The 57,671-nt window shown below is 34.2% G+C and carries 50 protein-coding genes (2 of these 50 cut by a window edge); 29 read left to right on the top strand and 21 right to left on the bottom strand.

What is annotated here, in order from left to right; translation table 11 throughout:
• From PMI10_RS12970 to PMI10_RS12900, 15 genes are all read right to left on the bottom strand, one after another.
• Window positions 1-114, bottom strand: the 5' portion of a protein-coding gene (locus PMI10_RS12970; protein ID WP_007808593.1) for an OsmC family protein. Its footprint begins 357 nt before the window's first position; only the first 114 of its 471 coding nucleotides appear in the window; it begins with the start codon at window positions 112-114; its stop codon lies beyond the left edge, outside the window.
• A 120-nt stretch (window positions 115-234) separates the two neighbouring features.
• A complete protein-coding gene (locus PMI10_RS12965) occupies window positions 235-909 on the bottom strand; it encodes a hypothetical protein (protein ID WP_007808591.1) in 675 nt (224 codons plus the stop codon).
• Window positions 910-1,130: 221 nt separating this feature from the next.
• On the bottom strand, window positions 1,131-2,312 hold the full coding sequence (locus tag PMI10_RS12960) for an aldose epimerase family protein (RefSeq protein WP_007808588.1): 1,182 nt from the start codon (window positions 2,310-2,312) through the stop codon (window positions 1,131-1,133).
• A gap of 162 nt (window positions 2,313-2,474) precedes the next feature.
• A complete protein-coding gene (gene araA / locus PMI10_RS12955) occupies window positions 2,475-3,983 on the bottom strand; it encodes an L-arabinose isomerase (protein WP_007808586.1) in 1,509 nt (502 codons plus the stop codon).
• Window positions 3,984-4,143: 160 nt separating this feature from the next.
• Window positions 4,144-4,845 (bottom strand): L-ribulose-5-phosphate 4-epimerase, encoded by a 702-nt coding sequence (locus PMI10_RS12950; protein WP_007808585.1) that lies wholly within the window; start codon window positions 4,843-4,845, stop codon window positions 4,144-4,146.
• A complete protein-coding gene (locus PMI10_RS12945) occupies window positions 4,829-6,520 on the bottom strand; it encodes a ribulokinase (protein ID WP_007808582.1) in 1,692 nt (563 codons plus the stop codon). The genes PMI10_RS12950 and PMI10_RS12945 overlap by 17 nt, the downstream gene beginning before the upstream one ends.
• A 166-nt stretch (window positions 6,521-6,686) precedes the next feature.
• Window positions 6,687-8,672, bottom strand: coding sequence for an alpha-L-arabinofuranosidase C-terminal domain-containing protein (locus PMI10_RS12940; RefSeq protein ID WP_007808580.1), 1,986 nt, complete (start codon window positions 8,670-8,672; stop codon window positions 6,687-6,689).
• A 246-nt stretch (window positions 8,673-8,918) separates the two neighbouring features.
• Window positions 8,919-9,902, bottom strand: a complete 984-nt coding sequence (locus PMI10_RS12935) for an arabinan endo-1,5-alpha-L-arabinosidase (protein ID WP_007808578.1) — start codon at window positions 9,900-9,902, stop codon at window positions 8,919-8,921.
• Between the two features lie 9 nt (window positions 9,903-9,911).
• Window positions 9,912-12,206, bottom strand: coding sequence for a glycoside hydrolase family 127 protein (locus tag PMI10_RS12930; protein WP_369792093.1), 2,295 nt, complete (start codon window positions 12,204-12,206; stop codon window positions 9,912-9,914).
• A gap of 127 nt (window positions 12,207-12,333) precedes the next feature.
• The gene (locus tag PMI10_RS12925; RefSeq protein ID WP_007808573.1) at window positions 12,334-13,311 is read right to left on the bottom strand and encodes a glycoside hydrolase family 43 protein; all 978 of its coding nucleotides are present in this window, start codon (window positions 13,309-13,311) and stop codon (window positions 12,334-12,336) included.
• Window positions 13,312-13,406: 95 nt separating this feature from the next.
• On the bottom strand, window positions 13,407-15,023 hold the full coding sequence (locus PMI10_RS12920; RefSeq protein WP_007808572.1) for an arabinan endo-1,5-alpha-L-arabinosidase: 1,617 nt from the start codon (window positions 15,021-15,023) through the stop codon (window positions 13,407-13,409).
• A gap of 12 nt (window positions 15,024-15,035) precedes the next feature.
• Window positions 15,036-16,583: an alpha-N-arabinofuranosidase gene (locus PMI10_RS12915; RefSeq protein ID WP_007808571.1), complete on the bottom strand. Its 1,548-nt coding sequence runs from the start codon at window positions 16,581-16,583 to the stop codon at window positions 15,036-15,038.
• A gap of 57 nt (window positions 16,584-16,640) precedes the next feature.
• Window positions 16,641-17,642, bottom strand: coding sequence for an arabinan endo-1,5-alpha-L-arabinosidase (locus PMI10_RS12910; protein WP_007808570.1), 1,002 nt, complete (start codon window positions 17,640-17,642; stop codon window positions 16,641-16,643).
• A gap of 128 nt (window positions 17,643-17,770) precedes the next feature.
• Entirely contained in the window at window positions 17,771-19,333 is a 1,563-nt protein-coding gene (locus PMI10_RS12905; protein ID WP_007808569.1) for a RagB/SusD family nutrient uptake outer membrane protein, read from the bottom strand.
• 29 nt (window positions 19,334-19,362) lie between these two features.
• Complete coding sequence (locus PMI10_RS12900) at window positions 19,363-22,404, bottom strand: SusC/RagA family TonB-linked outer membrane protein (RefSeq protein ID WP_007808568.1); 3,042 nt, start codon at window positions 22,402-22,404, stop codon at window positions 19,363-19,365.
• Window positions 22,405-22,960: 556 nt separating this feature from the next.
• Between PMI10_RS12900 and PMI10_RS12895 the strand changes: the two genes are divergently transcribed.
• Window positions 22,961-23,650, top strand: coding sequence for an NUDIX hydrolase (locus PMI10_RS12895; protein ID WP_007808567.1), 690 nt, complete (start codon window positions 22,961-22,963; stop codon window positions 23,648-23,650).
• 169 nt (window positions 23,651-23,819) lie between these two features.
• On the opposite strand, the gene fsa is transcribed toward PMI10_RS12895, so the two are convergent.
• From fsa to PMI10_RS12880, 3 genes are all read right to left on the bottom strand, one after another.
• The gene (gene fsa, locus PMI10_RS12890; RefSeq protein ID WP_007808566.1) at window positions 23,820-24,476 is read right to left on the bottom strand and encodes a fructose-6-phosphate aldolase; all 657 of its coding nucleotides are present in this window, start codon (window positions 24,474-24,476) and stop codon (window positions 23,820-23,822) included.
• 23 nt (window positions 24,477-24,499) lie between these two features.
• On the bottom strand, window positions 24,500-26,542 hold the full coding sequence (locus PMI10_RS12885; protein WP_007808565.1) for a transketolase family protein: 2,043 nt from the start codon (window positions 26,540-26,542) through the stop codon (window positions 24,500-24,502).
• 263 nt (window positions 26,543-26,805) lie between these two features.
• Window positions 26,806-27,804: a GntR family transcriptional regulator gene (locus tag PMI10_RS12880; protein WP_007808564.1), complete on the bottom strand. Its 999-nt coding sequence runs from the start codon at window positions 27,802-27,804 to the stop codon at window positions 26,806-26,808.
• Between the two features lie 101 nt (window positions 27,805-27,905).
• Between PMI10_RS12880 and PMI10_RS12875 the strand changes: the two genes are divergently transcribed.
• From PMI10_RS12875 to PMI10_RS12855, 5 genes are all read left to right on the top strand, one after another.
• Window positions 27,906-28,955 (top strand): aldose epimerase family protein, encoded by a 1,050-nt coding sequence (locus PMI10_RS12875; protein ID WP_007808563.1) that lies wholly within the window; start codon window positions 27,906-27,908, stop codon window positions 28,953-28,955.
• Between the two features lie 262 nt (window positions 28,956-29,217).
• Window positions 29,218-30,390, top strand: coding sequence for a galactokinase (galK, locus tag PMI10_RS12870; RefSeq protein WP_007808561.1), 1,173 nt, complete (start codon window positions 29,218-29,220; stop codon window positions 30,388-30,390).
• On the top strand, window positions 30,390-31,439 hold the full coding sequence (locus PMI10_RS12865) for a UDP-glucose--hexose-1-phosphate uridylyltransferase (RefSeq protein WP_007808559.1): 1,050 nt from the start codon (window positions 30,390-30,392) through the stop codon (window positions 31,437-31,439). The genes galK and PMI10_RS12865 overlap by 1 nt, the downstream gene beginning before the upstream one ends.
• Window positions 31,440-31,443: 4 nt before the next feature.
• Window positions 31,444-32,457, top strand: a complete 1,014-nt coding sequence (galE, locus tag PMI10_RS12860; RefSeq protein WP_007808557.1) for a UDP-glucose 4-epimerase GalE — start codon at window positions 31,444-31,446, stop codon at window positions 32,455-32,457.
• A 254-nt stretch (window positions 32,458-32,711) separates the two neighbouring features.
• Window positions 32,712-34,397, top strand: coding sequence for a sodium/sugar symporter (locus PMI10_RS12855; protein WP_007808554.1), 1,686 nt, complete (start codon window positions 32,712-32,714; stop codon window positions 34,395-34,397).
• Between the two features lie 45 nt (window positions 34,398-34,442).
• Here PMI10_RS12855 and PMI10_RS12850 read toward each other — a convergent pair whose 3' ends face one another.
• Together PMI10_RS12850 and PMI10_RS12845 are read right to left on the bottom strand one after the other, a co-directional pair.
• Window positions 34,443-34,883: a LexA family protein gene (locus tag PMI10_RS12850; RefSeq protein ID WP_007808552.1), complete on the bottom strand. Its 441-nt coding sequence runs from the start codon at window positions 34,881-34,883 to the stop codon at window positions 34,443-34,445.
• Complete coding sequence (locus PMI10_RS12845) at window positions 34,874-36,148, bottom strand: Y-family DNA polymerase (protein ID WP_007808550.1); 1,275 nt, start codon at window positions 36,146-36,148, stop codon at window positions 34,874-34,876. The genes PMI10_RS12850 and PMI10_RS12845 overlap by 10 nt, the downstream gene beginning before the upstream one ends.
• A gap of 188 nt (window positions 36,149-36,336) precedes the next feature.
• Here PMI10_RS12845 and PMI10_RS12840 point away from each other — a divergent pair, with 188 nt between their 5' ends.
• Both PMI10_RS12840 and PMI10_RS12835 read left to right on the top strand, forming a co-directional pair.
• Complete coding sequence (locus PMI10_RS12840; RefSeq protein WP_007808548.1) at window positions 36,337-36,678, top strand: L-rhamnose mutarotase; 342 nt, start codon at window positions 36,337-36,339, stop codon at window positions 36,676-36,678.
• Window positions 36,679-36,795: 117 nt separating this feature from the next.
• A complete protein-coding gene (locus PMI10_RS12835; RefSeq protein ID WP_007808546.1) occupies window positions 36,796-37,401 on the top strand; it encodes a hypothetical protein in 606 nt (201 codons plus the stop codon).
• Between the two features lie 17 nt (window positions 37,402-37,418).
• On the opposite strand, the gene PMI10_RS12830 is transcribed toward PMI10_RS12835, so the two are convergent.
• The gene (locus PMI10_RS12830; protein WP_007808543.1) at window positions 37,419-38,681 is read right to left on the bottom strand and encodes an NAD(P)/FAD-dependent oxidoreductase; all 1,263 of its coding nucleotides are present in this window, start codon (window positions 38,679-38,681) and stop codon (window positions 37,419-37,421) included.
• Between the two features lie 101 nt (window positions 38,682-38,782).
• Between PMI10_RS12830 and hutH the strand changes: the two genes are divergently transcribed.
• From hutH to PMI10_RS12725, 21 genes are all read left to right on the top strand, one after another.
• Entirely contained in the window at window positions 38,783-40,303 is a 1,521-nt protein-coding gene (gene hutH / locus PMI10_RS12825) for an HAL/PAL/TAL family ammonia-lyase (protein WP_007808541.1), read from the top strand.
• Window positions 40,304-40,340: 37 nt separating this feature from the next.
• Window positions 40,341-41,537 (top strand): WG repeat-containing protein, encoded by a 1,197-nt coding sequence (locus PMI10_RS12820; protein ID WP_007808539.1) that lies wholly within the window; start codon window positions 40,341-40,343, stop codon window positions 41,535-41,537.
• Between the two features lie 36 nt (window positions 41,538-41,573).
• The gene (gene fabG / locus PMI10_RS12815) at window positions 41,574-42,305 is read left to right on the top strand and encodes a 3-oxoacyl-ACP reductase FabG (protein ID WP_007808537.1); all 732 of its coding nucleotides are present in this window, start codon (window positions 41,574-41,576) and stop codon (window positions 42,303-42,305) included.
• A gap of 185 nt (window positions 42,306-42,490) precedes the next feature.
• Window positions 42,491-43,714 carry a beta-ketoacyl-[acyl-carrier-protein] synthase family protein gene (locus tag PMI10_RS12810; RefSeq protein WP_007808535.1) on the top strand — a complete coding sequence of 408 codons (1,224 nt, stop codon included), beginning with the start codon at window positions 42,491-42,493 and terminating at the stop codon, window positions 43,712-43,714.
• Window positions 43,715-43,718: 4 nt separating this feature from the next.
• The gene (locus PMI10_RS12805; protein WP_007808532.1) at window positions 43,719-43,973 is read left to right on the top strand and encodes an acyl carrier protein; all 255 of its coding nucleotides are present in this window, start codon (window positions 43,719-43,721) and stop codon (window positions 43,971-43,973) included.
• Window positions 43,973-44,851 carry an LpxL/LpxP family acyltransferase gene (locus tag PMI10_RS12800; protein ID WP_007808529.1) on the top strand — a complete coding sequence of 293 codons (879 nt, stop codon included), beginning with the start codon at window positions 43,973-43,975 and terminating at the stop codon, window positions 44,849-44,851. The genes PMI10_RS12805 and PMI10_RS12800 overlap by 1 nt, the downstream gene beginning before the upstream one ends.
• Window positions 44,852-44,912: 61 nt before the next feature.
• Window positions 44,913-46,553, top strand: coding sequence for a phytoene desaturase family protein (locus tag PMI10_RS12795; protein ID WP_007808527.1), 1,641 nt, complete (start codon window positions 44,913-44,915; stop codon window positions 46,551-46,553).
• A gap of 42 nt (window positions 46,554-46,595) precedes the next feature.
• Entirely contained in the window at window positions 46,596-47,522 is a 927-nt protein-coding gene (locus tag PMI10_RS12790) for a hypothetical protein (RefSeq protein ID WP_007808525.1), read from the top strand.
• Window positions 47,515-48,651, top strand: coding sequence for a beta-ketoacyl-ACP synthase III (locus PMI10_RS12785; RefSeq protein WP_007808524.1), 1,137 nt, complete (start codon window positions 47,515-47,517; stop codon window positions 48,649-48,651). The genes PMI10_RS12790 and PMI10_RS12785 overlap by 8 nt, the downstream gene beginning before the upstream one ends.
• Window positions 48,651-49,082, top strand: coding sequence for a hypothetical protein (locus PMI10_RS12780; RefSeq protein ID WP_007808522.1), 432 nt, complete (start codon window positions 48,651-48,653; stop codon window positions 49,080-49,082). Before PMI10_RS12785 ends, PMI10_RS12780 begins: the two co-directional genes overlap by 1 nt.
• 7 nt (window positions 49,083-49,089) lie before the next feature.
• Window positions 49,090-49,554 carry a hypothetical protein gene (locus PMI10_RS12775; protein ID WP_007808520.1) on the top strand — a complete coding sequence of 155 codons (465 nt, stop codon included), beginning with the start codon at window positions 49,090-49,092 and terminating at the stop codon, window positions 49,552-49,554.
• A 23-nt stretch (window positions 49,555-49,577) separates the two neighbouring features.
• Window positions 49,578-49,982 carry a hypothetical protein gene (locus PMI10_RS12770; RefSeq protein WP_007808518.1) on the top strand — a complete coding sequence of 135 codons (405 nt, stop codon included), beginning with the start codon at window positions 49,578-49,580 and terminating at the stop codon, window positions 49,980-49,982.
• Window positions 49,982-50,980, top strand: coding sequence for a BtrH N-terminal domain-containing protein (locus PMI10_RS12765; protein WP_007808515.1), 999 nt, complete (start codon window positions 49,982-49,984; stop codon window positions 50,978-50,980). Before PMI10_RS12770 ends, PMI10_RS12765 begins: the two co-directional genes overlap by 1 nt.
• A gap of 59 nt (window positions 50,981-51,039) precedes the next feature.
• Window positions 51,040-51,738 (top strand): ABC transporter ATP-binding protein, encoded by a 699-nt coding sequence (locus PMI10_RS12760; protein WP_007808513.1) that lies wholly within the window; start codon window positions 51,040-51,042, stop codon window positions 51,736-51,738.
• Complete coding sequence (locus tag PMI10_RS12755) at window positions 51,728-53,011, top strand: ABC transporter permease (RefSeq protein WP_007808511.1); 1,284 nt, start codon at window positions 51,728-51,730, stop codon at window positions 53,009-53,011. The genes PMI10_RS12760 and PMI10_RS12755 overlap by 11 nt, the downstream gene beginning before the upstream one ends.
• Window positions 52,986-53,435, top strand: a complete 450-nt coding sequence (locus PMI10_RS12750; protein WP_007808508.1) for an acyl-CoA thioesterase — start codon at window positions 52,986-52,988, stop codon at window positions 53,433-53,435. Before PMI10_RS12755 ends, PMI10_RS12750 begins: the two co-directional genes overlap by 26 nt.
• Window positions 53,436-53,571: 136 nt before the next feature.
• Window positions 53,572-54,717 carry a beta-ketoacyl-[acyl-carrier-protein] synthase family protein gene (locus PMI10_RS12745; RefSeq protein WP_007808506.1) on the top strand — a complete coding sequence of 382 codons (1,146 nt, stop codon included), beginning with the start codon at window positions 53,572-53,574 and terminating at the stop codon, window positions 54,715-54,717.
• A 106-nt stretch (window positions 54,718-54,823) separates the two neighbouring features.
• Entirely contained in the window at window positions 54,824-55,441 is a 618-nt protein-coding gene (locus tag PMI10_RS12740; RefSeq protein WP_007808504.1) for a hypothetical protein, read from the top strand.
• Between the two features lie 2 nt (window positions 55,442-55,443).
• On the top strand, window positions 55,444-55,701 hold the full coding sequence (locus PMI10_RS12735; RefSeq protein ID WP_007808502.1) for a phosphopantetheine-binding protein: 258 nt from the start codon (window positions 55,444-55,446) through the stop codon (window positions 55,699-55,701).
• 123 nt (window positions 55,702-55,824) lie between these two features.
• A complete protein-coding gene (locus PMI10_RS12730; protein WP_007808500.1) occupies window positions 55,825-57,024 on the top strand; it encodes a beta-ketoacyl-[acyl-carrier-protein] synthase family protein in 1,200 nt (399 codons plus the stop codon).
• On the top strand, window positions 57,021-57,671 hold the 5' portion of the coding sequence (locus tag PMI10_RS12725; RefSeq protein WP_007808497.1) for a beta-ketoacyl synthase N-terminal-like domain-containing protein. 408 nt of this gene lie beyond the right edge of the window; only the first 651 of its 1,059 coding nucleotides appear in the window; the start codon lies at window positions 57,021-57,023; the stop codon falls past the right edge of the window. Before PMI10_RS12730 ends, PMI10_RS12725 begins: the two co-directional genes overlap by 4 nt.

Below are 57,671 nucleotides of genomic sequence, written 5' to 3'. Positions count from 1 at the left end.
TTTGCCTTCGATTAAAATTTTGTGACTTTTACTGTAGAATTTTCTTCCTGATTGTTCCTGATTTTGGTTAGAAGTCCAGTTTATTGCTGCTTTGAAGAGGTGTTTGGATGGCATTTTTTAAGGACGTTGCTAAGATTCTGGTTTATACTATATCAGGCTGATTTTTTCTCAATATTAGGAAATATCAAGTTATGTAAAACAATTGGCAATTTTGCTTACAAACTTTGTGTGTGTTTATTGCAGATTTTTTATTTTTTTCCAGTGAATATCAAATAAAACTCTTGCATCACTTATTATAGAACTTCTTAATTCTGCAAAATCATCATCATCAATCTTTCCATCACTTTCAATATGTTTATCAAAAAGATTTTCAATACTATCAATCAACTTTTTTTGTTCTATTTTTTCATAATTGAGCATTAATTGAATTTTTGATTTAGTAAATAAAATTTTATCAATGTGTTTTTCATAATCTTCATTCTTAGGCCCAATGCCTGTTACTCTCGTAGTTGAAGTTAAAAGCTCACTCAATTCGTGCCTTAATTCATTTATCCAATCTTGCCTATTCTTTGTTGCAATAGTTGCTTTAAATTGAGTTAATGTCATTTTTTGTGCACTTTCAACTTGTCTCTGTAGGTTTCTCTCATTTGATTGTCTTAAGCGATGTGAAATCCAAAAATTGACTCCTGCGGATAACACTCCTATCACTAATGCAATAATCCATGGCATTTTTTTGTCTAAATTATCTTCCTTAATTGCTGAAATGTTCTTTATCTGAACTTCCTTAGGAATTGAAATAGAAATTTCATTTTTTGTGTTTTTATCTTGCTCCTTTTTAAATGGCAATTGCCTCTGTCCAATAATTAAAATTGAGAAAAAGAAAGAGATTAATAGAAATATTCTTTTCATAAGATTTTTATTAATTACATTTATAACTTCATTATCACAAACAAAGTGTCTCAAACTAACAATAAGTAATATATAAACAAAACTTTATTTATGTAAGCTACCAAAGTAAAAAAGAATTACACAAACTAACCAAGTATAAATACCCAAAAACAAGACATAAAAAAACCTCGAAATCACAACTTTCGAGGTTTTTTGAATTAAACTAACAAAACTGATTTAACTTATTTTTTTACTGAAAATTTAAAAGTTGTTTTTGTCTTATAATTTTCTCCAGGATTTAAAACTGTCGTTGGAAAATTTTTCTGATTAGGAGAATCCGGATAATGTTCTGTTTCTAAACAAAAACCTGTTCTGTGTGCATAGGTTCCGCCATTGCGCATTGGTAAAGTCCCATCAAGGAAATTGCCTGAGTAAAACTGAATTCCAGGTTCGTCTGTCGTCATTTCCAAAACTCTTCCGCTTGCAGGATGGTATGCAGTTGCAATGATTGTTTTTCCTTTTTCAGGATTGTTCAGCACCCAACAGTGATCGTATCCTTTTCCTCTTTCTAACTGCTCATTTTTAACTTCGATATCTTTTCCGATTAATTTTGGTTTTCTGAAATCGAAAGGTGTATTGGCAACATCTTCTAATTCACCTGTCGGAATTAATGTGGCATCAATCGGAACTATTTTATCAGCATTCAACGTAAGTTCATGATCTAAAATCGTTTTAGAAAAATCACCTGATAAGTTAAAATACGTATGTTGTGTTAAATTCACAACTGTCTTTTTATCTGTTTTAGCTTCATAAAGAACTTCAAGTTCATTGTTTTTGGTTAAAGTATAGGTTACGAAAACCTGCAAATTACCAGGATAACCTTCCTCCATATCTTTGCTTAAATAAGATAATTTCAAAACAGCAGACTCTCCCGACTTTGCTTCTTCAGCTTTCCACACTGCTCTATAAAAACCTTCCGGTCCTCCGTGCAGGGCATTAGGTCCATTATTTGTAGCCAATTTATAATCTTTACCGTCTAATGAAAATTTACCTTTTGCGATTCTGTTTCCAAAACGCCCTATTAAAGCTCCGAAAAAAGGATTTGGCTTCATATATTGTTCCAGAGAATTAAATCCGGTAACAACATTTTCAGAAACGCCTTCTTTATTTGGCACTTTCAAGTCAGTGATAATTCCACCAAAAGTGATGATATCCACTTCCATCCCATTATGGTTTTTCAGCTTATAGCTTTCAATTTTTTCTCCTTTTGGAGTTGTTCCGTAAGCCGATTTTTCAATCGTTACAGAATCTTTTGCTTCTTGAGTTGAGGTAACATCCATTTTTTTATCACTTTTACATTGAACAGAAAGAGACGCCAAACTGATTATCGTAATTCCGAAAGCACAACGTTTTAATACATTCATAAATACTGGTTTTAAATTACATTATAAATCAAAAGTTAGAAAGTTAGAAAAAAACCTCGTAAGAATTAAAAAAAACACTAATTAGTGTAACCAAAATTTTTAGAAAAACGAGGTTTACTTTTCAAACTTTCAATATTTTAGAAATGACTCTTCTCTTATTCCTTACAATCCGTGTTGAAACATATGATAGTATGCTTCGTTGGCATTGATTTTATCTTTAAAATCCCTGATAGTTGTTTTTTCATCAATCACCAATAATTCTATTCCGGCGATATCAGCAAAATCTTCCATAAATTCAGTCGTTACAGACTGACTGTATACTGTATGATGCGCACCTCCTGCAAGAATCCATGCTGTTGCAGCAATATCCAAATTCGGTTTACAATCCCATAATACACGGGCTACAGGCAATTTTGGTAAATCTGCCATCGGTTTAATTGCTTCAACTTCGTTCACAATCAAACGGAAACGATTTCCCATATCAACCAGCGAAACATTGATTGCATCTCCTGCCGGTGAATTAAACACCAATCTTGCCGGATCTTCTTTTCCTCCAATTCCTAAAGGATGTACTTCGCAAGAAGGTTTTCCATCAGCAATTGACGGACAGATTTCTAACATGTGTGATCCTAAAACATATGATTTTTGAGGTGTAAAATGATACGTATAATCTTCCATGAAAGAAGTTCCTCCTTCAAGACCCACATTCATAACTTTTAAAGCTCTCACCATTGCAGCCGTTTTCCAGTCACCTTCTCCACCAAAACCATAACCGTCAGCCATTAATCTTTGTGTTGCAATTCCTGGTAATTGTTTCCAGGCACCCAGGTTTTCAAATGTATCTGTAAAAGCTCCAAAACCTCCTTCTTCAAGGAAAGCTCTTAAACCTAATTCAATTTTTGCCGCTTCTGCTAAAGAACTTCTTTGCGCTCCGCCTTCTTTTAAAGAATCAGTTAAATTATAAGAAGCTTCGTAAACCGCTAATAAATCATTTAATTCCTTATCGGTAACTTTTTCAATATGTTTGGTCACGTCAGAAGAATCAAAACCGTTAACTGACATACCGAAACGAATTTGAGCTTCAACTTTATCACCTTCAGTAACGGCAACTTCACGCATATTGTCACCAATACGGGCTACTTTCAGGTTTTGAAGTTCATCCCATCCTAAAGCAACTCTTGTCCAGATACCTAATTTTTTTTGTACTCTTTCGTCTTCCCAATGCCCAACAACAACTTTACGTTTTTTACGCATTCTTGACATGATAAAACCAAATTCACGATCTCCGTGAGCCGATTGATTTAAGTTCATAAAATCCATGTCGATAGATCCCCACGGAATTTCAGCATTGTATTGTGTATGCAAATGGCATAATGGTTTCTTTAAAATACTCAATCCGCCAATCCACATTTTTGCCGGAGAAAAAGTATGCATCCAAGCAATGATTCCGATACAGTTTTTAGTCGTGTTTGCTGCTAAACATACATCTAAGATTTGAGAAGGCGATTTTACAACATCTTTATAAACTACTTTTACCGGTATTTGAGATGATGCTCCTAATCCTTTTGCGATTATTTGCGAATGTTCCGCAACTTTTCTAAGTGTTTCTTCACCATATAATTCCTGGCTTCCTACTACGAACCAAACTTCTTTTTGAGATATATCTATCATTTTGTTTTTGTTATTTTTGTTTCAAGTTTCAGGTTTCAAGTTGTTGGAATCTGAAAATCGAATTGTTAATTTTTGTTTCAGGTTTTCTTTTGTTTCAAGTTTCAAGTTTCACCGTTCCAATAACCTGAAACTAAAAAACCTGAAACCTGAAACAAAATTTTTACTGTCCGTAATACGAATCTTTTCCGTGTTTACGGTTATAATGTTTCTTTATTAATGAATCTTTTAATCTTGGCGCATTTGGATTTATTTGTAAAGTCAGGTAAGCCATTTCGGCTACAACTTCTAAAACCTTGCTATTGTAAACTGCTTTTGCAGCATTTTTTCCCCAGGCAAACGGACCGTGATTTCCTATCAAAACCATTTCTACTTCTTCGTACGAAAGGTTTTTTTCTTTAAAACAATCCAAAATCTGAATTCCGGTATTGTGTTCGTAGTTTCCTTCAATAAGTGAATCTGCCATTGGCGGTGCACAAGGAATATCAGCAGTTAAATGATCTGCATGCGTGGTTCCAAAAATTGGAATATCTTGCTGTGATTGCGCCCAGGCCACTGAATAAGTTGCATGTGTATGTGCTACACCTCCAATGTTTGGCCAGTTTTTGTATAAATAAGCATGCGTTTTAGTGTCTGATGAAGGGCGCATCGTTCCTTCGATAATATTGTTATCAAAATCTACGATGACAATATCTTCAGGTTTTAAATCTTCGTAAGGAACACCACTTGGTTTAATGGCAAAAACACCATTTTTTCTGTCTACTGCACTTACATTTCCAAAAGTGTATACAACCAGATTCAACGCATTTAACTGCATATTGGCTTCGTAACATTCTTGTTTTAAATCTTTATAAAGAGAACTCATTTTCTGTAATTTTAATAGATGGATCTGCAAAAGCACTTAATTGATCGTAAGCAACCAGCAGTTTATTGTAAGCAGCAACTTTGTCAAGCTGTGGCATGTATTCACTTTCAAAAGGGCTTCCCATTTTTTGACTGGCTTCAATTACATTTGAATAAATTCCAGAGGCTACCGCTGCATAAATTGCCGCTCCCAAAGCCGGTGCCTGATCTGATGCTGCAACTTTAATTGGTTTGTTTAAAACATTGGCCAAAGTCTGCATGATGAAAGGAGATTTTCGGGCTACACCACCAATACCAATAACGCTGTCAATTTTTACACCTTCTTCTTCAAAACGATCCACGATTTTTTTAGATCCAAAGCAGATTGCGTTTACTAAAGCTTTAAAAATATGAGGCGCTTTTGATCCTAAAGATAAATTCGAAATAGCACTTTTTACTTCCTGATTAGCATCCGGAGTTCTGCGTCCATTGATCCAGTCTAAAGCGGTTGGCACACTTTCGGACAATGGAATCTTTTCAGCTTCTTTTGTTAATTCTACAATTAGTTTATCGCTAAATTCTTCTCTTAACTGTTCTTTTTGAGTGTCATTTAAAATAGATGAAGAACCTAATAATTGCTCTGTTGGCCACATCAATAATTCCTTGTACCAGGCTAATAAATCGCCAAAAGCAGATTGTCCCGCCTCTAAACCAATATAACCCGGAATTACTGAACCGTCAACCTGACCGCAGATTCCGCGAACGTTTTTTGTACCTACTTCATCATAAGAACCTACTAAAATATCACAAGTAGAAGTTCCCATTACACGAACTAAAGTATTCTCTTCGATTTTTGCTCCAACAGCTCCGGAGTGCGCATCGAAGGTCCCTACGGATACAACTGTATCTGTAGTAAGTCCTAAACGATCTGCCCATTCTTTGCTTAATTTTCCGGCAACTAAATCAGAAGTATATGTTTTATCATATAAATTACCTCTAAGCTGTGCTAAATAAGGATGTAATTTTTCTAAAAATTCTACCGGCGGCAAACCATTCCAGTCTTCATGCCACATGGCTTTATGACCTGCTGCGCAACGGCTTCTTTTAAATGATTTTAAGTCTTTGTCTTCAATTAACAAATATGTCATTAAATCACAGTGTTCCAACCAGGTGTGTGCTGCATTTCGAACGGCTTCATCTTCTCTTGCAATGTGCAGGATTTTTGCCCAAAACCATTCAGATGAATAAATTCCGCCTACATATTTAGTAACGTTTTCACCGCCCCAGCTTACTGCCAGTTCGTTGATTTCGTTTGCTTCATTTATTGAAGTATGATCTTTCCATAACACCATCATCGCATTTGGATTTTCCTCAAAACCTTTTGTCAAAGCCAATGGAATTCCTTCTTTTGTAACCGGAACAGGAGATGATCCCGTTGTATCAATACAGATTCCGCGTACTAACGAAGGATCAACTTTGCTCTCTTTTACAACTGTTTGAATCGTAATTTCCAGACCTTCAATATGATCCAAAGGATGCTGACGAAACTGATTGATGGATGCATTACAATATTGCTTGTTTTTCCATCTTTTATAATGAGAAACATTTGATGCTAACTCCTGCCCATTTTCAGTATCTATCAGCACCGCACGAACAGAATCTGTTCCGTAATCTAATCCTATAACGTAATTTTTCATTCGAACTTCATTTTAATAATGACAAATATAAAAATAATTAATTTATAAGTGTACAAAAAACACTTAATAAAAATAAGTTAACTGTTTTTTACAAATAATGCACCAAAACAGGAATTTAAGATCAAAACAGAAAATAAACGTTAGTTTTACATTTATTCTGTTGCGATTATTTCATCTTTATTTTCAAAACGGTAACTGAGTAAGCTGGAAAACTGTATTGAACCTGGCTCCCTTTTACCTTAAATTCGGTTTCTTTAGGGCTAATTTTAGTTGGTGCGTCAAAAGAATTCTCATCATTTAAACCGTCTCCTTTCAAAATTACAGCCGTTCCTTTAGCATCTAATTTTGCTCCTTTTAAATCAATTGAAACATTTTGAACTGTTCCTGCAGTATTTACAATTTTTAGAATTACTTCTTTTGAATTCATGTCTTTTACTGCCGATGCAAACAAATCATTTTGACCTGTTACTGCTTTTCCGTCCAACGTAATGTTAATTAAATCTGTTCCTTTATTGTTAGAAAATAACTTCTGAACATAATAATTTGGCGTTCCGTATGATTGCAAATTGTTAAACCAAATCATATCCGGTGTCCATTGCCAGCCTTCAACATGAGCTAATAATGGTGCGTAAGAAGTTAACTGAACTACCTCAGCATTACGCTCCATTCCTGTCATAAAAGCGGCTTCAGAAAAAGCACATTCCCAGTTATTTTTGTTATCCGGACTTGCAATCGCTACGCTTTGAGCTGCATATTCTCCGGCAAAAATCTTTGGTCCTTTACGATCGTAATTATCATAACGAGTAGCATTTTTTCTGAACCAGGCCGGGTCTTTGTAATAATGCTCATCAACGATTTCCGCGTTTAATTTTTTAAGTTCAGTCATACCGTAATCATAAAAATCCCCGTCAGGAAAAGGTCCTGTTCCGGAAACAATTGTGATGTTTGGATATTTTGATTTAATTGCTTTTTGAAACACTTTAAAACGCTCAATATAATCCGGTCCCCATTGCTCATTTCCAACTCCGATGAATTTTAAATTGAATGGTTTTGGATGTCCCATATCTGCTCTTACTTTCCCCCAGGCTGTATCTGCTCCGCCATTTGCAAATTCAATTAAATCTAAAGCATCCTGTACATAAGGATCTAATTGATCCATAGGAACTAATTGACCTGTATTAAACTGACAAGCCATTCCACAGCTTAAAATTGGTAATGGAGAAGCCCCAATATCTTCGGAAAGCTGAAAATATTCAAAGAATCCTAAACCAAAACTTTGGAAATAATCCGGAGCCGGTCTGTGTGCAAATTCCATGTTCCAACGATTTACGGCAGTCTCTCTGTCATCAACATTTCCAACTGATTTTTTCCATTGGTAACGTTCCGCCAAAGTTCTTCCTTCTACAATACAACCTCCTGGGAAACGTAAAAACCCCGGTTTTAAATCGTATAATAATTGTACTAAATCTTTACGCAATCCATTTTTTCTGCCGTTCCAGGTATCTTCCGGAAACAACGAAATATTATCTAAATCAATCACTCCGTTTCCTTCAAAAGTGATTTTTAATTTTGCTTTTGCTTCTGTTGCAGATGACGTTAATTGCGCCGTGTAATTTGACCAGTCATTAGATGTCGGTACAATTGAAGTTTCCCCTAAAACCTTACTGTCTTTATCGATGAATTGAACTTTGATTTTGGAAATATTTCCTGATATTTTTGATGCTTTTAAAGACAAGTTATATTTCAGGTCTTTTTTAATTCCCATTCCTCTGAAACCTTCATTAATCAACTCATAACCAGAAGCATCATTAATGGTTACTCTGCAGTAATTATGATTTGTTCCTTTTTGGGAATATTGAATCACATTTGCAATTCCGGATTGTGTATTTAATTTATGACGGTCGCTGTTTGGTTCGTTCCATCCCATCATTGGAAACAGAAATTCGAATGATCTGTTTTTGATCATCTCAGCATACAAACCTCCATCGGCAGCAAAATTGATGTCTTCAAAAAACACTCCATACATGGTAGGCTGAATTTTGGTAACTGTTTTTGCAACATCAACCTGAAGATTATTTTTTTGCGCCGATGCCAGAATGCTGCTAAATAATAGTCCGCAGATTGTAGCTTTTGTGATTAATTTAGAGTTCATTTTAATTGTGTTTTGTTTTATATTTTGTGGTCTTTTGAGCCACGGGTTTAACGACGTATTCAACTGATTTTTGCAGTTTTTTCTACTGCAAGGTTTTAAAACCTTGCAGGTATATTTTTTTTCTCACGCAGATTATGCAAATTGAAGCAGTTTTAATCCTTTAATCTTTGGCTTTATTTTTTTAACACATAGAATCATAGTTTTCTTTGTTAAAAAGGCATAATTTCTTAATTATAATTGATTATTTTATTTTAAAAGAGGCCATAAATCGGCATCCCATTGTATTTCTTTTATTACTAATCTTGGTGTTCCGTTGGTTTTCTTTTCGTAAGCATGGTAAATAATATAATCTTTACCATCAAAAGTATAGGCACTGTTGTGACCCACTCCAAAATAATTTTCATCTCCCTGAACTACTATGCTTCCGCCTCCTTCTGCCAACGATTTTCCTTCTTTATCTACATAAGGCCCGGTTATGTTTTTAGATCTTCCTATCACCACTTTGTAGGTGCTTTTTTCTCCGCGACAGCATAAATCCCAGGAAAGAAATTGGTAATAATAACCATTCTTTTTAAAAATAAAGGGAGCTTCAAGTGCACCGTCTCCCGGATCAGAATCTGCCAGTTCAAAACTTCTCTTGCGTTTGGCTATGGTATGCCATTCCTGAGGCTGGGCAATCGATTTTAAATCCGGATTTAATTTTACCAGTTTCAATCCTTCCCAAAAAGAACCAAAAGCCAGCCAGGGTGTATTGTTTTCGTCAAAAGTTAAATTCGGGTCAATGGCATTCCACATATCACGATTTGGCTGTGACTGAATTACAATTCCCTGATCGACCCATTTGTAATTTTTATCAGATGGATCCAGGGTCGTATTGGTTGCAACGCCAATCGCCGAAGTATTTTTGGCGAAAGCCGAAACCGAATAATACAGGTAATACATATTGTTATGAAACGAAATATCCGGTGCCCAAATATGATTTTTAAAATCGACTGCAACACCGTCTGCCCAAACTGGTTTTTCTTTGAAAACCTGAGGCTGTTTATCCCATTTTTTTAAATCTTTTGAACTAAAAACACTGATTCCGTTTCCCGTACAATATAAATAATAAGTGCCTTTTTGTTTGATTACAACCGGATCATGAACCACAATGTCTTGTGCTATTACTGCGGATCCCGTTAGAATAAATAGGATCGTGAATACTGATTTTATTTTGGTGTACAATTGCATGATTATTTTTTATTTTACAATTCTTATTTGATAAATTTTAGACGTTTTTTTGTCGTCTTTAGACTTAATTTTTAAATTAATAATTTGAGTATTGTCTAATTTGAATTGAATTATTTTGTCTTTTTTTGCGATAATCTCCGCAGCTTTTTCATTAATAAAAACATCCAGGTTGTCGGTTTTAAAGTCTCCTAAAAAACTTATCTCAATAAATTTGCCCTCTAGATTTTTATTTACCATTTGATAGGAAATATACGAACTGGTATTTCTCCAAAAACCATCTTCCTCATAGCCAGAGTCACTTTTTTCTCCTTTGTAATGATGGTCTACCTCAGGCTGTTGTTCTCCACAATTTATTTTATCGACAGTGTTCGCTTCAATAGCCATAGCCTCGATTTCCTGTTGCTTTAACAATGCTTGTTTTTCTTTGTAATCTTCTTGTTTATAGGTTTGAAAATACATCTGATAACGGGCATCGTGTATTTCAAAGAATGGTTGTAATTCTAATGAATCTAACTTAAAGCGCATATTACCTAAGTCTTTAAGCTTTGAAACATAACTTCCCTCTTCTCCTACTAGTGCATAAGCTTTGTCTAACGAAACGTATTTTCCTTGAGCAACATGTCCCATTCGGCTATCATCAGCGAACAAACCATCTAAATTTTCAGTAGAGGTTTTAGCAGCTAATACAATAGGACCATTTACAAATGCTGCCCAATTGGAGCCATCTGGCAATTTTTCTAAATGTGTTGAAGTCTTAAATGCAATGGTTATTTTATCTCCTGATTTCCATTTTCTTGCCATACTAACATAATTAGTTGGTTTGGCTTCTGCTTTTTGCAATTTTCCGTTGACTAAAATTTCGAAATTCGTTGCCCATTTTGGATAACGAATATTCAAAACAAAAGATTTAGGATTTTTAAGTTTTAAAACAATCTCAGTGTTATTTTCATAAGGAAATTTTGTGGTTTGCTCTAATTCTATTCCTTTTTCCTTCCAGTTTAAAGTGGATGGAATAAAAAGATTTACAAAAATATCACGCTCTGAATGGCTATAAATTAATTCTCCATATTTAGAATGATTTTCAAGTCCTGTCCCAACACAACACCACATGCTCGTTTCTGGCTGCGAGTATACGCGATAATGATTTGGTCGAATTGGAGTAAAGTACACAAAACCACCTCTGTTAGGCTCCTGGCTAGAAAGAATGTGATTGTAAAGTGTACGCTCATAAAAATCAAGGTAACTCACATTGTTTTTGTCTAAAAATAACGCTTTACTTAAACGTTCCATATTATAGGAATTACAAGTTTCCGGGCCTTGATTTGATTTTAACATTCCGCTAAAATCATTTATAGGATTGAAATGTTCAGCAACACTATTTCCTCCAAAAGCGACAGTTCTTTTTTCGGTGACATTCATCCAAAAAAATTGTGCGGCATCGGACCATTGTTTATTATCCGATAGCTTTCCAATTTTCTCAAAACCAATAACCTTCGGTATTTGTGTATTAGCATGCAAACCCGTTAGTTTGTCTTCCTTTTTAATTAATGGATCCAGAATGGCTTTTTGCGAAAGCTTTTCAGCTGTTTCAAGGTATTTTTTGTTTTTTGTGATGCTATATAAATCCGCAAAAGATTCATTTATACCACCATGTTCTGTTTTTAAAATTTTTTGAATTTGTTCATCAGAAAGAGGTCTGATTAATTCGATAAACCAATCTCCTAATTTTATTACAATTTCTTTTGCCTTTTCATTACCAGTATAATTGTAGGCGTCAATTAAACCTGCAAAAAGTTTATGAATATTATAGATCGGAACCCAGGTATTATTTAAACCAAAACCACTACCGTCTATATCTCCTTTATGAATTCTATCCCAAAAAACTTTTCCTTCCGGAATACCTCCAACATAACCAGTTCCATCCTTTTCCTGACAAAGTGCTAATTCAGAAATCATATAATCCAAACGGCTTTTAATCTCCTTATTTCCCGTAGAAGCATACATCATTGATAATGCAGCTAAATAATGACCTCCTATATGTCCATCAAGGCCTATGTTTTCCCAGTTGCCATATCTATCTGCTTTTGTAGGTATGCCGGCAGATATTAAATAAGGTGCTAATAGTCGGTCTGGATTTAGATCTAATAAATATTTAAGATCAACGTTTTGAGCATTTTTGAAAGGACCACTAGTTAATTTTATCTCTTGCAATTTAAATTCCTGCATCTGTGCAATTGAGGAGAAAGTAATTAAGAGAGTTGCGACTAAATAAAATGATTTAGTCGTTATTTTTTTCAAACTCACTTTAATATTGGAGAAAACCATGTGTTAAAATATAATTGTTAAAAAATGTATTTAAAAAGGGATGCATATATAATGAGTAAAAATAGATGGCAAAAAATGTTTTTGTTTTTTTTCAAAATTTTCCTGATTATTCTGTAATTCCTTCAGAAGTCATCACAACTCGTTTCATCGTTCCGTCTTTATTGTAATATAATTTATCTACACAGACAGATCTTCTGAAACTTCCTCCATGAGGTTGTATCGCTCCATTGTGATAAATAAAATAGGACTGTCCTTTAAAATCTATTATCGATTGATGGTTTGTATTGCTATTCCCAGCCAGTTCATTCAAAATTCCTTTATATTCCCAAGGTCCCGTAATTGATTTGCTCATCGCATAGGCAATTTTTTCAGGAAACTGATATGCATACGATAAATAATACCAGTCTTCATGTTTGTGAATCCATGGCGCTTCCGTATAATTTGGTAAATCTATATGCTGAATCGGTCCGTCTAATTCAATCATGTTGTCTTTTAATTTGGCATAATGACAAGCTGTATTTCCCCAAAACAAATAAGCTTGTCCATCATTATCGATATAAACCGTCGGATCAATATCATCCCAGCTTATATCGGTAAATTTTGTCATGTCATTTGTAATTAAAGCTTTTCCCAAGGCATCTTTAAAAGGACCAGTCGGGCTGTCTGAAACCGCAATACCAATTGCCTTTCCGGGAACTGTTCCGTGAGAAACTGTTACATACCAATAAAACTTTCCGTTTCTTTCTATTACCTGCGAAGCCCAGGCATCATTAGAAGCCCATTTAAAATCAGTTACTTTAAGCGGTACCGGATGCGGTTCCCAATTTTTCATGTCTGAAGAAGAATAGACCACCCATTCATTCATCTTATAAAAATTAAAATCATTTGGCGCTTCGTCGTGACCGGCATATAAATACACTTTATCCTTGTAAACCAATGCTGCCGGATCGCCTGTATATTGATCGGTGATAATTGGGTTGTTTAATTTTACTGCTTCTGTTTTACCCACAGTCGATTTTACCTCAGCTGTTTTACAAGAGGTAATCAAAACTAAAAGTGACAGGATTATAATTATATTTTTCATTATGATTTGTTTGACTTTCATTTTAAATAATGAAATGAAATCAGAGCTTTATTTTTAGAAAAAGCCCTCTCTGAAATGAAAGGGCCGTTTATTTTTTAATTTATTTTTTTACCCCAAACTGGCACACCAGCTGCAGTAAGTCCAGAATAGCTTATAGTTACTTTTCTGGTAGCTGATTCCCAATCCCAGGCATCACTTACTTTGCATTTTACACCATTTACGGTTAATGTTTTAGCAGTACTGTCATACGACCAGGTACCAGAAGCACCTCCACTCACTTTTTTGTCAGCCGTTAAGTAAATAGTAACTGATTTTTGAATGACTGCATATTGGTAATTCATTGTAATTTGTTCCCAGGTCCCAATAAAAGAAGATTCTGTAATAGTCGTTTCCGGTACAGCTGCATATCTTTCAGCATCAACTACAGGCCAGCCGTCTTCTGTCCATTTTATGGCACGAACGTGTCCCATCATAAGAGCATTTGACGCATTGATCCCGGGTACATCCTTAGGCAAACGAGCCTGTGATGCATAATACCATTGTTTGGTATCCGGGTTTTGAAAAACAGAACAATGAGAAAATCCAACCCATCCGGTATGATTATTGAATCCATAAGGATGCGTAAGCATTGGCCAACAATCAGCTCCGTTAGTTACATTGGCTCCGTTGATTCCTAAGAAAGGACCTGTAATGCTTTTGGAACGGCAAACTCTGGTGTTGTAAGGAACATCCAAACCATCATATGCCAGGAAAAGATAATAATATTGATTATCCGGATTGTATATAATTTCCGGTCCTTCGGAAGCCTGCCAACGACTTGTAGCGTTTCGGGATGCTATACGGGTTCCATAATCACTCAAGGTTTTCAATTGATCCGGTTTTCCTGTGGCTGGATTCAATTTTAGTAATGCAATGCCCGAATGCCAGGAACCATAAATTAGGTATTGATCTCCCTCAGGAGTTTCTGTAAAAGTTGGATCGATAGCATTAAATTTGAAATAAGCATTTTCCCAATTTCTGGTTCCTGTAAAAGAATATGGCTTTACTCCATCAGGTTCAGAACATACTACCATTCCTTTGTCCACCCATACATTTGTTGCTAAATCGTCAGATTCCGCCAATCCGATAAAAGCTCTTTCTGACCATGAAGTTTCAAAACTGGTTCCAACAATTGGCTCGTCTACTACAATGCTGTAATACATTCGGTATTTACTGCCAACTTTCTTGATGTAGGGTGCCCAATAACCATATCTGGGATTTTCAATTGCAGGTAAAGCAGGAGACATTCTTGCTCTTTTATTATTCAGGGAATCTTTTACCCAGGCAGGGGCTGTGACCATAGCCGATCCCATATATTCCCAGGTAACAAGGTCTTTAGAACGTCTGTAAGGGTAATGCCCGTGACCATCATGTGCATTCCCATAGGAGGCATCTGTTTGATACATATAGTAATACTCACCACATTTTTCTACAGATGGATCGTGTACATTGGCTAAATTCCATTGTGCCCTGCTGTTCCAGGAAGAAATAGAAATATAATTATCCGCATATGTTGGTCCTGGAAAACCAGGCTGCAACACAGGCGGCTCCACTACCGGAGGATCTGTATTTTCAGTTGCAGGGTCATCACTTGAACAACTTACTGCAGCAAAAAGAAATAAAAAAAGCCCAAAACAGGAAGCGATTTTTAAAATGGAATTTGATTTTTTCATTTTTTTATTTTTTTATTTTCCTTCTAAAACAACTACTGAGAAAGGAGGAATCGTGATTTCTAGTTTTCCTTTTTTATTCTCGAAGCCTTTGAAAACAGTTGGTACTATTTTGTTTGGAGTTTCGAATGAATTATAATCCTGCAATTTTGCTGATGTGATAATTTTTCCTGTAAAGTTTTTAACTCCAAGGTCTTTCACATCAATCTCTACTTTATTATTATTTTTTGCATCTACATTTACCAGTGAAATATGAACTGATCCACTTTTATCTTTTGAAGCCGATACTGATATTGCAGGAAGTGTTTCTCCGTTAAAAGTATACGTTGGCGAATTAAAACTTATTGGTAATAATTTTGCATCCTGATGTACACTATATAACTGCATCACATGATAAGTAGGCGTTAAGATCATTTTTGCTTTATCAGTAAGGATAACTGCCTGCAATACATTCACACATTGAGCCAGATTCGCCATACGAACCCTGTCAGCATGGTTATTGAAAATATTAAGCGTTGATCCGGCTAAAACTGCATCTCTCATCGTGTTTTGCTGATATAAAAATCCAGGATTTGATCCTTTTTCAACTTCATACCAGGCGCCCCATTCATCTACAATCATTGCTACCTTTTTATCAACATCATACTTATCCATAATAGCTGAATGTTTGGTAACCAATTCTTCCATTTTTAAGGCAGATTTCATAGTTTGAAAATACTGATCTTCCGTAAAATCAACTCCATCTCCTTTTTTATCCCAATTGATTACAGCATAATGGTGAACACCAACTCCTCCTAACATATTTAGAGGAATATTTTTCATTAAAACTTCAGTCCAATGATAATCTGCACTATTTGATCCGGAAGCAATACGGGTAATTCCTCCTGTGTTTTCCCAATCTGACATAAATGTGGCAAATTTTCTATATTCATCAGCATAATATTCTGCAGTCATATTTCCGCCACATCCCCAGGCTTCATTACCGATTCCCCAGAATTTAACTTTCCAAGGTTCAGTTCTTCCATTTTTTTTACGCAAATCGCTCATAGGGCTTTTACCGCTAAAATTCGCATATTGCACCCAATCAGATAATTCCTGAACGGTTCCGCTGCCTACATTTCCAGATAAGTAAGGTTCTGCTCCAAGTAATTCACACATATTTAAGAAATCATGTGTCCCAAAACTGTTGTCTTCTGTTACACCACCCCACCATTTATTTACGATAGTTGGTCTTTGTTCTTTCGGACCAATACCATCTTTCCAATGATAGGTGTCTGCAAAACATCCGCCCGGCCATCTTAAATTTGGAATTTTTAATTCTTTTAAAGCTTTAACAATATCATTTCTAACTCCGTTTGTATTTGGAATTTTTGATGTGTCTCCAACAAAAAAACCTCCGTAAATAGAACGACCCAAATGCTCAGCAAAATGACCATAGATATTTTTATTAATAATTGGAGCCTTGTCATCATTTTTTAATGTAACAATAGTGGTCTCTTTTTGAGCGAAAGTAATTTGATTACAAAATGTAAAAACAAATAAAATTAAAAACGTTTTTTTCATGTTATAGATAAAGTTATAAAGAGGAAAGTTAATAAAACTTTCCTCTGAATATTAATTTTAATAAGAAAGGGTTGGCCATCCTGATGACCATGTAAAATAAACAATTTCCAGTTTAGGGTTACCGCTATCAGCACCGTCATAATAATGGACAGCTCCTTTTTGGGTTCCGACAATTCTGGACAAATGACCTGGTCCGATATAATTTCCTTGTGTGGCCAAAACTGTTGTTCCGCCGCCACTTGTTAAAGACACTCCATTTTTGTCAACAAAAGGTCCAAACGGACTTGTTGAGCGGCCTACTACAATATAATAAGTACTATTCACTCCCTGACAACAATTACCTCTGTTAACAAACATATAATAATAACTGCCTTCTTTAATCAGACAAGGAGCTTCCCATGAAGCACTATTTCCTCCGGCAACAATAGTTCTTGTTCCTGTTGGTTTACCTGTAGAAGCGTTAATCTGAACCACGCCTATACCAGCATGCCAGGAACCATAAGCCATATATACATTTGAACCATCTACTAAAATCGAAGGGTCAATTGCATTTACATCTGAAGAAGAACTTGATGATACTACTACTCCTCTGTCTGTCCAGGTTGTTCCTGCACTTTGAGAAATAGCGGGTGTAGTTACTAAACCAATTGCAGAAGTAGCCGAACCAAATGTAGAACAAGAGTAATACATGTTCCAACGATTATTAAACCAGGCTACATCGGGTGCCCAAAATGTTTTGGTAAAACCCGGAACATATCCAGTAATCCAACTTGGGGTTGAAGTAAATACTGATGTGCCCCAGGCCCAGTTTGTTAAATTCGTTGAATATGTCATCGGGATATTATCTCCTGTAGTAAAAACATAATAATTAACCCCGCTTTTTACAATGGTACTGGGATCGTGTGAAGGTACATTTCCGGCAACTGTTTTTGCCGTTATATTTGTAATCTGAGAATCTTTAGTGACTGCATTTGTTTCCTGATCTGAAGAAATAACATCTTCATTTTGACAACTTCCTAATAATATTGCTAATAAAACCAAACTTGTTATTGTTTTCATTGTGATATAATTTTTTAGTTACTGCTTAAATTCACTTCTCTGTATTTCAATTCTTTTAAAAAACATAATATCACATAGCAATTTTAAGCCGCCACATGATATTATGCATTCTACTAACTCAAAAAATATTAATAACTGTCATTCTGTATTGTTCCAGGATTATTATCCTTTTCTGTTTGCGGTATTGGGAAAAATTCTCTTCCTGGCAAATATGAATTAAATTCAGCATCTCTTGATTTTAACCAGGCTAATTTAGTAGCATCCTGTAGCCATCCCCAACGACGAATATCATCAAAACGGTGACCTTCAAGAGGGAATTCAAGAAATCTTTCATGACCAATTTGTTCTCTCATTTGTTCTTTAGTCAACCCAGGTTTAGCAGTAGCTAAATTTGGCAAACCAACTCTGTCTCTCACTTTCTGAATATAAGTATAAGCTCCCGGAGTATCACCTGTTTCATTTAAACATTCAGCATACATTAGAAGAATATCAGCATATCTAAGCAAACGCTCGTTGATACCAGAACGCCAATCAAATTCATCACCATAATTTCCATCAGAATTTTGATATTTTCTACAGAATAAGTCATTTAAGTCTCCTGGGTTTGCAGCATAGAAAGTAGCAAAATCTTTACCGTATAATTGCATCCCTCCAGGTTTGTTATAAAAAACTGTAGCATCTAAACGAGGGTCTACCTGATTCGAAACTGTTTTTTCTTCCTGATATTCATTAAACAAAGCCCATGTTGGCTGTACGTCTGTCCATCCAAAACCTCTTGGCGCGTAAGTAATCGCTCTTGCTGAAGTTTTTCCCCATCCTGTCGCTGGGGCTCCACCCCAACCTAAATCAACTCCTCCAGCATCTCTGCTAAACTGTACTTCGAATAAAGACTCTGAGTTATTCTCGTTCGTATCTGTAAAGTTATCTCGATAGTTTGAAACCAAAGAGTAAACTCCTAAATCGATTACTTCTTTGAAAGTTGTTTTAGCGTTATCAAAATCTTTAGTAAACAAATATGCTTTTCCTAAATATCCTAGTGCAGCCCCTTTTGTAGCACGCCCTTTTTCTCCTGCATCTACTCCTGTAACATTATCATAAGAAGGTGGTAATAATTCTGCTGCTGCTTTAAAATCGGCGATTACTTGTGTCCAGCCTTCAGCTTGAGTTTTTTGAGGGTAAAAAGTTGCTAACGTTGTAGGCAACGGTACATTTTTGAACATATTTACGGCATGAAACAAATATAATCCTCTTAAAAAATAGGCCTGCCCTAAAATTCTGTTTTTTAGTCCTGCATCTGTCATTGCTATACCTGGTACATTTGTCAAAACCTGATTGGCGCGATAAATTCCCTGATAGTATGTTTCAAATGCCCATCCATAAATAGCGGCATCTGTAACATTTGAATTAAAACGTCCTACATTAGCCATCGAACCCCATGGACTATTACTACGGGTATCATCCCCTTTTAAGTCTAATAAAAGTGGTGTACTTCTCATATAAGTACCGTCTGTCAGTAAACTTCCATAAGCAGCATTTACTCCTCGTAAAGCATCATCATCTGTTTTCCAATATGACGCCGCAGTTTCAACATTTGGATCTGCCTGTACTAAATCTTCATCATTCACACAGCTTGTCATTACGACAGAAAGTGAAAAGAAAATTGTGATATAATTATATATTTTATATTTCATTTTGATTCTTTTTAATTGTTTTGTCTTTTTTAAAACTGTACTTCAACTCCTAAAGAAATAGTTCTTGGATTTGGGAAAGATCCCGCATCATATCCTCTTGAAAATAATCCGTCATTACTGTTAAAATCCGGATCATAGCCTTTGTATTTACTAATAATTAACAGGTTTTGTCCGTTAACATAAATATTTGCGTTTTTAATAAATTTATCTTTTAACGGAATTGTATATCCGATTTGCATAGTTTGCAATTTCACATAATTTCCGCTTTCAATAAATCTATTTGAATCTCTTGCATTTCCATTTGGATCTCCTATAATTGGACGAGGAACATTCGTATTAGTATTGGTTGGTGTCCAATAATTCAACTCATCTGTATGATGATTTCCATAATCTCCAATCATTAAATTACGATACATTGCATTGAATACTTTATTTCCTCCTGCTCCTTGCCAAAACATTGAAAAATCAAAGTTTTTATATTCTGCACTGAAGTTGAAACCATAACTGTATTTTGGAATTGTAACTCCTTGGTATGTTCTATCTGCATCAGTAATAGCACCATCGCCGTTTACATCTTTAAATTTCTGATCACCAATTCCTGCATTACTTTGTGTTGGAGAAGATGCTAAATCAGCTGCATCCTGAAAAATACCATTTGTTTCCCAAGCAAAAATTTCACCAATTGATCTGCCTACTTCTGTTTTTGCAGCTGCTCCATATATAGGATTTCCATTAATTCCAATTTGAGTTACTTTATTTTTTAAAGTCCCTAAATTTGCAGAGATGTTGTATTTAAATTTATTATGACGGTTATTATAAGTAGCTGTAAACTCTAAACCTGTATTTTTTACTGCTCCTGCATTTGTTACAACACTTGCCGGAAATGCTCCTGTTGAAAAAGGTAATGGTACACCAATTAATAAATCCGTTGATTTTTTTTGATAATATTCTCCAGTAAATTGAAGATCATTATTAAAAAACCCTAACTCAAGAGCTACATTCGCTGTACTTGTATTTTCCCAGTGTACATTTGGATCAACTGCACTAACCACCGTTGTTCCCGGAGCAAGCTCATTATTAAAATCGTAACCTGCAAATTTGTTTATTGTAGTAGTATATGCGTATGGCCCTATTGTATTATTTCCTAGTTCACCATAACCACCTCTTACTTTAATCGTATTAAACCATTTTGGTAAGTGTAAGAACTTTTCATTGCTAATTTTCCAGGCTCCTGAAAAAGAGTAGAAATTACCTGTATTATTCTCCGGAGCAAAAAGCGATGTTTTATCTTGTCTGAAGTTTCCGGTAACAAAATAACGGTCATCATAAGAATAATTCAATCTGCTTAAATAAGAAATACCTGTAATGGTTCTGTTATATTCACCTGCACTAATGTCTACAGTAGCATATTCAATCTGACTGATACTGCCATATTTATATCCTGTTCCTTTTGACCAGTGATTATAATTATCTGTTCTCTCTTGAATCCAACCTGCCAAAGCATCAATTTTATGCTTCCCTAATGAAACTTCATAGGTTAATAAATTATTCAAAAATGTTCTTGATTCATGACCTGTAGAAACATCTAATGTAGCTTCATCTGCTTTAGTGATATAATACCATCCTAAATCACTCTCCGGAATGTATCTTCTGTTTTGCCAATCTACACGGTCAAAACTAGCGTCTAATTTATATTTTAACCCTTTTATAATTTCTACTTCTGCCCAAAGATCCCCTATAAAACGATTTCTTTTCCCATTATTGGTTATTAAATTATTAAAACCTATAACATTCATCGAAATTGCTTTTTGAGTTAAGACGTCCGTACCTCCATAACCTCCAAGTCTGTTAGCATCATAAACCGGCATCGTTGGAATAGCACCTAATAAATCTGCAATAGCTGAAGCACCTGAGTAACTATTAAAATTTTCTTTGTCAGACTGTGTATATCCTAATTTTGCACCATACTTAAATTTACCTTTTTTACCGTATAAATTCAAATTAGTAGATAATCTTTCATATTCCTGCGGCGATTTTAAATAACTGTCGTTCTTAAAATAATCAACATTCAAATTGTAACCTAAACTTTCAGCTCCACCATTGAATGTTAAGGAATGATTTTGAACAATCCCTGTTTGAAAAGCTTCCTTTTGCCAATCTGTATTTACATTATTAATATAATATGGACTTGTAGGATCATTTCCCGGAGCAATAGTAAGACCTTTATTTATCTCAGCCGCAGTAGTAATTTTTTGGTAACCTGCTCTGTCTGTCAAAGACCATTCTTTTGCAACATTTTGAAACCCTACAATTGATTTGTATTTAATATCTAACTTTCCTGCTTTTCCTTTTTTAGTAGTTATAATAATAACTCCATTGGCACCGCGAACACCATAAATCGCAGCTGAAGATGCATCTTTTAAAACCTGCATAGATTCTATATCTCCCGGGGCAAAATCGTAAGGAGAATCAACTATCATTCCGTCAATAACAAAAAGCGGATTATTATTAGCAAATGAATTAACACCTCTAATTTTAATATTTACAAAACCTCCCGGTTCTCCAGAAGATTGAACGGTAACACCTGCTACTTGACCCTGAAGCATTTTTGCAGGATCATAAGTAACTGTCTTTTTAGCATCTGCCATGTTTACGACACTAATAGAACCCGTAAGATCTCCTTTCTTTTGTGTTCCGTATCCTACAACTACTACTTCATTCAATTTATTAGTATCTTCACCTAAAGCTATATTTACTGTTGATTGTGTTCCTACAGTAACTTCTTGTTTTTGATACCCTAAAAATGAAAAAACTAATACATTGTTTGGTGATGCTTTAATAGAATATTCACCATCAAATCCTGTTGTAACAGCAGTTTTAGTCCCTTTTATCATAATATTTACTCCCGGCAAAGGTAATTTGTCCTGTGCCGAAGTAATAACTCCCTTAATCTCTTTGTCTTGAGCTGACATTTGATTAACAGATAGTAATAGCATTACTAATGCTATGAGCCATTCTTTTTTTGGTAATAAAAAATTCCAATAAAGAAATAATTGTGGTTTTGTTATCATACTAGGTTTTTTAAGTTGGTTAGTGTATAATTATAAGTGTTAATTTTACATTTGTAAATTTAAATAAAAAAAAAGCGCAAAAACAAATTAATATCGTAAAAAAAATCAATGAAAAAAACGCATCTCGTAATTTAAGTGTTAAATCTACATTTAAAACCTGACATTATTTTCAAAAAAATAGCGTTTTGGCCAAATTATTTGTGTAAAATTTACACTTTTAATGAAAAAGCAGATTTTTAAGCAAAAAAAGGATAATTAAAAAAATTATTAAGAAAGACTGATTTTGATTCATTTTTAGATAAAAAGAATTATTTTTTGTACTCAAAATCCTATTTAAAAAAGTTAATTTTTGATTAAAATTCATTTTATATATAAATGAACAAAGCAATTTACGTCAGAGAAGCAATTTATTAGCTAAATAAGATGCCTTGAGTTTGTGAAAAATGCACTTATTTAAGGGTATGTTATGATAAAATTCAGTTAAGTGTTAAAAACACATTAATAAAATTATGAAAGCTATTAGGAAGTTTATATATTTACCGATAAAAAATTGATTATGCTAAACAGTTATAGCTCTGCCGATAAGGTTTTATTAGCGGTAGATTGTATCATTTTTGGGTTTGACCATCAGGGATTAAAGATACTTTTAATCAAAAGGGACTTTGAACCCGAAAAGGGAAAATGGTCTCTGATCGGCGGGTTTTTGAAACGCGATGAGATATTAGACAATGCTGCTATCAGGATTTTGAATACTTATACCGGGTTACACGACATATATATGGAGCAGTTACATTCTTACAGCGAAATTGATCGTGATCCCGTAGACCGAACTATTTCTGTTTCCTATTATGCATTAATTAATATTGAAAACCATAATGCTGAATTAATTAAAAATTATCATGCACAATGGTTTAGTGTTGTCGATGCTCCAAATCTTATTTTTGACCATAACGAAATGGTACAACACGCCATTAGAAGATTGCGTTACAGAACTTCAATAAAACCAATTGGATTTGAATTATTACCTGAAAAATTCACCATGCGACAGTTGCTGGAATTATATGAAGCAATTTTAAGTAAAGAATTAGACAAACGAAACTTTATCAGTAAGATTAACTCCTTGGAAATTTTAAATAAACTGGACGAAAAAGACATGCAATCTTCCAGAAAAGGATCGTATCTGTATACTTTCAACAAAGAAAAATATGAAGAAAAATTACTAAACGATTTTGTACTTAATTTATAGAAAAAGGTTTAGAGCCACAGATTAAAAGGATTATAATGAATTTGCAAAAATCTGCGTACAAACCACATTCAAACTAATAAAAAAACAAAACCCTGAAAGCCTCAAACTTTCAGGGTTTTTACTTCAATAAAAACTACTTATTAAAAAACTAAACTAATTATTCTTATTTTTAGCTATTCCCTTTTTGATAATCGGCTAAAAAAGTAGCCAAACCAATATCTGTTAAAGGGTGTTTTAGTAAACCTTCAATTGCACTCAAAGGCCCTGTAATAACATCAGATCCTGTTTTTGCACAATTAATAATGTGCATTACATTTCTAACAGAAGCCGCCAATATCTGAGTTTCGAAACCATAATTATCATAAATCAATCTGATTTCTTCAATCAAATTCATTCCATCTGTCGAAATATCATCTAAGCGACCGATAAATGGAGATACATAAGTTGCACCTGCTTTTGCAGCCAGCAATGCTTGACCTGATGAGAACACCAATGTACAATTTGTCTTAATTCCTTTATTCGAAAAATATTTAATGGCTTTTACTCCGTCCTTTATCATCGGAATCTTAACCACAATTTGCGGATGCAAAGCTGCTAATTTTTCACCTTCGGCAATCATTCCATCAAAATCTGTTGAAATAACTTCGGCACTTACGTCACCTTCAACCAATTCGCAGATTTTTATATAATGATCCAAAATATTTTGTGCTCCGGTAATTCCTTCCTTTGCCATTAATGACGGGTTTGTTGTAACACCATCTAATACTCCCAAATCATTGGCTTCTTTAATATCTTTTAAGTTTGCTGTGTCTATAAAAAATTTCATGTTTTTTCTTTTATTTTGATGAATTAAAAATTGTTTTCTTTTAAATATTTGATGATTTCTTCAGCAGCATTTTTACTGGTAAAACCGAATTTCTGATCCAAAACAGAAGCCGGAGCAGAATATCCGAAGTGATCCAGTCCAAATACTTTTCCGTTACTTCCAACCAAACTTTCCAGATTAACAGGAAGTCCCGCAGTAAGTCCAAAGACCAATGCTCCTTTTGGAATTACACTTTCCTGATAGGATGCAGATTGTGATCTGAACAATCCTTCGGAAATTATGGAAGCAACATTTATTTTAATCTTGATTGTTTTTTCAATTTCAGCAGCAGCTTCAATAAGAGTTGCTACTTCTGAACCATTTGCAATTAAAGTAATATCAGAATTTGGAGTAGATTTTACCAGATAACCGCCTTTTTTTGCCTGTGAAGCATCATCAAATCTTGAGCTTCCAACTGTTGGAATATCTTTTATATCTTGTCTTGAAAGAATTAAACCTGTTGGTGTTTTCTTATTTTCAAGTGCCATTTGCCAGGCTACAGAAGTTTCAACAGCATCTGCAGGACGCAAAGCCAATAAACTTTGGTCTCCGGAATGATTTTTAATTTTTTCCAATAATCGAATTTGTGCTTCCTGCTCAATTGGCTGATGCGTAGGTCCGTCTTCCCCTACACGGAAAGAGTCATGTGTCCAGACATATTTTACCGGTAATTCCTGAATTGCAGCCAAACGAATTGCCGGTTTCATATAATCAGAAAAAACGAAAAATGTTGCCACTACTGGAATTACTCCACCATGAAGTGCAATTCCGTTAGCAATTGCAGCCATCGTCAATTCAGCAACTCCAGCTTGTAAAAACCCTCCGTTGAAATTATTTTTTTGTAAAACTGATGATTTTTTTAAGAAACCATCTGTTTTATCACTATTTGATAAATCTGCAGAAGATACGATCATATTTTCTACATTTTCAGCCAAATATCCTAAAACTGCAGCAGAAGCATCACGGGTTGCAGCATTTGGTTTTTGAGTTATACTGCTAAAATCTAAAGCTGGTAAATCTCCTGAGAAAAACTGTTTCATTTTTTGTGCTAATGCAGAATTTTTACTTTCCCACACTGCAATTTGCGATTTTCTATCAGCCGCTTCTTTTGTTTTTTGTGCTAAAATAGTTTCATAATAAGTCGCAACTTCTTCATAAACAGCAAATGAATCTTCAATTTTTGCACCTAAATTTAATAGTGTTTTATCAAAATCAGCTTTTGTGGCACCAATTGGTTTTCCGTGTAATTCGCACTGTCCTTCATACATTGTTCCATCAGCAGTAACACAACCTTTGCCCATTATCGTTCTTCCAATAATCAAGGTTGGTTTTTCCGATTCGTTATGCGCATCCGTTAAGGCGCTACGGATTTGAGTATGGTCATGACCATCAATTGTGATAACATTCCATCCCCATGATTTATATTTCATTGCTGTGTTTTCAGTCGTAACCTCATCTGTCATTGAGGACAATTGCACATCATTTGAATCGTAAAACATAATAAAATTATTCAATCCCAAATGTCCCGCTATACGTCCTGCACCTTGCGAAATTTCTTCCTGAACACCACCGTCTGTTATAAAACCATAAATTTTATGATCAAATAAATTCTCAAATCTTGCCGATAAAAATTTGGCTGCAATTGCAGCTCCAACACCCATTGCATGTCCTTGTCCTAATGGTCCGGAAGTATTTTCAACACCACGTTTTACATCAATTTCAGGATGCCCCGGTGTAACAGAACCCCATTGTCTGAAATTTTGAAGATCTGATTTTTCATAATTCCCCAACAAATGATATTGTGCATACATTAAAGCTGAAAGATGACCCGCATCCATAAAAAAGCGGTCTCTAAAAATCCAATGCATATCAGTTGGATCATATTTTAAATATTCGGAATATAAAATGTGCATAAAATCAGCTCCTCCCATTGATCCTCCCGGATGTCCTGAATTTGCCTTTTCTACCATCGAAATGGCTAGAGCCCTTATATTATCTGCGGCTAATTGGTCTATTTTGTTGTTCATTTCTAAGTTATAATTTAAAAACTAATTGGTTTTGTTTATAGTGGTTTAATGATTTGTTTCAACTGAATCTTAAATAGAAATCATTTTCTATTCTGAAGTAAAATCAAATTAAATAATAAGTGTAAAATTTACATTTACAAATGTATGTAAAATAATTTCACAAAAACAAAAAATTATTTCCTTATTTTTTTTATTAATTTTTTGATGATTTAATAAGCAGAAATAAAATTAAGTACCATATAACCAATTAACCGGGAAATAACTTAGAGCGAGTTACGCATAATCAAAGAGGATTTATTTTCGATTTGTTCATTTTTACTTTTAAGAACCATTTCGGCTAAAATTTTCCCCATGGCTTCAAAATGTGTTGATATTGTTGTAATTCCCTGCGCTACAACTTTTTTTAGCGGTGTTTCATTATAGGAAATAATTCCAAAATCCAAGCCCAGTTTTAAATTATGGTTTCTGGCATTTTCGATTACCATAACGAGATCTCTATCATTAGGAATAACATATAAATCTCCGGTTGAAATCTCCCTGTCTTTAAATTCAGTTATAATTTCATATTCAAAATCATATTCAGCACAAAAATTTTCAAAGCCGATTTTCATTCCAAGAGGTTCTCTGAATCCCGGAAAAATCAAAATAAGCTTTTCGTATTTACTCAGTCTTGATTTTCCTTTATACAATCCTTCAAAAATGTCTTTTTTATGATTTTGGTAAATAGCAGGATATGATTTTAAATCCGGATTAGTCTGATCTAATATAATCACTTCATTTACTGGTAGGGTTTTTATGCTATCAACTATATCGATTAAGTTAGTCGGCATAATTATATACTTGGTATAATTTCCGTTGCTGTCATTTATCAGTTTTTTGAATACCGGAACATTAAAATGATGAAAAAATATATCGACCTGAACGTTTTTTCCGATATTTTTTAAAAAGGAATTATAAATGTCTTCCTTAAAAATATTTAACTCATCAAACAACAAAAATATCTTTTGTTTTATAGTGATTTCTACACTTTTAACGTAATAGCCTTTTCCTGGTATAGCATAAATAATACCCCTTTTTTTGAGCTCATCATACCCTTGCAAAACAGTGTCACGAGATAATGAGAAAGCCAGACAAACCTTATTCACAGAAGGAAGGCGATCACCTTTTATCAGCTTTTCTTCTTCGATTGCCTTTTCAATCGATAGAATTATCTGTTTATATTTTGGTAAACCAAGATTATTTTGGATAGAAATAATATTCATACGGCAATGATTTTTTGTGCAATATACAAAAACTGGTAGGTACTGGTATGTTTTATTGGTGAATATTTATACTTTTGGCCTCCTACTTTTAATAAAAATCAATGAAAACAACATCATTCACAGAGTCTCCAGATGAATTTGCTTTACAATTATTTGGTAAAAAAACAAACGATATTTCTGTACATTCATATATACTAGAGAATAAAAATGGAATGCAGGCGGAGGTAATTACATACGGGGCAACCATTAAAAGTTTAAAAATCCCTGTAAATAATAAATTAATAGATGTTGTTTTAGGCTTTAATGATTTAGATTCTTACATAAAGTCTTATGATTTGCCAAGTGCTCCTTATTTTGGAACAACTGTTGGGCGTTATGCCGGAAGAATACACAAAGGTAGTTTTAGTTTGAATAATAAAATATTCCAGTTAAACCAAAACAACAACGAAAATACTTTGCATGGCGGATTTGTTGGTTTCGGCAGAAAAATATGGAATGTTGCCAATATAACAATCGGTGAAAATCCTTCGATAACATTATCCCTTTTGAGTGAAGATTCAGAAGAAAATTTCCCGGGAGAATTGCAGGTAGCTTTAACTTATATACTTACCGAAGAAAACGAATTGAAACTGGAATATAAAGCAACAACGACCGAAGACACCATTATAAATCTTACACACCACAGTTATTTTAACCTCAATGGCCACGACTCTGATGTTTTAGACCAGGTTATGTTTATCAATTCCGATAAAATTCTGGAAACTACTGCAGAAGGTATTCCAACAGGGGAATTCACAAGTTTAGCGAGCCATGATTTTGATTTCAGAACATTTAAAAATTGCCCTTCTGTTATTGATAATTCTTTTGTTGTTGAATCAAAAAATGCAGTGGCTGCAAAATTATTCAGTCAGAAAAATAATTTAGAAATGATCGTTTATACGGATCAGCCCAGTGTTCATGTTTATGTTGGGGGAAATTGTTTTAATATTCTGAAAGGAAAAGAAAACACAGATTATCATTCGGCAAGTGGAATTTGCTTTGAAACCCAAAATTTCCCGGATGCTCCCAATCACCAACATTTTCCGAATTCAGTTTTGAAAAAAGGAGATGAATATATTCAAAAAACAACTTATAAATTTCAATCATTATAAACGAATTAAGATTTAGCACACATTCTGACAATGTTTGGAATTCAGGGCAATCACGTGCAAAAGTAAATTTTGGTGGTGATTGGGAAAACGAAATAACTTTTTCCGTAGGTGAAGGAAATGCAGAATTAATTGGTCAAAACCCAATAAAAGCTGAGGCCGGAATTGCAACTATTATCCTTAAAACTAAAAATTTAAAAAAGAAAATAACGCTTAAAGCAACATCAGAAAAATTACAAAACAATACTATTACAATTACAAAATGATGAATGAGATTCTAATACAAAACACCACTGCTTTTTTTGAGAAGTCTTTTGGGACAACTCCTCAAAAAATTGTCCTTTCTCCAGGAAGAATTAATATTATTGGCGAACATATCGATTATAACGACGGTTACGTTTTACCGGCGGCAATTGACAAAATAATCTGTTTTGCTTTTGAGAAAAACAACACTCAAAAATCCAAAATTATCGCTATCGATTTAAATGAAGAATTCGAAATTGACTTAACTCAGAAAATTCAATTAAGTGAAGTCGTCTGGACCAATTATATTCTTGGCGTTATCAAACAATTGCAGGATAATGGTTTTTCTTTCGAAGGATTCAATTGTGTTTTCAGCAGTAATATTCCGGTTGGTTCCGGTTTATCTTCTTCGGCAGCACTGGAATGCGGGATGATTTTTGGTATTAAGGAACTTTTTAACCTTACTATTGAGAAAGTAGATATTTCTTTATTAGGACAAAAAGCAGAACATTGGGTAGGAATCAATTGCGGAATTATGGACCAATTTTCAAGCGTTCATGGTCTTGAAAATAAGGTAATAAAATTAGACTGCAACACTTTGGATTTTGAATATCATAACGCTGATTTCAAAGATTATTCTTTGATTTTGTTTGATAGTAATGTAAAACATTCACTTTTTACATCTGAGTATAATAACAGAAGACTGGAATGTGAAGAAGGGCTTTCTATTATCAGGACTCATTTTCCTGAAATCAAAACTTTCAGGGATTGCAAAGAAGAACAGCTCTTGAGTATTCAGGATAAAATGAGTGAAATTGTTTTTAAAAGAGTTCATTTTGTTGTAAAAGAAATTCGCCGTGTTAGTGAGGCTTGTGAGGCTTTGGATAACGGAAATATTGAACTTTTGGGGCAATTGCTTTTTGACACCCATGACGGATTGTCGAAAGAATATGAAGTAAGTTGTCCTGAACTGGATTTTATAGTTGAACAAGCTAAAAAAGAAGAAACTGTAATCGGATCCCGCTTAATGGGTGGTGGATTTGGAGGATGTGCCATCACTTTAATCAAAAAAGGAAACGAAAAGAATGTAAAAGAAAAGTTTACTAGCCTTTATTTTGATACATTTGGAATTGATTTAAAAATTTATGATGTAAAAATCTCAAACGGAACAACACTTTATAAGACAACAAATTAATGAGAAATTTTGATATTAATGAAGATCCGCACAGACGTTACAATCCATTAATAAACGAATGGGTTTTGGTTTCACCTCATCGTGCAAAACGCCCTTGGCAAGGTCAGAACGAAGCTATTTCAACAGAAAAACTACCTGAATATGACCCAACCTGTTATTTGTGTCCGGGAAATGTTCGTGCAAATGGTATGAACAATCCTAATTATAAAAATTCATTTGTTTTTGAAAATGATTTTGCTGCCATGAAGCAGGATGAAATAATTTATGAAGACGATATTAGACAAACTTTTTTCAAGGCACAGCCCGAAAGAGGTATTTCCAGAGTTGTTTGCTTTTCGCCAAGACATGATCTTACCTTACCGGAAATGGAAATTAAGGATATCGAAAATATAATTCGTACCTGGCAAAAAGAATATACCGATTTAGGCAAAATTGATTATATCAATCATGTTCAGATTTTCGAAAATAAAGGAAGTGTTATGGGGTGCAGCAACCCGCATCCACATGGACAAATCTGGGCTCAGTCATCATTACCTACCCAGGTTGAAAAAACCCAGAAAAACCTAAAATTATATTTTGCTAAAAATAATACCAATCTTTTACAGGATTATCTTCAGGCTGAATTAAAAAAAGATGAACGTATTGTAATAGAAAACGAACATTTTGCAGCATTAGTTCCGTTTTGGGCAATTTGGCCATACGAAACTATGATTATCAGTAAAAGACATATCAGCAAAATTACCGATTTCACATCTGATGAAGTAACTTCTTACGCCATCATTTTGAAACAGCTGACTACGAAATATGACAATCTTTTCAGTACTTCATTCCCTTATTCTTCCGGAATTCATCAGGCTCCGACAGATGGGGAAAAACATGAAGAATGGCAATTTCATATGCATTTTTACCCACCTTTATTACGTTCTGCCAGTGTGAAAAAATTTATGGTAGGTTATGAAATGTTAGGTGAATCACAACGTGATATTACACCCGAAAAAAGTGCTGCCATTTTAAGGGAACAATCAGATATACACTATAAAAAAAAATAGACAGATGAAAATAGTAGTTACTGGTGGGTTGGGTTTTATAGGCTCACACACCGTTGTAGAATTACAAAACGAAAATTTCGAAGTAATCGTAATTGACAATCTTTCTAATTCTTCAATTGAAGTTCTGGACGGTATCGAAAAAATTACAGGAAAAAAACCGCTTTTTGAACAAATAGATTTAAGAGATAAAACTGCTGTTAAGGATTTCTTTAAAAAATATCCTGATGTTTCAGGAGTAATTCATTTTGCTGCCTCGAAAGCAGTTGGTGAAAGTGTTCAGAATCCTTTATTATATTATGAAAACAATATTAGTTCTCTTGTATACATTTTACAGGAACTACAGGAAAAACCTGAAGCTAACATTATATTCAGTTCTTCCTGCACCGTTTATGGCCAGGCCGAAGTAATGCCAATTGCAGAATCAACACCTGTCCAACCGGCAATGTCTCCTTATGGAAATACCAAACAAATCGGAGAGGAAATTATTACTGATGTTACAAAAATCAGCAATCTGAATGCTATTTTATTGCGTTATTTTAATCCTATAGGCGCACATCCATCAAACGAAATTGGCGAATTGCCTCTTGGAGTTCCACAAAATCTGGTGCCTTTTATCACCCAGACAGGAGTAGGATTACGAAAAGAATTATCTGTTTACGGGAATGATTACCCAACTGTAGACGGAACTTGTATCCGTGATTATATACACGTTGTAGATCTTGCGAAAGCACACGTAATTGCAATGCAAAGGTTACTGAACAAAAAAAATTCAGAGAAATTAGAGATTTTCAATCTAGGAACAGGAACAGGAAGCTCTGTACTTGAAGTTATCCATGCTTTTGAAAAAGCAAGCGGCCAGAAATTGCCTTATAAAATTGTTGACAGGAGAGAAGGAGATATTACAGAAGCTTATGCCAATACTGATAAAGCCAATACTGTTTTGGGCTGGAAAACAGAGTTAACATTAGAAGATGCTATCGCCAGTGCCTGGAAGTGGGAACAAAAAATCAGGCAGTAAAAAGTCTAAATACACTGGAAATTATATCTTTTTTGTTATTTAATCCTCTTTTTTGTTACAAATGTAAAAAACACATTTGTTTTTTATTGTCCATAACTATTTTTACTTTACTTTTGATTTTCAATTTAATAAAAAAATAACAAAATTAAAATATATATCGTATTTTTTTCGGATTAAAAAAACTAAATTAACTAGTTTCGCAACTAATAAAACAAACAAAAATCACTTATATTAATTTCAAACATTATTAACAAATGAGCCAGAACCTTGCTTTTGCAGATTATGCAGTATTTATTATCTATTTTATCGTAGTTACCACTTATGGGTATACGATTTATCGCAAACGCGAAAAAAACGAACACGATGCCAAAGCTTATTTTCTTGCAGAAGGAAACCTGACTTGGTGGGCTATTGGAGCTTCATTAATTGCTTCTAATATATCAGCCGAACAATTTATTGGAATGAGTGGTGAAGGTTTCTTTTTAGGAATCGCTGTTGCTGCTTATGAATGGATAGCTGCTATTGCATTGATTATTGTAGCGGTATGGTTCATTCCTGTATATCTTAAAAACAAGATTTATACAATGCCTCAATTCTTAAAAACACGTTACAATGAATCGACAGCGCTGATTATGGCAGTTTTTTGGTTGTTTTTATATGTTTTTGTAAACTTAACTTCAATTTTATATTTAGGGGCTGTTGCTATTAATGGTTTAGCCGGTGGAGAATATCTTCACGTTATCATGGTAGGATTAGCCGTATTTGCCTTATTTATTTCTTTAGGAGGTATGAAAGTTGTAGCCTATACAGACGTTATTCAGGTTGCTGTTTTAATTATTGGAGGTTTAGTAACTTCATACATCGCTCTTACAACTGTTGGACAATATTTTGGAGTAGGTGAAAATGCAATTGCCGGTTTTAAAGTTTTAATGAGAGAAGCTCCTGAGCATTTCAAAATGATTATCCCTAAACCAACTGCAACTTCATCTCAACTTGAGATTGATAAATATTTAACTTTCCCTGGATTATTATCTTACCTTGCCGGTATCTGGATTATTAACTTAAATTACTGGGGTTGTAACCAATACATTACCCAAAGAGCTTTAGGTGCCGACTTACAAACTGCCCGTACAGGTATTTTATTTGCAGGTTTCTTAAAATTATTAATGCCATTAATTGTAATGTTGCCGGGTATTGCTGCTTATGTTTTATACCAAAACGGGCATTTACCACAATTAGTTGGAGGAAAAGACGGAGCTTACTCAGCTGTATTAACGTTTTTGCCAACAGGTTTAAAAGGACTTTCTGTAGCTGCATTAACTGCTGCAATTGTAGCTTCATTAGCGGGTAAAGTAAATAGTATTTCGACTATTTATACTTTAGATATTCATAAAAAATACATTCAAAAAGAAGCTGGCGAAAGACAACAGGTAAATATTGGTAGAATTGCCGTATTTGCTGCAATGCTTTTAGCTGTTTTATTCACTTGGAATGACCTTTTAGGAATTGGTGGAGTTGGTGGATTTACATACATCCAAAAGTATACAGGTTTTATTAGTCCTGGAGTATTTGCTATGTTTATTCTTGGTATGTTCTGGAGAAGAACAACCGGAACTGCAGCAATTGTAGGTGTAATTTTAGGATTTGTATTGTCTGTTTTATTCAACGAATATGCGCCAATGTTATTCGGAAACGAAACATTATTGTACACAGCTTATCCTAACGGTAAAGGTACTTTCGAAATTCCATTCCACATTTGTATGGGATTATCATTCTTCTTTACAACATTAGCGATGATTGCTATAAGTTTTGCCGGACCGAAAATTAATCCAAAAGCTTTTGAATTAGACACTGAAATGTTCAAAGTAAAACCACAAACTACAGTAATGATTGTCATTACACTATTGGTTATTTTTGCTTTGTACGCTAAGTTCTGGTAAAATATCTTTGAGTTAAATAAAAAGTCTGAAACTAAGAATATAGTTTCAGACTTTTTTTATGACATAAGTAACCATTCCCCAAATAATTAATTGGTTTTCTTCGGTAACTTTTATGGGTTTGTAATCCGGATTTTCGGGCATAAGATACAAACAGTCTTTTTCGACCTGAATGCGTTTTACGGTAAATTCACCATCGATAAAACAAACCGCAATTTTATTGTTTTGAGGTTCCAGGCTTCTGTCTACCACCAATACATCTTTATCATTTATACCGGCATCAATCATAGAATTGCCTTTGACCCGGATATAAAAAGTAGCGAGAGGATTTTCGCTTAGCTCTTTATTCAGGTCAATACTGGTTTCCATAAAATCTGCAGCCGGCGATGGAAAACCTGCCGAGACTCCTTCATTTATAAAAGGAATTTTAATTTCACTTTCGAAATCAGGCTGAAAAAACGTGAGTTTTTGTTCTTTTTTTACAGACATTTTATTTCGAGAATTTCATTAAACCTGGTCGTATATTTGGGCGACAGATGATTTTGGTTCATATTCCAGGTCAATTTAAGGTTTTGTGTAGCCAGCTTTACTTTTGCATCACCAATTTTATTGTTCAGCTGATCCATTGCTTTCATCAAAGCCAGATGTTTTGGATTTTCCTCATCAAACAATTGAAATTGCTTTTTATCCTCATCAATTAATTCGGTCACAACAACGCCTGCTTTTTTAAACCTGATTCCCTCATTTCCTTTGTGTAATTTCTTCAGTAATTCTATAGCTGCATTCGAAATAGTCAAAGTCGAATTACTTGCATAAGGCAGCGTTACTGCCATATTAAAATAATATTTGGATGCCTTAACCGAATGTTTATCCACTACCAACATTACAATAATAGTATGGCAGCAAGAATTTTGTTTTCGTAGTTTTTCGGCACAAACAGCTGCAAAAGTAGCAATACGTTCTCGCAGTAAATCAAAGTCTGATATTTGTTTAGGAAAACTTCTTGTTGTAGCAATACTCTTTTTTTGCTCGGTAACAGGTTCTAAGTCCAGAACAGATTTGCCTTCCAATTCACATTTCAGACGAAGACCAATAACACCCATTTCTTTCTTAATCCAGGCTTCATGCTGTGGTGCTGTAAAATCGAGGGCTGTAATAATATTTCGAAGTTTAGCTTTTTTTTTAGTGCGATAGCCTATACCCCAAACATCTTCAATTTTTGTCCATTTTAAAGCTTTGATACGTTTTTCTTCCGTATCAATTACATACACACCATTGGTTCTGTACTGAAATTCCTTTGCAATTTTATTGGCTACTTTTGATAATGCCTTGGTTGGGGCAAACCCAATGCAAACAGGAATTCCTACCCATTTTTGAACCCTGGTTTTCATCTGAAGTCCGTAATCATAGTAATCCAAAACGTTTAAACCATCAAAATTAAGAAAAGCTTCATCAATGCTGTAAATTTCTACATTAGGCGTAAACTGACCCAGAATTGCCATCACCCGATTGCTCAAATCACCATACAGCGGATAATTGGATGAAAACAATTTGACATTTTTCTCTTTTACCAATTCCCGAATCTTAAATGCAGGCGCACCCATTAAAACACCGGCTTCCTTTGCTTCATTGCTTCTGGAAATCACACAACCGTCATTGTTAGATAATATAGCAACAGGTTTTCCGTTGAATTTCGGCTGAAAAACACGTTCACAGGAAGCATAAAAATTATTACAATCGACTAAAGCGTACATATTACAAAATTACAGATTAGTGCAATATGCTTTTGGAAATGAAAGTTAAATTTTAAGCGTTAAATATTCTCTATATAACAAAATTATTTCTACTTTTAATTCATACTCACAGGTTGTTGTTCTTTACAAATTCCTGCTTAGAAACAGAAACCTGAACTATTAAATCATCCACTATAATTTTCAAAAAAATGATTAAACAAAAATTCTGTCTTGCTTTGGATTTAAAAGAAGACGAAACCTTAATTCGGGAATATAAAAAGTTACATGAAAACGTATGGCCTGAAATAATTGACAGTATTAAAAATTCAGGAATTACTGTTTTAGATATTTATTGTACCGGAAACAGATTGTTTATGATTATTGAAGCCGATGCAGGTTTTACATTTGAGAAAAAATCGGCAATGGATGAAAATAATGCGAAAGTCCAGGAATGGGAGACTTTAATGTGGAAATTTCAACAGGCTTTGCCTTGGGCAAAACCAAATGAAAAATGGATTTTAATGGATAAGATTTTCGAAATACCTCAATAATCATTACAAAAAGCGTTATGTTTTGAGGCTAAAAAATAAAACAAACCGGAATGAAATTTAATCCTTAAAAATTAAATAAAAAACTTACATTTGAATTTTAACTTAAACCTATTCTTTATGAAAAAAACAGTATTTGCATTATTATTCTTTACCGGACTTACATTTGCTCAGGACATGAATGTCGTAAGCGGAAATTTTGATTTTTTAAAAAACCAAAAAGAAATCAACGTAGAATTTGATTATAGTAGTTTTACTATGATGAAAGAAAAAAAATCCGAAGCTCAATATGTTGAAGAAAGAACAGCCGAATTAAATGAAAAATTAAAAGGAAACGGAAACATCTGGAAAAAGAAATGGGAATCCTCTAAAGAATTAATCTGGACTCCAAAGTTTTTAGAATTAATAAATGTTGTTTTAGTTAAAGAAAAAAAAGATGTTAGTTTTCAGGAAGGATTAACCACTCCTTATACTTTGATAGTAAAAACCGTTTGGATTTATCCAGGTTGGGATGCCGCAATCATGAAGCAGCCTGCTAAAGTCTCCACAAATTTGAAATTTGTTGAAACAGCTAATAAATCGAATGTCTTGTTGGAAATTTCAAGCGAAGAAGCTCCCGGAGATCAATGGGGAAATAATTTTAGTAATGAATCCAGAATTGGAGAAGGATATGCCAAAACTGCAAAATCACTGGCTAAATTACTTGTGAAAAAAGCATATAAATAATATTCCAAAAAAAAGCCCTAGTTTTCACTAGGGTTTTCTTTTTCTTTCTTTTCCATTTCTAACAGATATGCCATATTCTTAATCACGTTATCATGTTTTTTGACAAATGGATTTTCTTCATTCCAGACATATCCTGCCAAAACTGAGCAAATTTTTTCTTTCACATCCGGGTTTTCAGGTTGATGAAAAAATAATGTCTGCAAATTTCCCGTGTACCATTCTTTCACGTAAGTGGTAAAAACAGCAATTCCGCGTTTCATGTATTCTGTAAATTCAACTTCCCAGTCAACTTCAATTCCCTGCGACTCTTTAAGATATAATTTTGATGCCAGCATTCCTGATTCTGTAGCAAAAGCAACTCCGGATGAGAAAACAGGATCTAAAAATTCTGAGCTGTTTCCTGTCAAGGCAAACCCATCTCCGTACATTCTTTTTACGGCTCTTGAATAATTTTCCAATTTTACAGGATTGAACAAAAACTCCGTTCCCTGAAATCTTTTTATATAATAATCAGAAAGCTGAATGGCATTTTTTAAAGCCTCCGCATTATCTTTATTTTCTGAAAGTGAATTGATAAAATCCGTTGGGCCCACAACTCCCAAACTTGTATTTCCATTAGAAAAAGGAATCACCCATAACCATACTTCAGTTTCCAAAATATCAAAAGAAATCATAGTTCCCTCCTCGCCTTCCGGTCTGTTGATATCTTTTACATGTGTAAATATAGATGAATGAGGATCTAATTTTGATGGCGTATCAAGATCTAAAAGTCTTGGCAATACACGCCCATACCCGCTGGAATCAATGATGAATTTTGCATGAATTTCTTTTAAATTTCCATCTTTATCTTTTACAATCGTTTTAGAATTTTTCCCTTCAAAGGAAACTTCCAAAACCTCCGATTCAAATTCCAGATCAATTCCTTTTCTGATCACTTCCTGCGCCATTGTGTTATCAAAATCAGCCCGGGGTACCTGCCAGGTCCAATCCCAGCCTTCTCCAAATTTTTTACTAAAGTCGAAAACGCAAATTTCTTCTCCTCTTATAAAACGTGCTCCCAGTTTTTTTTCGAAATTCATAGCATCAAGACACTCAAAAAGTTCAGCTTCCGCAAAATGATCCATAACTCTTGGAATAAGGCTTTCGCCAACTACAAGTCTTGGAAACTTTGTTTTTTCTACAACTTTTATCTTAATATTGTTTTTATGAAGGTATGATGCAGATACACATCCCGAAGGTCCTGCACCTATAATTAAAACGTCTACAAACTCCTTTGTCATAATAGAAATGTTATTATTTATTAACTTACATTTGCCTTCATCAAAATAACTACATTTATTTTGATAAATAAAATTAAATTAGCACAATCAAAACCAGTTTAATGAATACAATTAATGAATATTTAAGTTTAGCCGAATTTGAAGCTATTATTTTTGGAAATAATAAAGTTGTAATTAGCGATTTAGTGCTAAATCGTATAAATGAAAGTTTTAATTTCTTAAAAGAATTTTCAGGGAACAAAGTAATATATGGTGTAAATACAGGCTTTGGTCCAATGGCACAATATCGAATTAAAGAATCTGACCAAATTCAGTTACAATATAATTTAATCCGAAGCCACTCTTCCGGAACGGGAAAACCTTTAAGCCCGGTTTGCGCAAAAGCAGCAATTTTAGCTCGTTTAAATTCCTTATCGCTGGGGAATTCAGGTGTTCACTCATCTGTAATCCATTTAATGGCAGAACTTATCAATAGAGATATTACACCATTGATTTTCGAACATGGCGGCGTTGGTGCCAGTGGGGATTTAGTACAATTGTCGCACTTAGCTTTAGTTTTAATTGGTGAAGGCGAAGTTTTTTATAAAGGAGACAGAAGACCAACTCCCGAAGTTTTCGAAATCGAAGGCCTAAAACCAATTCAGGTAGAAATCAGAGAAGGCCTGGCATTGATTAACGGAACTTCAGTAATGACCGGAATTGGAGTGGTAAATGTGCATCATGCCAATAAATTATTAGATTGGTCTTTAAAATGTTCTTGTGCAATAAACGAATTGGTACAGGCGTATGACGATCATTTCTCTGAAGAATTAAACCAAACCAAACGTCATAAAGGACAACAGGAAATTGCTGCAAGAATGAGACAAAATCTTTCAGACAGCACTTTGATCCGTAAAAGAGAAGACCATTTATATTCAGGAGAGAACACTGAGGAAATTTTCAAAGAAAAAGTCCAGGAGTATTACTCATTAAGATGTGTACCTCAAATTTTAGGTCCGGTTTTAGAAACAATAAATAATGTCGCTTCTATTTTGGAAGACGAATTTAACTCGGCAAACGACAATCCGATTATCGACGTAAAAAACCAACACGTTTATCACGGAGGAAATTTTCATGGCGATTATATTTCGCTTGAAATGGATAAACTTAAAATTGTTATTACCAAATTAACGATGCTAGCAGAACGTCAATTGAATTATTTACTAAATTCAAAACTCAACGAAATCCTTCCTCCATTTGTCAATTTAGGAACATTAGGATTTAATTTCGGAATGCAGGGCGTTCAGTTTACAGCAACCTCAACAACTGCAGAAAGTCAGATGTTGTCAAACCCAATGTATGTTCACAGTATCCCCAACAACAATGACAATCAGGATATTGTAAGCATGGGTACAAATGCGGCCGTAATTACCTCAAAGGTAATCGAAAATGCTTTTGAAGTTTTGAGTATCGAAATGATTACAATTGTTCAGGCAATTGATTATTTAGCTCAAAAAGATAAAATTTCATCGGTAACCAAAAAATGGTATGACGATATTCGAAACATAATTCCTGAATTTAAAGAAGATCAGGTAATGTATCCTTTTGTTCAAAAAGTAAAAGATCATCTTATCAATAATTAATTAGTTTTACATATTATTAATCTTGAATCTTAAACCTATGAAAAAATCATTCCTTTTTTTATTGTTATTATTTATTCAGTTTATTAATAGTCAGGAACTGGCATTGGTTAAAAAAAACGGAAAATTTGGTTATATTACCAAAGAAGGTACTTTTCGTATAGAGCCTAAATACACGATTGCAAAAAACTTTTCTGAAGGACTTGCAGCAGTAGAAGATAATGGAAAATGGGGGTTTATAGATGTAAAAGGAAACTGGGCAATTCCGGCAACTTTTAATGACGCAAAATATTTTAATAGCGGCGTTTGTATAGTGTCAAAGGATAAAGTTTGGGTTTACATCAACACAAAAGGAGAAATTTTAAAAGCTCCTGCAACAGAAAAACTATTTGATTTTAATGACGGAATTGCTTTTATAAGACAAGGAGAAAAAGTTGGATTGATCAATTCGAAAATGACTGTTGTTTTAGAACCAAAATACAATCAGATCAAACCTTTTGAAAATGGTTTTGCAAGAGTTGAACTTAATAAAAACTGGGGAATTATAAATACAGACGGAAAAGAGGTCGTTGAACCTGCTTACGCCGAAATAGGGAACTATTTTAAAAATACAACATGGGCAAGAAAGGATAAAACTTTTGGAATTGTAAATGCAGGAAAATTTATTCCGGTTGACGGCGCTGAAAAAATCTGGGATTTTGAAACTCAGGATTTGACATATGCCAAAAAGAACGGAAAAATTGGATTCATTGACTTAAAAGGAAACTGGGCAATTCTGCCTATTTATGATAAAGCAAAAGCATTCTCAAAAAACTTGGCTCCGGTTTGTGTAGGTTCTAAATGGGGATATATCAACCCAAAAGCAGAATTTATCATTTCGCCAACTTATAGCGATGCAGAAATTTTCAGTGCAAACGGATTGGCTCCAGTAAAAGAAAAGAACTGGGGATTCATCAATGAAACAGGAAAATTAGTAATCCCAACACAATATGGTATCACGTCAAACGGAATTATAGCGCTGTTTGTTCAACAGGATAAAGGATTCATTGATGGTGTCGCAAGAGTAAAAAATGAGGGAAAATGGGGATTTCTAAAACCTGACGGTACCGTTTTAGGTAACCAATGGTTTGAAAATGCTGAACTATTTTCAAAAACAACAGAAAAAAACAATATAAATGAAACCGCTGCTGATAAGCCAAAACCTGCTGTAAAACCAGTAAATAAAAAAAAGCGATAATATATATTGACCAATAAAAAATAAAATTTTACATAAATGAAGTGTGTATTAGTAACAGGTGGTTCAAGAGGAATTGGAAGTGCTATTTGTAAAAAATTAGCAGTTGAAGCCAATTATCATATTCTGATTAACTATCATTCAAATAAAACAGCTGCCGAAGAAACACTGCAGGAAGTAATAAAATTAGGCGGAACCGGAGAAATTTTAGGATTTGATGTTTCGAATTTTAACGACGTACAAAAAACGTTAACCCAATGGCAGGATGCAAATCCTGAAGCCATTGTTGAAGCTATTGTCAATAACGCCGGAATTACAAAAGACGGTCTTTTTATGTGGATGACTCCCGAAGACTGGAACGGAGTTGTCAACACAAGTTTGAATGGTTTCTTTAATGTGACACAGTTTTTTATCCAAAAAATGCTTCGCAATAAATATGGCCGAATTGTAAATATGGTTTCTGTATCCGGCGTAAAAGGAACAGCTGGCCAAACTAATTATTCAGCTGCAAAAGGCGCTATTGTTGCCGCAACAAAAGCATTGGCGCAGGAAGTTGCAAAACGTAATATAACTGTAAATGCAGTTGCACCGGGTTTTATAAGAACCGATATGACAAGCCAGCTAGACGAAAAAGAATTACTAAAACTAATTCCGGTAAATCGTTTTGGCGAAGCCGAAGAAGTAGCCGATTTAGTGAGTTTTTTAATTTCGAAAAAAGCAAGCTACATCACAGGAGAAATTATTAACATAAACGGAGGAATATATTCTTAAAAACATTTAACACATAGAAACTAGGTTTTATGTGTTAAAAGAGAACTAAAAAGAAATATATTTCTTTCACATAGTTAGCTGTTTTTATTTCAAATAAAGCAAAATGCTTTTTTTGAGTTTACAAAAACCATGAACCTATGTGCTAAAAAAATTACATTTAACGGAAAAAAATTACTTGAAAGACGATGAATAAGAGAGTTGTAATTACTGGAATGGGGATTTATTCTTGTATCGGGACTTCTTTAGATGAAGTAAAGGAATCTTTATATAACGGAAAATCCGGTATTCAGTTTGATGCCGAACGAAAAGAATTTGGTTTTCAGTCTGCCTTAACGGGAATGGTTCCAAAACCTGATTTAAAAAATTCACTGACCCGCAGGCAACGAATGAGTATTGGTGAAGAAACCGAGTATGCGTATATGGCGACCATCGAAGCCTTGAAAAACGCCAATATCGACGATTCTTTTTTTGATACTCGTGAAGTTGGGATTATGTACGGAAATGATAGTGTCTCAAAAGCTATTATTGATGCTACCGATATTGTTCGGGAGAAAAAAGACACTGCTTTAATTGGCTCAGGAGCTATTTTTAAATCGATGAATTCTACGGTAACAATGAATTTATCTACTATTTTTAAACTTAGAGGAATCAATCTTACTATAAGTGCTGCTTGTGCGAGTGGTTCACATTCTATTGGATTAGCTTATTTTTTAATAAAAAGCGGCTTTCAGGATATTATTATTTGCGGTGGTGCACAGGAAATCAACAAATATGCAATGAGCAGTTTTGATGGTTTAGGTGTTTTTGGATCAAGAGAAAATGAACCTACAAAAGCTTCAAGACCTTTTGATGCTGGTCGTGATGGTTTAATTCCGAGTGGCGGCGGCGCAACCTTAATTTTAGAAAGCTATGAATCTGCTATAGCACGTGGTGCTACTATTATTGCCGAAGTTGCTGGTTACGGTTTTTCATCAAACGGAGGTCATATTTCGACTCCAAATGTCGAAGGTCCTTCAACTGCCATGCAAAGAGCACTTGATGATGCACAATTAAAAGCAACTGATATTGATTATATAAATGCCCATGCAACTTCAACCCCGGTTGGTGACGAAAATGAAGCCAAAGCTATTTTTGAAGTTTTTGGCAAGAAAAATCCGTACGTAAGTTCTACAAAATCAATGACAGGCCACGAATGTTGGATGGCTGGAGCGAGCGAAGTAATCTATTCTATTATAATGATGCAGCATGATTTTATTGCGCCAAACATCAATTTAGAAAACCCGGATGTCGATTCCGCAAAATTAAATTTAGTTAAAACTACGTTAAACAAAAAATTTGACATATTTTTGTCCAATTCCTTCGGGTTTGGAGGAACCAACTCTGCGTTGGTAGTTAAAAAGTTTAAATGAAGTGATGAACAAAGAAGAGATTATAAAAAAAATTAATGGTTTTTTGGTTGATGAATTTGAAGTTGACAATGATGAAATCCAACCAGATGCCAATTTAAAAGATACACTTGGACTTGACAGTTTGGATTATGTAGACTTAGTAGTTTCTATTGAAGCTAATTTTGGTGTAAAACTGGTTGAAGTCGATTTTGTCGGAATTGCTACTTTCGAGAATTTTTATGACCTTATCGAAACTAAACTAAAAGCTAAAGCTGCTTAATGAGTCAATGGGATGGCAAATCAAAAGGAACTGTTTTAGGCTATAGGATATTCGTTTTTTTAATACAAAAAGCAGGTATTAAAGCCGCCTATGTATTGCTATATTTTGTTGCCTCATATTATTTTTTATTCCTAAAGAAAAGCAACAAAGCGATTTTTTATTATTTCAATCAAAGATTAGGGTATTCCAATTTTAAATCTAAAAAAATGGTTTTCAAAAGTTATTACACTTTTGGTCAGACCATCATTGATAAAATTTCCATTTCGGCAGGAATGCGAAATAAATTCACCTATGAATTTGATGGAATCGAAATTCTAAAAAATCTATTGGCAGAGAAAAAAGGAGGAGTTCTTATTAGTGCGCATGTCGGAAATTTTGAAATTGCCGAACATTTTTTAGGTGACATTGATATTGACTTTCAAATCAATTTAGTTACTACCGATTTAGAACATTCAGATATTAAAAAATATCTGGAAACCGTTACACAGAAACCAACCGTTAAATTTATCATCATCAAAGATGATTTATCTCATATTTTTGAGATTAATGCAGCTTTGGCAAATAATGAATTAGTTTGTTTTACAGGCGATCGTTATTTTGAAGGCACAAAATCACTTTCCGAAAAAATTCTGGGACAGGAAGCAAACTTTCCTGCAGGTCCTTTTTTAATTGCTTCACGATTAAAGGTACCGGTGGTTTTTGTATATGTAATGAAAGAACCAAACTTACATTATCATTTATATGCAAGAGAAGCAGCCGTAAAACATCGTGATGAAAAAGGGCTGTTAAAAGCTTATATTGAAAGTGTTGAAAGTATACTGCAAAAATATCCTCTGCAATGGTTTAATTATTTCGATTTCTGGAATAATAAAGAATAAATCCTTAATTAAAAATTAAACGGCTATTGTTTTTCATACTTTAGTAAACTCAAAATAATGTATGGAAGAATTTGACTCGGTTATCATTGGTTCTGGTGTTGGCGGTTTAGCAACTGCAATTTGTCTGGCAAGGTCAGGACAAAAGGTTTTAGTTCTCGAACAGCATTATGTCCCTGGCGGATGGAGCCATAGTTTCACACTAAATGGTCAACGTTTTAGTCCGGGCGTACATTATGTCGGGCTTCTGGATGATGGACAATCAACAGACAAACTTTATCGTGGTCTGGGAATTGCCAATGATATGGTGTTTTTCAGAATGAACAAAAATGCTTTCGAACATTGTATAATCGGCGATGAAACTTTCGATTTGCCTGCAGGAATTAATAATCTTAAAGAAACACTTTCCGCACATTTTCCATCTGAAGAAAAAAACATCAACGAATATCTTTCATTAGTTGAAAGAGTAAGTTACGAACTTCAGCTAATTCCAAAATTAAAAGGCTGGTGGCAGAAAATAACAGTTCCATTTCGAACCAAACATTTTGGAAAATTTGCTTTATTCCCCTTAAAAAAAGTTGTGGGCTGGCATGTGGAAAATCCAATACTGAAAGCTGTTTTGAATATTCAGTGTGGTGATCATGGGCTTTCGCCAAACAAAGCCTGCTTTCCTGTACATTGTTCGGTAATGAGTCATTATTTTGATGGCGGATTTTATCCGATGGGCGGTGGTGGCGGAATCGTAAAAGCCATGACAAACGGAATAAAAAAATATGGCGGAGAGGTTCGGGTACAGCAAAATGTTCAAAAAATAATAGTCGAAAATAAAAAAGCTGTTGGTGTACAATTAGAAAACGGACATCAGATTTTTGCTAAAAACATTATTTCAAATGCTGATCCGTCGATTACATATCTCAACCTGATTGGCAAAGAGCATCTGAGTAATTCGCTTCTTAAAAAACTTCAAAAAACAAAATATTCGGTTACTTCCCTAATTTTATTTTTGACCCTGGATATAGATGTGACACTTTACGGCATTGATTCCGGAAATATATGGATGATGAAAGATGAAAATGACGATGCCAATTTTGATGATTTAATGAGCGATACTATTGCTGACGGAGATTCTTTCCCTGCCTTGTTTATGAGTTGTACAACGCTTAAAGATCCGCCAAGTTTTAACGGACGCTATCATAATTTCGAAATTGTAACCTATGTCAATTACGAACATATCCCTAATTTTTCGGATACCGGAGACTATCACAATGAGGAGTATATTGCGTTTAAAGAAAAAGTCATCAAAAAATTAATGAATAATGTGGAGAAAATTATTCCTGATGCAAAAAAACATATTATCCAAGCTGAATTAGGAACTCCAAAAACAAATGAATTTTATATTAATTCGACCAATGGAAATGTTTATGGTACAGAAAAGACTTTAAATCAGGTTGGGCCATTTTCATTTAAAAACAAATCCGAAATAGAAAATTTACATCTTTGTGGTGCCTGTACATTATCACATGGTGTTACTGGGGCAACCTATTCCGGAATTTCGGCGGCAGCCTCTATTTTAAAATGTACCCCGGATGATTTATTGATTGAAGATGCCAACCAAAAAATACGTATTTATGATGCCGAAGACAAATCAACCTGGCCAGATTGGGTTCACACCAAACGAACTGATAAAATACGAAAATTCGTTTAAAAAAAATACTTACTTTTGCCATCTACCAAAGCAGCTAACCTAATGAAAAATGTTCTCGTTATTTATTATTCACAATCCGGACAATTAGAATCTATTGCACAAAACATTGCAAAACCATTTTTAAATTCCGAAGAAATAAAAGTTACTTTTCATGAAATACAATTAGAAAAACCATTTCCGTTTCCTTGGGATAAAACTTCTTTTTTTGATGCTTTTCCGGAATCGTTTATGCAAATTCCCACAGCGCTCAAACCTATTCCCGAAGAAGTATTAAATACAAAATTTGATTTGGTCCTTTTGCATTATCAGGTTTGGTATTTGTCACCTTCAATTCCCATCAATTCTTTTTTAAAGAGTAATGAAGCCAAAAAAATCTTAGATAACACTCCGGTAATCACCATTAACGGTTCCCGAAATATGTGGATTATGGCTCAGGAAAAAATTAAGGTTTTATTACAACAGGCAAATGCTCAGTTAGTGGGAAATGTAGCTTTGACAGATCGGGTTGGAAACTTAATTAGTGTAATTACCATTGTTGACTGGATGTTTTCCGGTGTAAAGAAAAAATATTTAGGCTTCTTTCCGTTACCCGGAGTTTCTGAAAAGGATATTCAGGAGTCAACAAAATTTGGAGAAGCGATACTTTCAGAATTCAATCAAAATAATTTAACTAATTTACAGCCGAAATTGGTAGCTCTGGATGGTGTCAGAATTAGTCCTTATTTAATTACGGTTGATAAAACTGCAAATAAAATTTTTAATAAATGGTCTAAATTCATTTATAAAAATCAAAAAAACAGAAAACCACTTCTTAAAATATTTTATATTTATTTATTCTTAGCTATATGGTTAATCTCACCAATAGTATATATATTGCACATTATTACCTATCCTTTTAAACTAAAAACCATAAAAAGAGAAACTCAATATTATCAAGGAGTTCAGAATACTAATTTAAATTATGTTTGAAGTATATATTACCAAAGCTGCAAAGTATTTGCCAAATGAAGCCGTTTCGAACGATGAAATGGAAAACTATTTAGGATTGATAAATGATACTGCTTCAAAAGCAAGACGTATTATTTTACGCAATAATAAAATCGCGAGTCGCCACTATGCCATTGATAAAAATGGAAAGAGTACACATAATAATACGGAGTTAACCCGAAATGCTGTTGTACAATTATTTGATGAAAATTTTACGCCCCAGGATTTGGAAGTCCTTTCTTGCGGCACCTCATCGCCTGATGTTCTGGCACCTTCGCATGCTGCTATGGTTCATGGCTTACTTAAAAACAAATCGGTTGAATTAAATTCTTCTACGGGTATTTGCTGCTCCGGAATGAATGCATTAAAATACGGCTTTCTTTCGATAAAGTCTGGAAATTCAAAAAATGCTGTCTGCACAGGATCTGAAAAAGTTTCAACATGGCTTTCGGCCCAAAAATACAATCACGAAATAATCAATTTAAAAAATCTTGAAGAACAGCCTATTATTGCTTTCAAAAAAGATTTTTTACGCTGGATGTTATCTGACGGTGCCGGTGCTTTTTTATTAGAAAACAAACCCGGACAAGGCGCTGTTTCATTGAAAATTGAATGGATGGAATCCTATTCGTACGCATTCGAACTTGAAACATGTATGTATGCCGGGGGTGATAAATTAGAAAATGGAGAAATAAAACCATGGAGTGACTTTACTCCTGAACAATGGTTAAACGAATCCGTATTTGCTGTTAAGCAGGATGTAAAATTGTTAGACGAATTTATTTTGCCAAAAGGTGTTGAAAGTATGAGCGATGCGATGGCAAAAAATAATATTACAGCAGAACAAGTTGATTATTTTTTACCGCACGTTTCATCCAATTTCTTTGTAGAAGGGCTAAAAAAAGGACTGGACGAAAAAGGGATTGTAATTGCGGATGAAAAATGGTTTATGAATCTTCTGAGAGTTGGTAACGTTGGCTCAGCCTCCATTTACATCGCTCTTGAAGAATTGATGAATTCGGGAAAATTAAAAAAAGGAGAACATATTTTATTATCAGTTCCGGAAAGCGGGAGGTTTTCGTTTGCCTATGCGTATTTAACAGTTTGCTAATGAAAACAACTTTACTTTTAGAAAAAACTGCTGTAGAGAATTTATTGCCACAAAAATTTCCTTTTGTAATGGTAGACAAAATGTATTCGTTTACCGAAACTTCATTAATCTCAGGTTTAGATATTCAAAAAGATAATATTTTCATTGATAATAATATTTTTTTAGAAGCAGGTTTAATTGAACATATGGCGCAATCTGTAGCATTACATACAGGATATCAGTTTTTTTTAAAAAATGAAAAAGCACCAACAGGTTATATTGGTTCTATCAAGGAAATTGAAATTAAAAAATTACCACAGGTAAGCAATAATATTCAATCAACGGTAACTATTTTACAGGAATTTGCAGGAATCACTTTAGTAAATATTGTAACTACCCTGAATAACGAGGAAATCGCGAAAGGACAAATGAAAACCGTTTTGGCTAAATAATACAGGAATGACAACTGCAATAGACATCCAGAATTACTTACCGCACCGGGCTCCAATGCTAATGGTTGACTTAATTTTGAATTTGGATGCCAACTTTGTAGAAACGATATTTTTGATAAAAGAAGACAATATTTTTGTTAATAACGGTATTTTTATTGAAGCTGGTTTAATCGAAAATACAGCACAGACCTGTTCCTCGATTGTTGGTAAAAAATATTTTTTTGACGAAAATGGAACAGAAAATGAAAACATAAATGTCATTGGTTTTATCAGCGCTTTAAAAAACCTGAAAATACATTCCTTGCCAAAAGTTAATGATACTATTATAACCAAAGCAAATTTGGTTTCAAAATTTGTTGGCGATGATTATACTTTATGTACGATGAGCTGCGAAAGTTTACTCGACGACAAAATACTTTTAGAATGTGAAATTAATTTGTTCATTCAAAAAACAATTTCGACGATAACATAATTCTGATCGAAAATAAAACTGTCATGGAAAAAGAAAATGTACCACAGCACGATAGTAATTTAAGCAAGAAAAACTTAAAAGAACTGGTATATGCCACCGATGAAAATGGCAATTATACTACTGCACTAAGCACAGGCTGGGAGCCTAAAGCAATTGCACTTTCTAATGCTATTGATGAGATAAAGGAAAGAGCAGAAGAAGCGAGATTAAGAGTTCAAATTGGAGAAATAAGTCCAATTTGTTATTATATGGAACTTAACAAAATGGATCTTACAATACTTGCAGGCTATGTCGAAATGTGGAAATGGCGTGTAAAAAGACACTTTAACCCTGCCATTTTTGCTAAATTAAGCGATAAAATTTTGCAGAAATATGCAGATGCTTTTGAAATTTCAATAGCCGAATTAAAAAATATCAAAACAGACTAATGCAAACTAATTTTACACATCATCAATCTGCTCACTGTGAAAATGGAGTAGCTTCGAATTTGTTAAAAAACAACGGACTGAACATCAGCGAACCGATGGTATTTGGTATTGGATCCGGACTTCTTTTCGTGTATCTGCCTTTTATAAAAGTGAACCATGCTCCGGCAATAAGTTACAGAACTTTACCGGGACAGATTTTCAATAAACTGGCAAGTCGTTTAAACCTAAAAATAAAAAGACAAAAATTCTCATCCGTTGCTAATGCAAATGCTGCATTGGATGCGAATTTAAAAAATAATATTCCAACCGGATTGCAAGTTGGTGTTTACCATTTAAGTTATTTTCCTGATGAATACCGCTTTCATTTTAACGCACACAATTTAGTCGTTTACGGAAAAACCGAAACCGATTATTTGATCAGCGACCCGGTAATGGAAACTGTTACAACTTTAACACATGACGAATTAAATAAAGTGCGTTTTGCCAAAGGTGCATTTGCTCCCCGGGGACAAATGTATTATCCAATTAATATCCCTGCAGCTGTTGATTTGAAAAGTGCCATCATTAAAGGAATCAAAAATACGTGTCGCGATATGCTGGCGCCAGTGCCAATTGTTGGCGTACGCGGAATCAAATTTGTATCGAAACAAATTAGAAAATGGCCTGTAAAACATGGCACCAAAAAAGCCAATCATTATCTGGCGCAAATGGTTCGGATGCAGGAAGAAATTGGAACCGGAGGCGGAGGTTTTCGTTTTATTTATGCTGCTTTTTTACAGGAAGCTTCAGTTATTTTAAATAATGAAGAATTAAAAGTACTTTCTAAAGAAATGACTCAAATTGGAGATTCATGGCGTGATTTCGCTGTAGAAGCTTCCCGAATTTACAAAAACAGAAGCGCCAAAGAAGATGCCTACAATTCCATCGCTGATGAACTTTTGGATATTGCCAACAGAGAAGAAGTGTTTTTCAAAAAACTAAAAAAAGCAATCAGCTAAATATTTTGCAACCCATTATAAAAATAGAATCCCTTTCGAAAAAGTACAAAAATGCAGAAATGTATTCTTTGAACGATTTTTCGCTGAATATATACGAAGGTCAGATTTTCGGATTATTAGGTCCGAATGGAGCCGGAAAAACAACTTTAATTTCCATGCTTTGCGGATTGGTAAAACCAACTTCGGGCCACTTCACAATTAATGATCTGAACTATGCAAATCATTCCTTAAAAATCAAAAAAATTATTGGCGTTGTCCCTCAGGAATATGCTTTATATCCAACATTAACCGCCAGAGAAAATCTGCATTATTTCGGAAGCATGTACGGCCTTAAAGGAACTTACCTGAAAGACAAGGTTATTGAAACTTTAGATCTTCTGGGTCTTTTAAAATTCGCAGATAAACGTATCGAAACCTTTTCTGGGGGAATGAAACGAAGAGTTAATCTAATTGCGGGAATTCTGCACAATCCTAAAGTTTTGTTTTTGGATGAACCAACTGTTGGAGTTGACGTTCAGTCGAAAAATGCCATTATAGATTATTTGAAATTCCTGAATCATAACGGGACTACTATTATTTATACTTCGCATCATTTAGCGGAAGCTGAAGATTTTTGCAGCAATATTGCTATTTTAGACCGGGGCAGAATTTATGCGCAAGGCTCTCCTTCAGGTTTAATTCTTTCAACTCCTCAAGCGAGAAATCTTGAAGAAGTTTTTATTTCATTAACCGGTAAAGACTTTAGAGATGATATATAAAATTTGGATGTCGGTCGTAAAAGAATTTTTGCTCCTTAAACGAGATTTAGGTGGTTTGATTATTTTATTTATTATGCCATTGGTGCTCGTAATCACAGTAACCTTAATACAAGACAGCACTTTTAAAACTGTAAGTAATACTAAAATTCAGATTTTATTAATCGATAATGATAAAGGTTCTGTTTCTAAAACCGTTTTTGATAATTTAGAAAAAAGTAATTTGTTTAGCGTTGTCACTCAAATTGACAATAAACCGATTACCGAAGAAGTTGCAAAGGAAGCTGTTTACAAAGGAAAGTTTCAATTGGCAATTATAATTCCGCAAAATTTAAGTTCCGATTTACAAACCAAAATTGATCAGAATGTAGAAAACATTGTGAGTAAAATGGGTTTATCCGACAGCACAGCAATAGTGAAGCCTTCAAAAATAATTAAGGAAAAAGAAGTTAAATTGTACTTTGATCCTGCAGTTCAGATGAGTTTCAAAAATGCTGTGATGAGCTCGATTGATAAAATGATTTCGCAAATCGAAACCAAATCAATTTATACTACTTTTCAGAATCAGTTAGGTGAAGAAAATACAAAATTCGAACAAAAGAGTTTCATTACTTTCAAAGAAATAATTCCTAAAATCAACAACAAAGAAATACTTCCAAATTCGGTACAACACAATGTTCCTGCATGGACCCTTTTTGCAATATTTTTTATTGTAATTCCATTATCAATCAATATCGTAAAAGAAAAATCACAAGGAACATTCGTGCGCTTGTTAACCAATCCTGTTTCTAATTTAATTGTCATTATCGGTAAAACCATCACCTACTCTGCCATTTGCATGATTCAGTTTTATATGATGGTTGCTGTTGCTATTTTTCTGTTTCCGCATATTGGTTTACCTTCGTTAAATATCGAAGGGCATTTATTTTTAATGAGTATTGTCGCTTTATTTTCAGGTTTTGCTGCCATCGGGTTCGGAATTTTATTAGGAACCGTTGCAAGTACACAAGAACAATCTGCTCCTTTTGGTGCAACGAGTGTTATTATTTTAGCTGCAATCGGTGGTGTTTGGGTACCCGTTTTTGTAATGCCAAAAATCATGCAGATCATTGCCAAATCATCTCCCATGAATTGGGGATTAGAAGCCTTTTACGATGTTTTATTACGCAACGTAACATTATTAGAAATCATTCCAAAAATAAGTTTATTGTTTTTGTTTTTTATAATCACAACTTCGATCGCACTATTTTATGACAAAAAGAAAAGAACAGTTTAACGAGGCAACTGACCTGATCGTGACTCATGAAATCAGAATTCGTTTTAACGAAACTGATCCGCTTGGGATTGTTTGGCATGGCAATTATATCACCTATTTTGAGGATGGAAGAGAAGCCTTTGGACGTCAACACGGACTTACTTATTTAGATATTGCTGCAACTGGTTACACAACACCAATTGTAAAATCAAAATGTGAACATAAATTATCACTTCGCTACGGCGATGTTGTAACGATAGAAACAACAGTTGTCGATACACCGGCTGCCAAAATGGTTTACCGTTTTAAAATTATTGACGCTCAAGGCGAAGTAGCCTGCATAGGTGAAACCGTTCAGGTGTTTTTAGATAAAGAAGGAAATTTAATGTTGACAAATCCTCCTTTTTATGAGGAGTGGAAACGAAAAGTGGGATTATTGAAGTAAAACACGAATTTGTTTCGCCAGTTCGCTATTGCCCGAGTCACCAATTTTCACGAATTTGAAAATAAAAAACATGTTAATCAGCTTAATCGGTCAAATCTGCGAGCCATTAAACGACGCAATAAAATTGAAATCATAAATGTCAAAAGAAGTATATATCACGCAAACCAATTGTATCACACCTTTAGGATTTGATGTTCAATCGAATATCGAAGCGATTGTTCGTGGTGATTCCGGTATTCAATTGCATGAAGATATTTCTTTGATGCCGAATACATTTTATGCTTCAATTATTAATGACGAAAAAATAAATAATGCTTTTATAAAAATAAGCGCTGATACAAAATATACGCGTTTAGAAAAAATGATGATTTTGGCTTTAGAGCCGATTATCAAAAATTCAGGAATTGAATTAAATTCAAAAACAGCATTTATACTTTCGACAACAAAAGGAAATGTTACGGCATTGAAAAATGATTCAGAAGAAAGTTTCAATAATGCACATTTAGATGTTTTAGCGCAAAACGTAGCAGCTTTTTTTGGATTTAAAACACAGCCAATCGTAGTTTCTAATGCTTGTGTTTCTGGAATTTTAGCTGTTTCAGTTGCTAAAAGAATGATTCAGTCTGAGCTTTACGACAATGCATTTGTCGTTGCCGGCGACGAAGTTTCGGAGTTTGTTTTGTCAGGTTTTAATGCTTTTCAGGCGATGAGTGATCTGCCTTGTAAGCCCTATTCTAAAAACAGAACAGGTGTAAGTTTGGGCGAAGCAACAGCAGCTGTTTTAGTTTCGGCGGAAGCCGGAAATGCTAAAATAAAAGTAATTGGAGACAGTTCGATTAACGATGCCAATCATATTTCGGGACCGTCAAGAACAGGTGAAGGTTTGTTTAGAAGTATTCAGAATGCGATGAAAGAAGCGAAAATCAATTCGGATCAAATCGATTATATTTCAGCCCACGGAACCGCAACTCCGTTTAATGACGAAATGGAAGCCATTGCGTTGAATCGATTAGGTTTGCAAAATGTTCCAATAAATAGTTTAAAAGGATTTTACGGTCATACCTTAGGCGCTTCGGGATTATTAGAAACAGTAATCGCAATTGAATCGGCCAATCAAAATATGCTTTTTGAATCGAAAGGTTTTGATGAAATCGGTGTAAGCGAAGCTATTAATATTATTGAAAAAAACGAAGAGAAGAATATTGAGTTTTTCTTGAAAACAGCTTCCGGATTTGGCGGTTGTAATACGGCTGTGATTTTTGAAAAAGTGAAAAAGAATTAAACACGAATTACACAAATTTTCACGAATTAATTGAGATATAATTTGTGAAATTTAAAACTAAAAATCAAATCTGTGCTAATTTGTGGAATTAGTGTTAAAGAAAATAATGACTCCAAACAAAACCTACATACAATCCTATTGCATAATTCAAAACAACGAAATTGTTTTGAACGGAACTTCTGTATTCAAAATTGAACCAACCGATTTTGGAGATTTTTCCAAACAAGCGTATCGTAATTTTGAAATGCAATATCCGAAGTTTTTTAAAATGGATGCTTTAAGCAAATTGGCTTTTTTAGGTTCTGAATTGCTTTTGAGTCCGATAACTTCAACTGATAAAGAAAATAATATTGCTTTGGTTTTGGCCAATAAATCGTCAAGTTTAGACACCGATGTAAAATATCAGGAATCTATTTCAGATAAAGAAAACTACTATCCGAGTCCGGCCGTATTCGTTTATACGCTCCCAAATATATGTTTAGGCGAAATAAGTATCCGTCATCAGCTTAAAAGTGAAAATTCTTTCTTTATATTTGATGCCTTCAACACTGAATTTATGTCGAATTATTCGAACATTCTTCTAAATTCAAACAAAGCCGATATCGTTCTTTGTGGCTGGGTTGAATTTTTTAATGACAATTACAAAGCTTTCCTTTGTACAATAAGTACAGAAGAAAACACAAAATATACAAACGAAACGATCAATACCTTATACAATAAATAATCATGGAAGCATTAAAAACAGAATTAAAAAATAAAATCATTACAACTTTAAACCTGGAAGATATCGCAGTTGAAGATATTGCTGATAACGATGCTTTGTTTGGAGACGGTCTAGGTTTAGACTCGATTGATGCACTTGAATTAATCGTGATTTTAGATAAAGATTACGGAATTAAACTGGTTGATCCAAAAGAAGGAAAAACCATTTTTCAATCAATCGAAAGTATGGCTGCTTATATTAGCGCTAACAGAACTAAATAGATTATAGACTTCAGATTTTAGATTTCTTAGATAGAAATATTTAAATCTAATTCAAAATGGTTTTCAAAATTTTGAGAACCTAAAGAATCGTCTAAAAATCTAAAATCATAAATCTAAAATTAGATGAAAGGTGTTGCAATAACAGGCATGGGAATTATCTCTTCGATTGGAAATTCAGTCGAAGAAAATTTCAATTCATTATTAAATGAAAAATGTGCTATTACTCGTGTCGAGAATATTACCACGATTCATGCCGATATTAATAAGGTTGGCGAAATCAAGAAAACCAATCAGGAATTAATTGATGAATTGAATCTTACACCCGATAATAACTTTTCGAGAACAGCAATGATTGGCACTTTTGCAGCAAAACAAGCTGTTGAAAATGCCGGAATCACATCAATAAACGAATTTAAAACGGGGCTTATTTCAGCTACAAGTGTGGGTGGAATGGACATGACCGAAAAACATTATTACGATTATTTTAAACATCCCGAACTTGTTAAATATATTACTTGTCATGATGGAGGTGATGTAGCAGATAAGATTGCAGAAGAATTAGGTTTAAAAGGAATGGTTACAACGATAAGTACCGCTTGTTCATCTGCTGCGAACTCAATTATGCTGGGGGCCCGATTAATTAAAAGCGGGAAACTCGATCGTGTTATTGTTGGCGGAACTGATGCTTTGGCAAAATTTACCATCAACGGATTTAAGACTTTAATGATTTTATCAGACGATTATAACAAACCTTTTGACAACAATCGAAAGGGATTAAATTTAGGAGAAGCTGCCGCTTTTTTAGTTTTAGAATCAGATGAAATCGTAAAAAAACAAAATAAAAAAGTCCTGGCTCGCGTTTCGGGTTACGGAAATGCAAACGATGCTTTTCATCAAACTGCTTCTTCAGAAAACGGAGATGGCGCTTATTTAGCGATGAAAAAAGCTTTTGATGTTTCGGGTTTAAAACCTTCTCAAATAGACTATATCAACGTACACGGAACAGCAACTCCAAACAATGATTTATCTGAAGGACGAGCTATACTTCGAATTTACGAAGATAAAAATGTACCTGATTTTAGTTCGACCAAACCTTTCACAGGACACACATTGGCAGCAGCTGCGGCAATTGAAGCTGTTTACAGCGTTTTGGCAATTCAGAATAGTGTGGTTTATCCTAATTTGAATTTCGAAACTCCAATGGAAGAATTTGTTTTGAAACCTCAGATTTCTTTAAAAAACAAAAACATCGAACACGTTTTGTCTAATTCTTTCGGTTTCGGAGGAAATTGTTCTACTCTTATATTTTCTAAAAGCGAATGAAAACATATATAAATGGAATAGGTTGCATTTCGACTCAAAAAACATTTGATACTGTTTTTTTAGAAGAAGCTGTACACAATCATGATCAAAATGTATTTGCAATTGTTCCACCGGTTTACAAAGATTATATTTCACCGGCAGCCAGCAGAAGAATGGCAAAAGGTGTAAAGAACGGAATTGTAGCTTCGGCAATTGCCATGAAAGATGCACAGATTGAAAATGTTGACGCCATTATTACCGGAACAGGTCTGGGATGTATAGAAGATTCTGAAAAATTCCTGAAAAATATCCTTGATAATAATGAAGAGTTTTTAACACCAACCGCATTTATTCAATCAACACATAATACCGTTGGCGCTCAAATTGCTTTATTACAACAATGCAAAGGTTATAATTTTACGTATGTAAACGGAGCTGTCTCTTTTGAATCTGCTCTTTTAGATGCTAAAATGCAAATCGAAGAAGGTGAAGTCCAATCGGTTTTGGTAGGCGGAGTTGACGAAAATGGTGATTATACCACAGCACTTTTTAAATTGTCAGGTCGTATAAAACCGGATAACCAACAACCTTATAATCTTTTAGACTCTAATACAAGTGGTGCAGTTTATGGAGAAGGCGCCGGGTTTTTTGTTTTAGAAAATGAACGA

Origin of the sequence: Flavobacterium sp. CF136 (assembly GCF_000282055.1) — a bacterium.
Lineage (GTDB): Bacteria > Bacteroidota > Bacteroidia > Flavobacteriales > Flavobacteriaceae > Flavobacterium.
This window is presented reverse-complemented; position numbering and strand designations above follow the sequence as displayed.

Bases quoted from the DNA above. Each gene is read 5' to 3' on its own strand.
- hutH (WP_007808541.1), top strand. From the start codon at position 38,783: ATGAATACAATTAATGAATATTTAAGTTTAGCCGAATTTGAAGCTATT.
- PMI10_RS12960 (WP_007808588.1), bottom strand. From the start codon at position 2,312: ATGAATGTATTAAAACGTTGTGCTTTCGGAATTACGATAATCAGTTTG.
- PMI10_RS12795 (WP_007808527.1), top strand. From the start codon at position 44,913: ATGGAAGAATTTGACTCGGTTATCATTGGTTCTGGTGTTGGCGGTTTA.
- PMI10_RS12840 (WP_007808548.1), top strand. From the start codon at position 36,337: ATGATTAAACAAAAATTCTGTCTTGCTTTGGATTTAAAAGAAGACGAA.
- fsa (WP_007808566.1), bottom strand. From the start codon at position 24,476: ATGAAATTTTTTATAGACACAGCAAACTTAAAAGATATTAAAGAAGCC.
- PMI10_RS12875 (WP_007808563.1), top strand. From the start codon at position 27,906: ATGAAAACAACATCATTCACAGAGTCTCCAGATGAATTTGCTTTACAA.
- PMI10_RS12880 (WP_007808564.1), bottom strand. From the start codon at position 27,804: ATGAATATTATTTCTATCCAAAATAATCTTGGTTTACCAAAATATAAA.
- PMI10_RS12830 (WP_007808543.1), bottom strand. From the start codon at position 38,681: ATGACAAAGGAGTTTGTAGACGTTTTAATTATAGGTGCAGGACCTTCG.
- PMI10_RS12790 (WP_007808525.1), top strand. From the start codon at position 46,596: ATGAAAAATGTTCTCGTTATTTATTATTCACAATCCGGACAATTAGAA.
- PMI10_RS12770 (WP_007808518.1), top strand. From the start codon at position 49,578: ATGGAAAAAGAAAATGTACCACAGCACGATAGTAATTTAAGCAAGAAA.
- PMI10_RS12895 (WP_007808567.1), top strand. From the start codon at position 22,961: ATGCTAAACAGTTATAGCTCTGCCGATAAGGTTTTATTAGCGGTAGAT.
- PMI10_RS12920 (WP_007808572.1), bottom strand. From the start codon at position 15,023: ATGAAAAAATCAAATTCCATTTTAAAAATCGCTTCCTGTTTTGGGCTT.
- PMI10_RS12760 (WP_007808513.1), top strand. From the start codon at position 51,040: ATGTATTCTTTGAACGATTTTTCGCTGAATATATACGAAGGTCAGATT.
- PMI10_RS12740 (WP_007808504.1), top strand. From the start codon at position 54,824: ATGACTCCAAACAAAACCTACATACAATCCTATTGCATAATTCAAAAC.
- PMI10_RS12940 (WP_007808580.1), bottom strand. From the start codon at position 8,672: ATGAACTCTAAATTAATCACAAAAGCTACAATCTGCGGACTATTATTT.
- PMI10_RS12910 (WP_007808570.1), bottom strand. From the start codon at position 17,642: ATGAAAACAATAACAAGTTTGGTTTTATTAGCAATATTATTAGGAAGT.
- PMI10_RS12805 (WP_007808532.1), top strand. From the start codon at position 43,719: ATGAACAAAGAAGAGATTATAAAAAAAATTAATGGTTTTTTGGTTGAT.
- PMI10_RS12850 (WP_007808552.1), bottom strand. From the start codon at position 34,883: ATGTCTGTAAAAAAAGAACAAAAACTCACGTTTTTTCAGCCTGATTTC.
- PMI10_RS12925 (WP_007808573.1), bottom strand. From the start codon at position 13,311: ATGAAAAATATAATTATAATCCTGTCACTTTTAGTTTTGATTACCTCT.
- PMI10_RS12735 (WP_007808502.1), top strand. From the start codon at position 55,444: ATGGAAGCATTAAAAACAGAATTAAAAAATAAAATCATTACAACTTTA.
- PMI10_RS12935 (WP_007808578.1), bottom strand. From the start codon at position 9,902: ATGCAATTGTACACCAAAATAAAATCAGTATTCACGATCCTATTTATT.
- PMI10_RS12730 (WP_007808500.1), top strand. From the start codon at position 55,825: ATGAAAGGTGTTGCAATAACAGGCATGGGAATTATCTCTTCGATTGGA.
- PMI10_RS12915 (WP_007808571.1), bottom strand. From the start codon at position 16,583: ATGAAAAAAACGTTTTTAATTTTATTTGTTTTTACATTTTGTAATCAA.
- araA (WP_007808586.1), bottom strand. From the start codon at position 3,983: ATGATAGATATATCTCAAAAAGAAGTTTGGTTCGTAGTAGGAAGCCAG.
- PMI10_RS12775 (WP_007808520.1), top strand. From the start codon at position 49,090: ATGACAACTGCAATAGACATCCAGAATTACTTACCGCACCGGGCTCCA.
- PMI10_RS12865 (WP_007808559.1), top strand. From the start codon at position 30,390: ATGAGAAATTTTGATATTAATGAAGATCCGCACAGACGTTACAATCCA.
- PMI10_RS12950 (WP_007808585.1), bottom strand. From the start codon at position 4,845: ATGAGTTCTCTTTATAAAGATTTAAAACAAGAATGTTACGAAGCCAAT.
- PMI10_RS12900 (WP_007808568.1), bottom strand. From the start codon at position 22,404: ATGATAACAAAACCACAATTATTTCTTTATTGGAATTTTTTATTACCA.
- PMI10_RS12785 (WP_007808524.1), top strand. From the start codon at position 47,515: ATGTTTGAAGTATATATTACCAAAGCTGCAAAGTATTTGCCAAATGAA.
- galK (WP_007808561.1), top strand. From the start codon at position 29,218: ATGAATGAGATTCTAATACAAAACACCACTGCTTTTTTTGAGAAGTCT.
- PMI10_RS12845 (WP_007808550.1), bottom strand. From the start codon at position 36,148: ATGTACGCTTTAGTCGATTGTAATAATTTTTATGCTTCCTGTGAACGT.
- PMI10_RS12745 (WP_007808506.1), top strand. From the start codon at position 53,572: ATGTCAAAAGAAGTATATATCACGCAAACCAATTGTATCACACCTTTA.
- PMI10_RS12750 (WP_007808508.1), top strand. From the start codon at position 52,986: ATGACAAAAAGAAAAGAACAGTTTAACGAGGCAACTGACCTGATCGTG.
- PMI10_RS12835 (WP_007808546.1), top strand. From the start codon at position 36,796: ATGAAAAAAACAGTATTTGCATTATTATTCTTTACCGGACTTACATTT.
- PMI10_RS12765 (WP_007808515.1), top strand. From the start codon at position 49,982: ATGCAAACTAATTTTACACATCATCAATCTGCTCACTGTGAAAATGGA.
- PMI10_RS12905 (WP_007808569.1), bottom strand. From the start codon at position 19,333: ATGAAATATAAAATATATAATTATATCACAATTTTCTTTTCACTTTCT.
- galE (WP_007808557.1), top strand. From the start codon at position 31,444: ATGAAAATAGTAGTTACTGGTGGGTTGGGTTTTATAGGCTCACACACC.
- PMI10_RS12945 (WP_007808582.1), bottom strand. From the start codon at position 6,520: ATGAAAAATTACGTTATAGGATTAGATTACGGAACAGATTCTGTTCGT.
- PMI10_RS12780 (WP_007808522.1), top strand. From the start codon at position 48,651: ATGAAAACAACTTTACTTTTAGAAAAAACTGCTGTAGAGAATTTATTG.
- PMI10_RS12855 (WP_007808554.1), top strand. From the start codon at position 32,712: ATGAGCCAGAACCTTGCTTTTGCAGATTATGCAGTATTTATTATCTAT.
- PMI10_RS12800 (WP_007808529.1), top strand. From the start codon at position 43,973: ATGAGTCAATGGGATGGCAAATCAAAAGGAACTGTTTTAGGCTATAGG.
- PMI10_RS12755 (WP_007808511.1), top strand. From the start codon at position 51,728: ATGATATATAAAATTTGGATGTCGGTCGTAAAAGAATTTTTGCTCCTT.
- PMI10_RS12885 (WP_007808565.1), bottom strand. From the start codon at position 26,542: ATGAACAACAAAATAGACCAATTAGCCGCAGATAATATAAGGGCTCTA.
- PMI10_RS12820 (WP_007808539.1), top strand. From the start codon at position 40,341: ATGAAAAAATCATTCCTTTTTTTATTGTTATTATTTATTCAGTTTATT.
- PMI10_RS12810 (WP_007808535.1), top strand. From the start codon at position 42,491: ATGAATAAGAGAGTTGTAATTACTGGAATGGGGATTTATTCTTGTATC.
- PMI10_RS12965 (WP_007808591.1), bottom strand. From the start codon at position 909: ATGAAAAGAATATTTCTATTAATCTCTTTCTTTTTCTCAATTTTAATT.
- fabG (WP_007808537.1), top strand. From the start codon at position 41,574: ATGAAGTGTGTATTAGTAACAGGTGGTTCAAGAGGAATTGGAAGTGCT.